Here is a 57,671-nt window from a genome sequence, read left to right on the forward strand (position 1 = left end):
CCGCTCGCTGCTTTCGCGGGATCGCCAGCAGCTGGCTCTCCTCGTCTTCCGCCAGTGGCTTGACAAAGCCGGCATAGACACCCTGCTTGTTCAACCATTGGTCGTCCGGCACCGGACCACCGCGCAATTCGACGGTGGGAAAACTGTGCCGTTCGGCAAAGTTCCAGACCTCATCAGCCAATAACTGGATCGCCTGATCATTATTGGCCAAAATTCCGCCACCGACTGCAAAGCCGGAAGATACCAGTGCTCGACCAAACAAGGCCGAATGGATCAGATTGAGCGGTAATATGCCCTGCAACGCTCCGCTATCATCTTCTGCGAGAAGATAGCGCCATTCATGGCCGCAAGCCTTGCCGACCGACAGAACCCATGCAGGACGATGGAAGGCTGTTCCTTCGGGAGAAGCGGAAACGAAAGCCTCGATACGGGCCAGTTCATTCGTGTCGGGACGATCCAGAACACGAACCGTCAAAGATTTGGGCTTGAATGCCATGTTCATTGCATCAGCCCCGCTTCCAGTACCGCCAGTTCGTCAACCCTGCCCCAATTGAAATCCTGTCCAGCCTGCAACAGCTTGCCCCTCATGCTTTTCAAATTTGTGTAATGGCGGATCTTTGATTTTATCGGCGCGTTGCTGACCCGTGGCTGATCCGGATCAATCTCCCACGGATGAAAATAGAATATCGCCCCGCGCCCGTCATCGCTGTGCATTTTTCGGATAGCCCGATCATATAGGGTGTATGGCAAAAGCCGGAAAAAGCCGCCGCCGCCAGCAGCCAATATCCGGTTGCCAAGCTTCACGGTTGTCACCGGCAATTCGATAAAATCTGATTGTCCCACAGGTTTCCAAGCGAAGCGTGGCGATCCGGCCCAGCCATAATGGTCATGGTTGATCGGTGCGACACTGGACGAATAGGCATAGCCCTGCTCGGCCAATATTTCATGCGCCCAGGGTGTCCGCTGATCGATCGAAAAGCTTGGCGCCCGATATCCGACAACCTTCTGGCCCGACGTATCTTCCAGAATTTTCCGGCTGCGATCCAGATCGTTGCGAAATTGATCAGGGGTCAGCGTGAACACGCGCGCATGATCGTAGCCGTGATTGGCAATCTCGTGCCCGGCCGCGGCAATCTGCTCCATCAAGGCCGGATAGCGTTCCGCCACCCAACCCAATATGAAAAATGTGGCCTTGATTCCCGCCTCGTCGAATAGCGCAAGCACCGCTTCGGTGTTACGTTCTACCCGTTGCTCGAGCGTATCCCAGTCGGCACGGTCAATGACCGTCTCGAAGGCTCCCACCTGAAACCAGTCCTCGATATCGACAGACATGGCGTTGAGCAAAGCATCCGCTTTTCCCGCCGTGGCGAAAGATTCAGGCCGCGCGTCCTGCATTGACATAGCTTTCCTTGCTCCGGACATCGTTTTCGACCCATTCCACGAGCATCGTCAAGACGCGGTGCAGATTTTCTTCCTGACCATCCATGCGTTTTTCCACCAGCGACAGCCGTTTTGCAAACATATCGACTATCTGGACGGTCTCGTCATCGATTGCCGGCGTGCTGCGCTCATGTTCTACAGCCTTCACTGCTTCGGGAACTGACGTCGTCGCTGGCGCGGAAAGTGGTTCTTCCTTGGCTGACGGATCAGTCGGAATACCGATTCCATCTTCTGACGCAGAAGCCGGCACATGATCGGGTCGGGACAGGGTCTGATGTGGACGTTCCTGATCCAGTTCAGCCATTTCGCCCGGCATATCAGGAATATGGTCCTGTCCGGCGGCGGCAGCCTTTTTTGGCTTTTCCCACAACGGACTCTTGTTTTCATCGAACGATTCTGAGGGCTCGGCAATCTCCACCTCTTCGCCATTCAGGTCGGCCAGTACCCGTTCAACCATCACATGATCGATCAACTCGGCATGTTCGACTGCACCCATCAACAAAATCCGACTCATCAACGTATTGATTTTGCGGGGTACGCCGTCTGTCTCGGCAAACAATAGCCGGAATACGTTCGAGGTAATTTTGGGCCGCCCCGACCAGCCGCTTTTGGACAGGCGATGGGTGATATAGGGCTCGATTTCCTCCGCATTCATCGGCTCCAGATGGTGATGCGCAATCACCCGCTGGCGCAATTGTTCCAACTGGTTGGAATTCTCCAGCATGTCGCGGAATTCCGGCTGGCCGAGCAGGAATATCTGCAACAGCGCCTGTCCGCCAAGCTGGAAGTTGGACAACATTCGCAATTCTTCGAGCGCATCCACCGGCAGATTCTGTGATTCATCTACAATCAGCAAACAACGACGACCGGCCCTTGCGTCGGCGTGCAGAAATTCTTCAAACGCGCTGAGCAGCTGCGCCTTGTCCATATGGTCGGTGTCAATATCGAAATGATTGGCCGCCACGCGAACGATATCCTGACTATCCAGCTTGGTCGTGACGATATTGGCGGCGGTCAGACGTGCCTTGTCGATCGTTGCCATCAGATGGCTGACCAACGTGGTTTTGCCCGCGCCGACGTCGCCGGTAATGACGATGAAACCTTCACCCTGTGCGAGACCATAGCCGAGATAAGACAAAGCCTTACGATGAGTAAGACTCTCGAAATAAAAACGCGGATCCGGAGTCAACTGAAAGGGCCGACCATTTAATCCATAAAATGTTTCATACATGCGCGTGTCTCCGATCAACAAATGTGTTGATGCTTTTAAAAATCATATCTGAGGCCCAGAAGAGCGGATGCGGTAATCTCGCTATCGAAACCTTCCTGTTCATAACTGTCGACGCCAACCGCTGCGGTGCCCTGCAAACCTGGCAAAATCTGGCGATAATAGGCGGCATTTGCACCGAGTCCCAAGACATTGGGAGCGCCAGCGAAACCGCTATCGAGCAGATTGGCATAAATATTCGTGTCGAAGCGGGAATAGCGATCCAGTTCCCGGCCAATAGACAAGTTGGCATAATAATTTTCATCCACCAGCCCATCGACCGCAGCAACCGCTCCCAATTGAGAAGCGAAGAAGCGGCGCCGGACATATCCGACACCGAGCCCGGCCTCCCAACCGCGGTGATTATAAGTATATTGCCCGTTTACGCCGCGTGCGCGGAAAGCGGATGATGCCGCCGACTGGAGCACATCGTTGAAACAAAGACCGCCGCCTTGCCCGAAAGCGCACCCATTGAGTTCACCGCTAAGCGGATTGCGAGAGCTGGAAAAACTCGTGCTCAGACTGGCGAGATTGTCATTGAGCAAAGTGCCGAAACCCGAAACCGTATCATAGACGGATATATTCAGCGCCGTATTCTGATTGGGCTGATACCCAAAGCTGCCGAAATAGGTTTCGCTGCCGTAACGTTGACCGACCCGTGCCTCCAGCGAGGTACGACGACTTGGCCGCCACAAGACACCGGCATCCCAGATAATGCCGTCCTGATCGTAGGACAGCAAGCGCGGGGATGTTTCATCGGTTATCAGGCGACCGTCATCGTCGACGACCGGATCACCGTTGATATCCCGGACAGCATCACGCTCCGAAATTTCGATATCTTCATAACCAATACCGCCAACCACTGCGAGCGTTGGCGACACCGGTACGGTTACGTCAGCGCGAACATATTTATCTTCATAGCGTTGATCCAGCTGACTCGCATCTTCGCGTTGCCATGCGCCACCAACGGACCAACCAAAAGGCAGGTCGCCCGGCTGCTGGCCGACACTCGCACTGGCCGAATGGCTTATGCTATCATCAAACACATCGATCGGAAGCTGACCGGGAGGCAGGATGCCGGTGTCTTCATTCTCGACTTTGGTATAGCCCAGCCGATAATTGGCATTCACATCCAGCGTGCCGACCCGCGTCGACAAATTGGGACCGGCGTAGACCGAATAGACTTGCGTCACATTGTCGATATTGCCGACCGTATTGGATGGCGCTTCGCCGCGCAAATCAACCCGACTTCTGGTGGCAAGGCCACCAGCTTCCAGCGACAGCAAATTGGGAACAATCTGCACGCCGCCCCGGGCCAGTCCGCTGACGATGTCATCATCGCCAACATTATCCTGATAGGAGAAACGGCGTTCATAGCGCACATTGATCTGGGCCTCGGCATTGCGCGTTTGAATGGCGCCATCGACACCGGCTGCAACCGACGTATAGGTCAGGACGTCGCTTCCATCTTTCAAATCAGCAACCAATATTTGCTGGATCTCGATATAGGGTGCCACGTCCGCCTTGCGTTCGCGCGCCTGTGCACCGGACACGGCAAGCCCGAGCAAGGGCAGAATCGCGACGCCATATTTCAAAATGCTGTTCGTTGTTCGTCTGGTCATGGCTCTACTCTCCATATCCATAATAAGATCCAAAGCGCCTTCCCGTTGGCGAGAATTTGGTGCCGTTGAGGAGGAGTTGGATATGCTCGCAGCCGCCCAACAGACTCAGCGCGTCACGCAGAGCGGTTTCGGTCGTTTCATCTGCTTTCACCACCATCAATACCTGGCCGACATGGGTCGCAAGAACGGATGCCGGCGATGCCGACAAGGCCGGTGGTGAATCAAAGATAACAATGCGATTGGGATTGTTCTGAGTCAGGCGGTTTAGCACCTGCTCGGTGCGTGATGACGCCAGATATTCTGTATCGGCATTGGTCTGGTCGCCCGCAGGCAGGATTGCAAGGCCGGGGATATCCGTGTGGATGATACAGTTTTCGACCGGCAAGTGCGGATCGGCCAGTGCATCCATCAAACCTTTGTTACCTTCCAGTCCAAGGCTCGACAAAATGCTTGGCTTGGCGAAATCAGCATCTACCAGCAGGACCTCGTTATCCTTTTCCGCCGCTATCGAAAGCGCGAGGTTCAGGGCGCAGAAGGTCTTGCCTTCGTTAGGATGGGCGGAGCAGATCAAAATCCTTTCGCCATGGGGAACCGGCTCGCATTTCTGACTGCCTTTCGCGGCCAGTAGCAATTGACGCTTTATGATCCGGAATTCTTCTGAGATCGCCGTGACCGGTCCATCGGGAACGATAAAGCCCGCCTCCGTCAACTTTTCACGATCAACGATGACTCGCGGACCATCATAGGTTGCCATCGGCCTCCGCGGAACGGTTGAGACGTTCTGACGGCTAGCCTCGAGAGCCAAAGCTTCTGTCGCATCGGAACGATGTTCAACCGTCCGAACGGCAGGAATATAATCATAGATTTCCCCTGCCCGTTCGAGCAGCGAACCTGGTTTTTTGGGAGGACTATATTTGTTCATCGTAATCCCTTCAGGCCACCATGCCGCGCTGGATAAATTCCACGATCATCAACATTCCAAAAACGCCAAACAGCGCACCGCTAGTGCCATAAAACAGGCGCAATTTTTTGCCGCTTACCGCACGCTGTGCGTTGGTCGCCACCTGTGAAACGGACCCGATAACCGGCAGCCCACTGGATTTTTCCAATTTGGCAGCGGTCGGATAGCTGGTTTGCAAATGCCCCATTGCGAAAGCCGCACCGATGCCGCCGCCAATGCCGACGAACAATACCAGCGCCAGCAGCAGCGGACGATTGGGAGCCGCCGGCGACCGCGGGCTGGAAGGTGGATCGATGACGCGAAATTTTACCGAGTCCGTTTCGGACTCTACCTGGCCGCGCAGTTTGATCTGCTCCCGGTCCGCGAGCAATTTATTATACTGATCCTTCAGAACTTCATGGTCACGATTGATCCGCGACATTTCCGCAGCAACGCCCGGCTCCAGTGTTTGTTTGGATGCAAGTTGCGTCATATCTGCCTGCAGTGCATTTTTCCGCGCCTGCAGTGCAGCTACTGTTGCCTGCCGTTCTGCACGCATGCTTTGCAACGAGCTATAGGCAGGATTTGGTGTTCGATAACCACCCCCGCCGGAAGGCTCCTTGGCCGCCTGTTTGCGAAGCGCTGCAATTTCATTTTTCATTGCAACAACGTCGGGATGGCTGTCGGTCCAGCCGCGTGCGCGTGCGGAAGCCAATGTGGATTGCGCCTGCGCCAATTGAGCACGGGCCCCACCACCGCCAACTCCCGGCGTAGCGATTGACGAAGGTGTGCCGGAAAGCTGACCGTTTAAAGCGGCAAGCGAGGCCGAGGCCTGACTAAGCTGGGAATCGATCTGAACCAGTTCAGCGCGAGCGGCTTCCATGCGTTGACTGATAGAGCCGACTCCGGGCAGCAAGCCCAGATTTTCTGTCTCGAACTGGACGCGCTTCTGTTCGGCTTCCTGGAGCTCTTTCTCTCTCTGAGCCAATTGGGCATCGAGAAACTTGATCGTCTGGCTGGTTTCATCGCGATCCCCGGACAGATTTTCCTCGACAAAGATATCGATCATTTTCTGAACAATATCGCGAGCCAGAACGGCGTTTTCGGCGTCGGAGAGATTGCTGGCCGAGGAGGTTGCAATAATTTCGAACAGGTTATCCTTTTCCGATTTTATCTGGATGCTCTTGCGCAGCATTTCGACCTTGCCTGCGAGTTCGCGATCGCTCGAGACAGTCCTGTTCAGTGCGGTCCCGCGCACAACCTTTTCAAGGTTGATGGTCGAAGCCAGCGTTTCCTGAACGCGTTCCATATTCTTTTTGCGCTCACGCGCATCCACACCGACCTTGTCGGACAATATCGACTGCATCTCCACTGAAATCCGCGCTCTGGATTCATAGCTATTAGGTATCAGGGCCACGACAAGCCAGCCTACCAGGCACAGCCCCCACGCGACAGCCAAGGCCAGCCAGCGTCTGTTCCAGACGCTATGTACCGCGATTAGAAATTCATCATAAAGACCGTTCATGACTGTTGTTCAATTCCTGTCAAATGGGGCTGGAAACGGATCAAAACATACTTTCCGGAATGATGATCACATCACCGGGGCGAAGCATTACGTTGGCTCGGGTTGCACCTTTTTTGAGCAAGTCGTCGATGCGCAATGCATATTCTTTCTGCTTGCCGGTTCCGCGATCAAACCGGATCAGCCGGGCACGATTGCCCGATGCAAATTCGGAGAGCCCCCCAACCGCGATCATCGCGTCGAGCAACGTCATATTGGCGCGATATGGAATCGACGCGGGTTTCTCGGTAGCTCCGACAACACGGATTTGCTGTGAGAATGTGCCTGAAAAATTGTTGACGATAACCGACACCAGCGGCTCGTTGATATATTGCGACAGCTGCAATTTGAGATCTTGTGCCAGCATGGCAGGTGTCTTGCCTACAGCGGGCATATCGGTAATCAGCGGCGTTGTAATCCGTCCATCCGGGCGGACCTGAACCTTTGCGCCCAATTCCGGATTGCGCCAAACGAATATTGTCAGTTCGTCGAGCGGACCGATCACATATTCTTCACCAGGACCTTCCTGCATGGAAACAAAGGATGCCGGGGGTAGCTGGGGACCACCGGAGCTGCCAGAACAACCGGCGACAGCAAGTGAAACCATCCCGGCGCCAATCATCGATTTTGCCAAGTGCTTGTTTTTCATAGCAGAACGCATTTTATTCACCTCGTAAAAATCCTCTTGTGACGACCGAATTCCGGCGGAAAACGGGCAAATCACGTAAGGTCACGAAATGGCTATGCTGGAAAATAGTGAATATAGCGTTAGGAATAGCTGAATTTCAGATTAACAAATCTGGCATTTCGGCGGCAGCCACGATATCGAAACTAGTCGACCAACAGTTCTCTGGCAGGCCCTTGGCCCAAGAAATTTGCGGGACTTGCAGTCGCTCCGTAGGCACCGGCGCAGAAGATCGCGACGATGTCGCCGACTCTGGCCTCTGGCATTGCGGCATTGTCGCTCAGACGGTCAAGCGGAGTGCAAAGGCAACCAACGATGGATACCGTTTCGCTGGGCTCTTCTTCAAACCGGTTGGCGATAGCGGCGGGATAGTTACGTCTCACGACCGTACCGAAATTGCCGCTGGCCGCAAGTTGGTGGTGCAAACCACCGTCAGTGACCAGAAAGGTCTGCCCCTGACTTTCCTTGCGATCGATAATCCTGGTCAGATAAACACCGGCTTCGCCGACAAGATAGCGGCCGAGTTCAATCGCAAATTGCGTCGAAGAGAGAATATCCGGCAGATGTCCGAACTGCTCCGCCAAAGCCTTGCCGACTTCGACAATATCCAACTGTTCATCACCCGGAAAATAGGGAATACCGAAGCCGCCGCCAAGATTGACGTGACTTGGAGCCTTGCCAATAATCGTCGACAGACGTCCGGCGAGTTCCAGTGTCTGTGCCTGTGTTTCGATAATCGCATCCGCGCTGAGCGCCTGTGATCCGGCAAAAATATGAAAACCGCGCCAGTCAGCTCCAGAGGACAATATCCGTTTCACCGTGGGTGCGACCAGTTCAATATCCATGCCGAATGGCTTGGCACCACCACCCATTTTCATACCCGACCCCTTGAGATCGAAATCTGGATTTACCCGAATCGCAAGCCGCGGCTTTTTGTCTAGCACCGCGCCGATTTTCAGCGCTCTTTCGCATTCACTGGGCGATTCGATATTGATGGTGACGCCTGTCTCGATTGCCTGCTCGAGTTCCTCATCCCGTTTGCCGGGTCCGGCAAAGCTGATATGTTCCGGAGCAGCGCCCGCTGCCAGCGCCATCCGCAGTTCGCCGCCGGAAGCGATATCAATCCCATCGGCAAGATCCACCATATGTCGCAGCAGCGGCTGAAACGGATTGGCTTTCATGGCGTAATGGAGATCGAGGGCGTCGGGCATTGCCGTCCGCAATTGCATCATCCGCACGTCGAGCTTACCACTGGAATAGACAAAAAGCGGAGAGCCGTTTTCGGAAACAAGCTGAGTGGCTTTCTGGCCACCGATGGCGAGTTCACCATCTATTGCTTCATAGCCGGGAGGTATTGGCCCTGTGGGCTTGGTCTTGATCATTCGATATCCATGCTCACCAACGCGTTGCGGTCCAGTTTTCCATTGGGATTTTTCGGAAACTCTGAAAGCGGGACAATATCTCTGGGGTGCATAAAATTCGGTAAATTATGCTTTAAATAATTTTCCAGCTGTCCGCTAATGACAGCGGCGTCTGATTCCCGATCGGTCGGCCTGACGAATAACCGGATCGCCTGACCTAGCCGTTCATCGGGAACGCCCAAAGCAACCGCCTCCGCAATGAGACCCGATTCGACGGCAATCTCTTCTATCTCGGTCGGGCTGATTCGATTGCCAGAGCTTTTTATCATCGCATCGTCGCGGCTGACAAAATAGAGCAGTCCGTCTTCCCCCCGTTTGACCGAGTCTCCTGAAAAAACCGCTGTACCGCGATAATTTGCCGCTTCCGGTGCGCTTTTGAATCTTTCTGCGGTCCGCTCGGCATCATTCCAGTAACCCTGTGCCACCAAAGGCCCGCAATGCACCAGTTCGCCGGTCTGGTTCGGTCCGGCTACGGCTCCTGATTCGTCCACGACGAGGATTTCGGCAAAGGGAATCGCTGTCCCCATGCTGGTCGGATTATCGTCAATCAGTGCCGGGTCCAAATAGGTCGATCGAAAGGCCTCGGTCAGACCATACATCGCATAAATATCCGTATCGGACCCAAATATCCCCCGCAATTGCTTGACCAGACTCGGGGTCAAAGCGCCGCCACTATTGGTCAGCCGCCGCATTGAAGTCACGGCGTCATCGGGCCATTCCGACTCGACTAGTTGCACCCAAAGCGGAGGCACGGCTGCCAGCGTGGTAATTTTCTCGCGCGCGCATGCCTTCATGACGTCACGCGGCGTCAGATAATCGAGCGGCACCGCACATCCTCCTGCCGCCCAAGTAGAAAATAGCTGATTTTGGCCATAGTCAAAGCTCAGCGGCAATACACAAATTGTACGATCATCATCAGAAAGCTTCAGATATTCAGCAACACTGAGCGCGCCCAAAGTCAGATTGGCATGGCTGAGCATGACCCCCTTGGGGCGCCCCGTGGAACCACTGGTATAGAGGATCGCAGCGAGAGCATCGGTGTCGGTTGTAAGCGCGCTCGGTTCCATCGACGTCGCAATTGTTTCCAGAGCGCCAAAAACAGCCTTGTCCTCGTGCAAGACACAATCCTTGGCGATATTGCTCCTTTCCAGGGTTTTCAGGCGACCCGCATTGCTGATCAACAATCTCGCACCACTATCAGCCACAATATGCGCGACCTGAGCCTGTTTCAGGACCGGATTGACGGGCACGTAGACCAGGCCTGCCCGCGCCGACGCCAGCGGCATAATGCACGCCAGTTCACTCTTGGACAGCCAGGTTGCAACCCGGTCGCCTTTCACAAGCCCCTGGTCCAGCAGCCATGCCGCCAGCACACCGACACGATGATTTAACATCTTATAGCTAAACGTCCCCGAACGCATCGCGAGAGCGTTCGCATCCGGGTTCTTGCCTATGGCCAGATGGTCGAGTGGAAATGCGGCGGTTTCGGGATCTAAATTCAATTGTGTTGACCTATGGGAAAAAGAGCAGATTTGTGACAGATACGACCTTAACCATGACCAGTGAATATCATAGCAATTTTCAGTCTGTGCAAGCCATAGCGGGAGAAAATCTCGGTAGATCGGTCCAGAAGTCCCTGTTCGACCGGCTCGAATGGCTAAAGGCGCTGCACGAACTCTGTCTGCCGGACAAGTCGCCACTGATTGTCCATAGTCGCGAAGGAAATGCCGAAGCCTGGATGTTCCTGATGAAAACCGGTCTCGGGCGCCACGCTGCTCTGGCCAATTGGTATAATTTTACCTTCCGTCCAATTTTCCTAGGTGATTATGATGAAGTGACCAAGCTGGCATTGCTTGCCAATATCGCAAAAGAGCTGAAATCTTTTTCTCATCACATTGAAATTACACCGGTTCCTGACGAGGATTCGGCCGCAAGCCTGACAGAGCGCGCGTTCAGGCAGGCCGGATGGATTGGGTTTCGGTCCAAGGCGGATGACAATCATATACTCAACGTCAAAGGCCGCACTTTCGACCAATATTGGGCGGATCGCCCGGGCCAGCTGCGCAACACCGTTCGCCGGAAAGCAAAGAAGAATCTGGTGTCCGTGAGAATTGAGACACAATTTTCCGAAGAAGACTGGAATGACTATGAATCGGTTTACCAGCGCAGCTGGAAGCCCGAAGAGGGTAATCCCGATTTTCTGAAAAAACTGGCGCAACATGAAGCAGCGGCAGGATGCATGCGTCTTGGCCTTGCCTATATCGACGGCGAACCGGTGGCCGCGCAATTCTGGACCGTCGAGAATGGCGAAGCGTTGATCCACAAGCTGGCCCATATCGAGGACGCAACAAAAACCTCTCCCGGAACATTGCTGTCCGTGGCAATGTTCCAGCATGTCATCGATGTCGACCATGTTGCGCTGATTGACTTTGGCACCGGCAATGATGGGTATAAGCGCGAATGGATGGAAGAGGTCCGGGATCGTTATCGGCTGGAATTCTACTGGCCAAACAATCCGCTGTCCTGGTTTCCTATCTTGCGCCATTACGCCTCGGGCCTTGCCGGAAAGCGCGCTTCGCTCTAGGGAAACGCCGTTATCCGGATTCGGGGGTTGTTGAATGCAGAATGAGGTTGAGTTAACGCCGGAAGCCGCCGTTCGTGCGGTGATGCGGGACATTTTGGGACTGAGCGAAGAGCAAGTCGCAGAATTTACAGCAGAAACCGAGCTTTTCGGCGCTCTTCCCGAGTTGGACAGCATGGCTGTGGCGGGATTGCTCACGGAGCTGGAAGATCGTCTCGATATCATGATCGAAGATGATGAAGTTGATGGTGAACTGTTTGAAACATTTGGCAATTTGGTCGCATTTGCCGAGATGAAAGTCACGGAGTGACTTCCGCTCCCGCATTCGTATCCTACGAATTTGCGGATCGCAAAGAGCTTTGTTTGTCCCTCGCGGCCCAATCTTCTCGCCGCGTAATGCTCATCCCTCCACTGTTCGACGAGATGAACCGCATGCGCAAGATGCTGGTGGATGTCATGCGAGCACTAGAGACGCTGGAAGTCGGCAGCATTATGCCCGACCTGCCGGGAACGAATGAAAGCCTTGTTCCCTTGGAACTTGTAACGCTGACCGACTGGCAAAAGGCTGTCGAGACTTGTGCGCAACAACATGATATTTCCCATATCGCCTCGTTCCGGGGTTCTGCCGTAACCGTCACCAATCTGCGACAGGCGGATCACTGGATTTTTAGCCCGATAAAGGGCGCGACAATCTTGCGAACGATGCTGCGGACCCGAGTTGCAGCCGACAAGGAATCAGGGCAGGCTACGAGTCTTGCCGAACTGACCGCCCTAGCCGGATCGGGACCGATTGAGCTGGCCGGAAACATCCTCGGTTCTAGGCTCTTTACGGAACTGAACGCAGCCGAAATACCGGATTTCATAAATCAGCGGGTCGTGCGGCTGGAATCAGACAATAAACCCGGCGACGGGCAAATTCCCGGCTCGGCTCTGTGGCTCCGTGCCGAACCTGATGACGATCCGGCGATGTCTTCTGCCATCGCCCGGGATATCGCGAGTTGGTTAGAACAATGACGCGGAGTTTTCACCGGATCGCTTGCGAAAGCGAAATGCTTGCGGCCACTCTCGATAGCGGCACCGAACCGACGGCATTGTTGATCGTCAGTGGTGGCAATGAAATTCGGTCGGGTGCCCATGGCGGCATGGCACAACTGGCCATGCGCGTTGCGGAACAGGGCTTTCCAGTCCTGCGCTACGACCGGAGAGGGATCGGCGAGAGCGGCGGTGACAACCGGGGATTCCTGGATAGCGCGGAAGAGATCGCGGCAGCGGCCCAATTTCTCCGAGCGCAACAACCCCAGGTAAACAGGATCGTCGCCTTCGGCAATTGCGATGCGGCGACCGCTCTGGCCCTGTTCGGACCAGATGCCGGGATTGATCGCCATATATTGGCCAATCCGTGGGTGATCGAAACAAGTGATGAGTCGGATAGGGGAGATTCCCTGCCGTCTTCCGCGGCAATCCGGTCGCGCTATTGGGACCGGATCAAAAATCCGCGCACGATTGTTGATCTGCTCTCGGGGAAAATTGATTTCAGAAAGCTTCTGAAGGGGCTGAAACAGGCCTCCAAAACAGAGGAGAATAGCGCACTTTCCCTGCGATTGCGCGATGCCCTTGCCCATCTTGAAGGCGATAGCCGAATATTGCTGGCAAAGCGCGATACCACCGCACGCGCATTTCTCGCTGCGTGGAACAGCGCGGACTTTGCGACTCTGCGCCGAAACCCCGGCATCAAACTCGAGACGCTTGATAGCGCATCACACAGCTTTGCCGATCAAGCCGCCAGAGACTGGCTCACCGACAAAATATTGGGTGCACTACGTCAAGCCTGACTATTCGGCTGCGATCAGTTCAAATTCCTGTTCCGCCAGAAAACGTTCCGCATCGAGTGCTGCCATACAGCCCGTACCGGCAGCGGTCACTGCCTGACGATAGACATGGTCCATGACGTCCCCACAGGCGAACAGGCCCGGAATCTTGGTTTTCGGTGTGCCCGGTTCAACCTGAATATAACCGCCATCAATCAGATCGAGATGCCCCTTGAAAATCTCTGTTGCCGGCGCATGACCGATGGCAACGAAGGCTCCGTCGACGGGCAAATGACTTTTGTCTCCGGTCTCGGTATCGACAAGATCCAATCCCACCAGACCAACGGGGTCACCGCCGCCGACAAAGCGTTCGACATTCGTGTTCCACAATACCGAAATCTTCGGATTGGCGAACAGCCGGTCCTGCAGAATCTTCTCCGCCCTCAAACTGTCGCGGCGATGGATCAGTGTGACATCATCGCTGTGGTTGGTCATGTAGAGCGCTTCTTCGACGGCAGTATTACCACCGCCAATCACCGCAACTTTCTTGCCGCGATAAAAGAATCCGTCGCAGGTCGCGCATGCAGAAACACCCTTCCCTGACAATTCTTCTTCGCCCGGAAGTCCCAGCCATTTGGCCTGCGCACCGGTCGCGATCACCACCGTATCACCTTCATAAATGTCGCCGCTGTCACCGATCAAACGGAACGGACGCTGCGAGAAATCAACATCGACAATCGTATCGAATAAAGTGCGGGTGCCAACCTTTTCGGCCTGCGCCTCCATTTCCTCCATCAGCCACGGCCCCTGGATAACATCACGAAATCCGGGATAATTTTCGACGTCGGTGGTAATCGTCAACTGGCCACCCGGTTGCAACCCCTGCACCACGATTGGCTTGAGCCCCGCCCGGGCGCCATAGATAGCAGCCGATAATCCGGCAGGCCCCGAACCCAGTATGAGCATTTTGGTGCGGTGCGTTTCAGCCATATTCTATTCCTGACGATGATGATTCTGTTGGTTGCAGATAGGGATGTCGGGTGACGATAGGCAAGACCTATCACCACCAAAGCGAATGAAGAATTAGCATGACCGCTGATAGCAGCCTTTGTCACGGGCTCAAGGTCGCGGCCACAATCCCCCTATATTAGACTATCCGCACAGGTCTATGGCGGACCTGGCCAATGATTTTGGGATTGGGAAGCGCGGATCGGAAGATTTTGTGGAAATGAACCGACAGATTATTTCTTGCCGCGCACCATCAATACATCCTGCTCGACCCATCCCAATATCGTCTTGGCGTTGCTGCCGATAGTCGCGCGGGCAAAGCCGCTGCGCCCATGGGTTCCCAAAACTACCAGATCAGATTTCGTCTCCTTGATTTTATTTAACAACACCGTTCCCAGATTACCCTCGTCAATCGAAATATCGAGGCGTTTGAGAATCTTGTCATCAAAAAGATGCTTCGCCAGAAATTGATCCATAAGAGCATGTTCTTCTACCTTAACCTCAATCTTGACCTGATCGGATTTCAACCATGTCTCATAGGGAATATGGTAAGCGTGCACGAGATGAAGAGCCGCTTCCGGGAACAAGCTTCCAGCAACGTTGAGCGCCTCCATCGAGCAATCAGAAAAATCTGTGGCAATAACTATGTTATTATAAGATTTTAGTGGCTTGCGCTTGACGACAAGCACCGGCACTTTTGCATGCCGGATGAGTTTGTCGACAGGATGACCAAGGAATATATCGCCCAGGGTGTCATAATGCGCAACACCAGTAAGAATGACGCCACAGCCTTTTTCATTGGCAACTTCATTTATGGTGTCTGCTACAACGCCTTCGCGCACGAGAACCTCCACCTTGCCTTTGGTGGGCGGCAGTTCATCCAGTATTTGCGTTTCTATATCCAATGGAGTTCTGTCCGGATTTTCTGGCAGCGAAGGATCCAGGACATGGAGCACGATCAGCGTTACGCCCCACTCCTGTGCGAGTTTCGTGGCCCGTTCTATCGGGCGATCACAGCGGGCGGACAAATCGGTGGCGACCATCACGGGCTTGTGTGTCATTGTCATTTCAGAACTCCATTTTTACCAATAGTGGAATATTAATTTGTTCAATTTCCAACGGTTTTCCGTCAGAATCCGATGGAAGGAAAGGAGCGTCGAACGGGAATCTGGCAGTTATATTCATAATCGTGCTGATATGTTGGGCTGCGGTTCAAATGTGGTTTGCCGGCCCATTCCGGCCCCCTCCCCTAATTGATGATTTCCATCCAGTTTAGCCGTTCAGGGAATAGCCGTCCCTACGTAGTTCCCACTAGATGACCACTGTCGCCAATGGAGCATGGAAGATTATTCAGACATCCGTGAGTCTACCTATTTCGTTGAAGTAACATTTTTTGCAAAGTTCGGAGCGAGTGCAGTTCACTGGACGCTGTTCGACAAATTTTGCCCACCGGCGCAGACTTTTCCTTTCCAAAAGAAGCAGGTCCGGCCGGCGATGATCGAAGGAACGGAACAATGGAGGACGGTGTTGCACGGCGAGAGTTTTACAGCATGTCGCCGGAGGAAACACTAAACACGCTCGAAGTGCAACCGGACGGCCTTAGCACTGCCGAGGCAGCCCGTCGTCTCGCCCAATATGGACCTAACAGGTTGCCTGAGCCGCCACGGCGCAGTCCGATCATGCGGTTCCTGTCACATTTCCATAATGTATTGATATATGTCTTGATCGCATCTGCAGTCGCTACAGCAGCGATGGAGCATTGGATCGATACCGGTGTAATTCTAGCGGTCGTAATCGTAAACTCTGTGATCGGCTATATTCAGGAAGGCCGTGCCGAGCAGGCGATGGAAGCCATTAGTGGCATGCTGGCACCACGCTCGGCGGTGCGGCGTGACGGACAGCGGATCAGCATCGATGCAACAGACCTTGTACCGGGCGATATCGTGCTATTTGATGCTGGCGATCGCGTGCCCGCCGACCTTCGGCTGATTCAGGCAAGCGGATTGAAAGCCGAGGAAGCGATACTGACAGGCGAATCCGTTCCGGTTGACAAGAACATTACGTCGGTTCCCGGAGACGCATCCCTCGGCGATAGAAGCTCCATGCTCTTCTCGGGCACATTGATCGCTGCGGGAGCGGGGCGAGGCGTGGTCACGGCTACGGGGGCGGATACCGAGATCGGCAAAATTAGCGGCATGATCAGCCGGGTAGATCGGCTGACGACACCGCTCGTAACGCAAATGGACCGCTTCGCCCGCTGGTTGACCGCATTCATTCTCGTCGTGGCGGGCATGCTGCTAGTCTATGGCTATTTCGTCGACCATCACGAATTTCCCGAGCTTTTTATTATCGTTGTTGGCCTTTCGGTCGCCGCAATCCCGGAGGGCTTGCCTGCGGTGCTAACGATCACGCTCGCTGTGGGTGTACAGGCGATGACACGGCGGAACGCGATTGTCCGCCGTCTGCCCGCTATCGAGACGCTGGGTTCTGTCTCCGTGATCTGTTCCGACAAGACCGGGACGCTCACCCGGAACGAGATGATGGCGGCTTCACTGGTCTCCGCTGGACATGTATATTCCGTAGATGGCGACGGCTACGCCCCGAAAGGGGCTGTGCGATGGGGAGAATCTGACGCCGATACTGACGAACATCCGCTGCTGTTGGATTTCGCGCGCGCCTCAGCGCTTTGCAACGATGCAACGATTCGCGAGACAGAGAATGGATGGTATGTAGAGGGAGACCCGATGGAGGGCGCTCTGGTGGCTCTCGCCGGCAAAATCACAGGCGCCGTTGCCGAGCCATTCCGCGACTGGCTCCGGATCGACACGATCCCGTTTGACGCTGCCCATCGGTACATGGCCACAATGCATCACGATGATGGAGGGCATATATGTATCTACGTCAAGGGTGCGCCTGAAACGGTGTTGGCACTATGCGCTGACCAGTATGCTGCTGATGGCGCGCGGATGGCCCTCGACACCGACTACTGGCATGCGATGGTGGACGAACTCGCAGCCAGGGGGCAGAGGGTGATCGCCGTGGCCTCTCGCCGAATGGAACCAGATCACATAGTCTTGAGCAATGATGATGTGGCGGGACAGCTCACGCTTATCGGTTTGATCGGATTGATTGATCCCCCCCGTGCCGAGGCGATTGATGCAGTGGCCGAATGCCATGCAGCCAGCATACGTGTGAAGATGATTACCGGTGATCATGCAGCGACTGCGCGCGCTATTGCCAAAATGATCGGGCTCAGGAACCATGAACGCGTGCTGACAGGCACCGACCTCGATGTCATGGACGACGGAGAACTCGTCCAGGCAGCGGTTGAGACCGATATATTTGCGCGAACATCGCCAGCCCACAAGCTTCGCTTGGTCACTGCACTGCAATCGTGCGGCCTCACCGTGGCAATGACCGGTGACGGGGTGAACGACGCGCCTGCTTTGAAGCGTGCTGACGCAGGAATCGCCATGGGGCTCAAGGGAAGCGATGCGGCAAAGGAAGCCGCCGAACTGGTGCTGGCCGATGACAATTTCGCCTCAATTGCTGCTGCGGTGCGTGAAGGACGCACGGTCTATGACAATATCAAGAAAGTGATCAGTTGGTCGCTGCCCACCAATGGTGGCGAGACATTACCGATCATTATCGCGCTATTCCTCGGCATGGCATTACCGATTACCGCCATTCAGATCCTCTGGGTAAACCTGGTTTCTGCGATCACCCTAGGTCTTGCCCTGGCCTTCGAACCTTCGGAAGCAGGCACGATGCGTCGTCCGCCCAGATCAAGGGGAGAAGCGCTGCTGAGCGGGCAATTGATATGGCATATCTTGCTAGTCTCCCTGCTTTTTTCCGTCGCCGTTTTCGGTATCTACACTTATGCGATCGACAAGGGATACCCACAGGATATGGCGCAGACCATGGCCATGAACACGATCGTGGTGCTGGAAATATTCCACCTGTTTTTCATCCGGAACATCCACGGCACTTCACTCACCTGGGACGCAGCGAAAGGCACTCCGATTGTATGGGCCTGCATCTTCATCGTTACCGCCGCGCAGTTTGCCGTCACTTATCTATCGCCCCTTCAGACCATTTTCGGCACCCAAGCTCTACCGTTGTTCGATGGCATCCTTATCGTCGCAATCGGCATAGTCTTTTTTGCGCTGGTCGAGATAGAGAAACAGATGCGTCTCGCTTGGCGTGCCCCGAGCGCACAGAACCCCGGTCGGGTTTGACAGTTTAGCCGATCACCGAGCCACCATCATCGCTGGTCATGGTGCGTTCGCGTTCCCGTCATTGTAGCCACGAAAAATGATGTTTGCCCTGCGACCGGGATCGGCGCCCCATAGACAGATTGCGGAAAAATCGCGTCACTGCACATAGCGATCTTTCCTGATTTTCCCAGCGTTGCGAAACGCCAGGCACATGTCAATTTCAAACGTTCAGGAACTCTACCTAGAGATATTTATCGCACAGGGATTTAAGGTTGAGTCGCATTTGAAAATTGAACGACGAAGGATTTCCTGATGAGTCATGCATTGATAATCGAACAGAATATCTTGATCGGCGAAGAATTGTCGGAGCATCTCAAAAATCTTGGTTTTGACTCCTTTGATCATGTTTTTACAGAAGAGGATGCCGTCGCGATTGCCGATATGCGCAAGCCGGATCTCGTACTTGTGGGTGATAATATCGAGGCAGGAGATTCCATCGAAGCAGCCCGCAGGATAAGCCAGAAACACGAAATTCCGATGTTGCTGGTAACCAGCGATTCCTTTCATATCAAACAGCGCATGACCGAAGGCGCAATTCTTGAGGGTCCGTTTGCGTTCAGTAAAATTCCTGAAGCTTTTCAGGTGGCAACAGAATATTTGCATCAAGAAATCGGACATTGAAATATCCTTGAAAGCCGGATGTAACCGTCATCCCGGGTGACCGAATTTTCAAGGGGCATTGGCGGCGATCCCTATTCTGCAGGCTCGAGTGTCCGGTTCTGAGCTTAGGTAATATTGCCTAGGGCGGACAAAATCTGTTTCGACTAGTGTCATGTCCCTTCACACTGATCGGGATAGAGTGAGTAATGCTGGAATTCGTCAACAATGACGTTGCGCTTCTATTGCCCTTTATCCTGATAGGGTTTCTTGCGCAGGCAATGGATGGTGCGCTTGGAATGGCGTTTGGGGTTATTGTAAACTCCATATTGGTCGGCTTTATGGGAGTGCCGCCAGCCAGAGCTTCTTCTCAGGTCCATATTGTCAAAATTTTCACGACCGCAGCCTCGGGCCTGAGCCATTATTATGAAGGCAATGTCGATTTTCGGCTATTTTTCAGCCTGCTGATTCCGGGTATTTTGGCCGGCATTCTTGGCGCCTTTTTGCTAAGTTATATTCATGGAGAGATAATTGCCCCGGTCGTCCTGATATATCTGCTGTTTGTCGGCATCTGGCTGCTGATCCGCGGGATATTCACTTCGCCTGACGTTCGCAAACCAAAGCATGCACGCTTGATCGGCAGCATCGGTGGATTTCTCGATGCGATCGGCGGCGGCGGTTGGGGACCGGTGGTTACGTCCAGCCTGATGGTTCAGGGCGGGGAGCCCCGAAAAGTGGTCGGCACGGTGAACAGTGTAGAATTTTTTCTGACGGTCGTCATTTCGGCTACATTCATTGCCCATCTTGGCCTCGGCGATATGTTGGGGCCCACATTGGGACTGCTGATAGGCGGGATAATCGCTGCGCCTTTCGGTGCGATCATCGCCAAGAATCTCAAGCCGAGAATAATGTTCATTCTTGTGGGCATTGTCCTGTCGCTGACAAGCCTTGCCGCACTCTATAAACTGGCTTCTCCCTGATCTGCTTTTCCGCCCCAACGACAACTCATCATGCACTTTATCTATTCCGGATCCATTATTCCCTGGTCCGCCAGATGAGATAATGCTGATGCGGCGACCGCGTCCGGGCTTTTGTGACTGTCAATTTCGATCCAGCCGCCCAAGTCCCCGATCCTATAGTCTGCCTGTCGCTCAACAACGCTGCTATCCGCATCCGAAGCGTCGTGCCTGCGCGCATCAACCCGCTCCTTCAGCTGATCAACAGGCGCGTTGAGCCACATGCCAGCAAACGACACTCCCATATCTGCTGTAAGTTTTTCAATCTCCTGTCGTTCGCGGGTCTTGGCAAAAACGCCATCTACAATAGCCGACCAACCGGATTTGAGCGTGGCCTCAATCTTAGCGACAAGCAGAGCGTATACGCGCTCGCTGTTCTCCGCGGTATAGGATCCGCTCTCCAGCCTTGTTTCCGGCGACACGCCGAACATCCGTTTCCGCACAATGTCGGTGCGCAACAGCCTTGCGCCCGGCGGTGATCCAATTTGCGCCGCAACCATGGTCGCCAGGGTGGATTTCCCCGTTCCGCTCAGCCCGCCAATCGCGATTAGCCGCGGTGGCGATTCTTGCAGAAAAGCCCGCGCCGCGAGCAGATATTGTTTCGCTTTTCTTTCCTTCTCACGACGCCGTTTTTCATCGGGTTCGAGGCTGGCTTGCGTAGCAACGACATGCGCGCGAATGGCCGCGCGTATTGATAAGAAGAGCGGCAGTGCGGCCAGTCCGCCGTCTTCTTCACTCATATCCATATAACGGTTATACAACGCATTGGCCTGCGCATGAAAACCGCGATGCCACAAATCCATCAGGAGAAACGCCAGATCGTAAAGAACGTCCGTGGTTGCCAGTTCCTCGTTAAACTCCAGACAATCAAACAGCGTCGGTACCCCTTTCCACATGCAGATATTGGCAAGATGCATATCACCATGGCAGCGGCGGATATGGCCCTGCCGCGCGCGCTCATCCAGCAGCGGTTTTTGTTTCTCCAGTTCCGCCATGCTTTGGTCACGGAGGTCGGCAATATCCTTTTCAGCGAATAGGCTGCCGACAAATTCTTTCATGCAAAGAAAATTCTCGTGGATGATATGCGCCAGGCTGGAGTGGCCCTCTTTCCGGACAACCGGGTCAAGTGAGTTATGAAAATCTGCGATTGTGTCGGCAAGCTGCCGGACCAACGGCGTGGTCAGCTCTCCTCGCCGGGCAACCTCTTCCAGCAATCCGTCCGCGTCAAAGCGCTGCATGACCACAAGCCAGTCAACGGGCCTTCCCGGTCCAAACCCGAGCGTCCCGTCCGGCCGGCGATTTACACTGCCTATCTCTCGATAGATTTCCGGTGCGGTACGACGGTTAAGCTGCAACTCTCTTTCACAAGCGCGCCGACGCTTCTCCACCGTCGAAAAATCTAGATAGTCATATTGCACCGCCCGCTTCAGTTTAAAAACCTGATTGCCGGCCATGAAAACATGCGAAATATGAGTATCGATGCGGGATATTGCAGATGACTGGCCATAGCTTTCCGGGCGCATCAAAAAGGCAATCACCTCCGCTTGATCGCCGTTGCCGGACCTTATTTTCTGTTTATCCATCGGGCACTCCCTTTTGAAAAGCGTTCCGTCTGTCTTGTTATTGCGGGGAGGATGGATCGGCGTCGAGAGCCGACAGCAGACGTTCCACTTCTTGGTGATCGCGGCAAGCGCTTTCCTGCTTATACAAGCGAATAACATCTTCGCGTCGGCATAATTGGGTGCCGGTTGTCATGACCGCAGCGGATCCAGCCGCGATGCCGAGGTGAAAGGCTTCTTCGATCACAACATCATTTGCCAGCGCAAAGGTCATGGCCGCAACAAAGCTGTCCCCGGCGCCAACAGCAGAACCGAGAGTTACCGTCGGCGCTGACGCAAAGCAAACTCCCGAAGCCGTAGCAAGCAGAGCGCCCTGCCCGCCCATCGAAACGGCAATATTTTCCACCTTGCCACGTCTTATGATCTTCAACGCCTCATCCCCGGCCTGTTCCGGGTCAAGTGACTTGCCAGTCAGTTGCTCCATCTCTTCGAGACTGGGCTTGACCAGAAAGATATTTGCTTGTTCCAAGGTTTCGCTGAGTGCACTGCCGGAACTGTCCAATATCACTCGGGCACCTTTGCGGGCAGCAATATTCGCAATCTGCGCGTAGGCATCCTGCGGCGCATTTTTCGGCAAGCTACCGGTCGCGACGACATATTCAAAATCCAGTTGCTCGACTATATCCAGCACTTGCTGGAATTCACGCTGATTGATTGCGGGACCTTCCGGAATGAACCGATATTCCAGCTCCCGTTCCAGATCCCGGACTGTATAGGATATTCTGGTTGGAGCGGATGCGGTGACGCAATGCTGTTCAATGGACGGGACGTCGAGAATTTGTCGCAACAATGCCCCTGTTGCACCTCCCGCCATATATAAAAGCTTTGGCCGACCGCCGAGCGTTGCAATCACGCGAGCCACGTTGACACCACAACCGCCGGGGTCGTGAACCTGATTTCGGGTACGTATCTTGACTGTTGGTTTAACGGCCTCGGCGGTGCTGGAAATATCAACTGCCGGATTAAGCGAGATGGAAAGAATTTTGTTCATCACAGCATGATTTCAACTTTGCGCTCGGAACCATCTGTCGGAAAATCGAAGGTCATCCCCTTATATGGCTTTCCATCAACACGGATTTCAGACCGTTCGGCTTCATCCTTTTTCCCTTTGACGTCCAGTGCGATTGAGCCTTCTGCACTGCGTATCTTTGCCGAATATCCCGGCCATCCGGTCGGCAACGCGGGATTGACATGCAATTTGCCATTCTCCTGTTTCAAACCGAGTATCTCTTCCACCGCCAGTCGCCATGTCCATGCCGCTGCTCCGGTGTACCAAGTCCATCCGCCACGACCGCCATGCGTCTCTCCACCCGAAATATCCGCTGCACTGGCATAGGGTTCGACCAGATATTTTTCCGCTTGTTCGCGATTTGCAGAACGCCGGACCGGGCTCAACATGTTGAAGCTGTCCAGTGCCTTGTCAGTTTCACCCGCTCGTGCAAGGGCGATGCCGAGCCAGGCGGCGGCGTGAGAATATTGACCGCCATTTTCCCGAATCCCTGGCGGATAGGCTTTGATATAGCCCGGGTCACGCGGCGTTTTGTCAAAAGGCGGCGTCAGTAGCCGGGCAATCCGGTTGTCGTGATCGACGAGTTCACGCCACGCAGCAGCCAGTCCTGTTTTTACACGCTCATCGTCGGCACCCGCAAACAATGCCCATGACTGGGAAATGGAATCTATTCGGCATTCCATATTGTCGGATGATCCCCACGGCTGTCCGTCATCATCATAGGCACGCCGATACCAGCCGCCATCCCATCCCGCTTTTTCTGCCGATTCCAGGAGGTCATCAGCCCTTCCCGACCAGTTATCGGCAATCCGGTTTTGTCCGATCCGGCGGTTCAGGCCAGCAAAAGCCTTTGCAGTCACGATCACGAACCATGCGAGCCAGACACTTTCTCCGCGCCCCTCATGCCCGACGCGGTCCATACCGTCGTTCCAGTCGCCGGCCCCCATTAACGGTAATCCGTGCCGCCCATGGGTAAAACCTTTCTCCAGCGCCTGATGGCAATGAGCGTGCAGACTGTAACGCGTACTTGTCTTTTCAAAGGCAGCATAGCGATCATCCTCATCATCGGCCAGTGGCGGCGCCTGCAAATAGGAGACTTCCTCGTCGAGAATAGTCTCGTCGCCCGTAGCCGCGACATATTCGCAGACGACATAAGGCAGCCACAGCAAATCATCAGAGAACCGCGTCCTTACCCCTTTGTCAGATGGCGGATGCCACCAGTGAAGTACGTCGCCCTGTTCGAACTGATGTGCGGCACAGTCCAATATGTGCGCACGCGCGCGAGCAGGGTCATTATGCAAAAATGCCATCACATCCTGCAGCTGGTCACGATAACCGATCGCACCACTGGCCTGGTAAAATCCGGCACGGGCCAGCAGCCGGGAACTCATCAATTGATAGAGAAGCCAGCGATTGACCATGATATCAAAAGCAGCATCCGGTGTTTTTACCTCGATGGCACCGAGCAAATCATCCCAATATTTTGTGAGCGCGTCGAAAGCGGCACCGGGCTTGCCCGGTTCTTTCCAACGCGCAATCAGTCCATCGGTTTCTGCCTTATTCTCACCCTGCCCTAGAATGAACGTTACTTCCTCACTTGCACCCGCTGCAAGGTCGAGATGCACCTGATAGGCACCGCATGGATCCATGCCCGCCCGTGTTGTCCCTTCCATACCCCAGCGACGCAAGCCTTCGGGCTTCTCATATGTCCCTTCACGGCCCAGAAATTCCTTCCGGTCTATCGACAGGCCATGCGCTGGATGGTCGGCGGTCAGGAATGCGGTTCGCTCGGCAAAATCGGGATTCCAGCTATTGCGCGCGATGATCGCCTGATTTTCCGGATCGTAGCAACTATCCACGCTTTCACCCGAAACACTGCGCAAGGCACCAAGCAACCAGTCAACGTAGTAAGTCGCGGTGATCCGACGATGCCGGTCCGTAAGATTGGCAAGGCGCAACCGGATGATCTTGACCGGATCATCAGCAGCTACAAACACCCGCATTTTCTGGTCCAGTCCGTGCGATTTTTTGTGCCATTCGCTATATCCTGCACCGTGACGGATCTGACATGCCGCTTCCCGCCCATTGGGCCCGGGCGTCGGGTTCCAGATTTCGGCAGTTTCCTCATCGCGAAGATATAATATTTCAACCGGATCATCGGTCACCGGATCATTGGTCCACGGTGTCAGGCGGTTTTCTCCGCTATTGACTGCCCAGCTAAACCCGCCCCCCGCCTCGGTGACCAATGTTCCAAAAACATCATTGGCGAGAATATTTACCCAGGGTGCCGGCGTGGTATCGCCGGATTCAAGATGGATAAGATATTCGCGGCCATCAGCCGTAAAGCCGCCAAAACCGTTATCGAACAGCAGATCGTCAGGAGGGACGAGTTCGGGGATATCGTCATCCTTATGCGCAGGGTTAATGCCCTCGAAATGCGGTAACAGGAGCGGCATCTGGAATGCTCTCGCCAGCTGCTCTTTCAATGGCCCGTGACTGTCGTCAATAACAACCCGTGCGACCGCTTCAAGCAGCCGCGCCTGATCCGGTCCGATCTGATCGAGAAAAAGCAGATGGATGCCACCGTTCCTGCCGAGCAACCACTGCGCACCAATCTCCTGCAACCATTCCATCAAATCATCACGAACCGGTTCAATATAGCCCGATGCTACCGACTGCATGATAACCAGATCGACTTCCAGCCCCTGACGCCGCCAGAATTGGTGCGCACGAATAAGATCGGGCATTAGCGGGTCGGGCGCATGGCCCACCTTGTACAGCAATATGGGATAGTCGCCCGAAATTGCCAAACTCCACAGACTTGGCTGGCCAAGCCGATTTTCGCGCAACTTGATCAGATCACCGCGCATATTGCCGTGCGGATAAACAAGCAACGCTCCCAATGCCTGGATTTCGGAGATATCATCAGGCGCGATCCCGAGCCGATGTTCCTCATGGACTGTGGCAGAAGCGGCATCATTGATCGCCCACTCAAGCGATGGCAAGGTGGCATATCGCTCTGCTATTTCAACCGCCGCTTCACGAGAAGCCGCTGCGACGGTGACAAAAGCGACCTCCCGACTTTCATGGGCAGACAATTCGCATTGCAATTGCAGCGCCATAACCGGATCTAGGGTCCAGCCGGTGCTTCCGGGCAGATCGGAATAACAGCCCTTGGGTTGACTGAGTGTCTGGTTCCGCCCGATAAATTTGCGACGATCGGTCTCAAAACCTGCCAATATTGATGGCCGATCATCGCAAACAGCAAAATGCAGGAGCACCGGCGGTATATCCTGCGGACGGCGCGGTCGTCGTGTAAACAGAAGCCCACCAATTTCGGGGATGAATTCGCTGGCGACAAATAATTTGCTGAAAGCAGGATGCCTTTCGTCATCCAGGAACGGAGCAAGGACCGGCTCGCCATAGCTGGTCATTCTCAAGGAGCGGGGACGATCAGCCAAATTGGTTATGCATAATTTGCGGATTTCAATATCATCTCCATCCGCTACGCCAACCTCCATGCCCACGCTTATATCATGATCTCGACGATGGAATTCGGCGATATGAGAATGAAACTTGACCTCATATCGATCGGGCTTCTTGTCGGTGGGCTGACGCGTCGCTGACCAGATGTCTCCCGTCTCGTCATCGTGCAGATAAATCCACAAACCTTGGCGATCAAGAGTAGCATCCGGCAGGAACCGCGTCAGTGCATTATGGCGCCAGCGCAATCCCCCACCCCCGCTGGTCGAAATCCAGCTTGACAAGGAGCCATTCCCCAACAAATGCGTTTGCGGAGAACTGGTTTCCAGCGGCGGAATCCATGTTTGCGGAGCCCGTCCCGAACCAATTGCCGGACTTGCCAGATCGACGCTTTCCATCCGTTCAACTTCGGAAGGCACTTCCTGGGGAACGCGCTCATGGAGAAGCAATGAAACGGCATGCATCCGCAGATCTTTCTCAAATCTCCGGGGATGGATATCATTACACAGGCTGTTGTCGATTGCGCACAATATCATACCCTGATGGTGCGCCATATAGGCGTGGACGGGATTCACTGTATGACCTGTCGCAAGACGGTCATCGGTAAAGTCTACCGCTTCAAACAAACCATATTGACCTGAAAACCCGCGATCTACCATATCGCGGATATTGCTGGTGGAGGCCGCCGGGAATATCTGGAGCGCGAGGGCAGAAGCATAAGGTGCAATTACCTTGTCCTTGGCCAGACCGCGACGGAGACCAAGGCCCGGCACTCCGAATGCCTGATATTGGTAGCGATGTTCAGGATCACGCGCGGCATAAGCGGACTCCGAAACACCCCAGGGCGTTCCCGTTTTTGCAGCATAAGCCTGCTGGGTCAGGATCGCGACTTTCTCACTTTCGTATAGCAGCGTCTCCGGGCCACTGCGCATCAAAAGGCGGGGCATCAGATATTCGAACATTGACCCGTTCCAGGAGATCAGCGACAATCCTTTCTTGTTCCGCATCACCGGACGCCCGAGATGGAACCAGTGTTCAACCGGGACTTGTTGTTGGGCGATGGCAAAATAGCTGGCAAGCCGCGCTTCGCTGGCAAGCAAGTCATAATAGTTTCGGTCCAGCCTGTCGGCACTTGCATTATAGCCGATATGGAAAAGACGCCGGTCCCGATCGTAAAAGGGTCGAAAATCCATATTATCGACAAATGCCGCAGTCCGCTTTGACAGCTTCCGCAGGTTCAGAACCAAAGTGTCATATTGCTTCTGCCCATTATCGAGAGATTCTTCGAGCACCCGCAACCAGTTTTCCTCAGCCGTTCCGCCCGGCTCTCGCTGTCTGATGATCATGTACGCTTGCTTCTGGTTTTCGGCAGACAATCCATCGCCCAATATCTCGACAATTTGTTCGAAATCCGCTTCCAAACCGGTTGGTGGATCACCCAACGTCAGCCAGGGCGCCAATTTTTCGATATCATTGGACATCATCTCCACATGATGCCGTAACCGGTCGAGCCAGGTATCTACTTCGCGCAAAGTGCTGGTTGATACCGCGTCCGGTGTTGCCATTGCCGTTGCAATCAGCTTTTCAATGGCAGGGATGTCTTGCCGACATATCTCGTCAAGTTGCGAATGCCAGCGACGTGGCTCGCTGGCCAATCCCAAAATTTGGTCGCGCAATTGTCTGACCCGCGCCTTTAACTCTTCAGGATTATTTTCAAAGGCATCTATGGCTGAAAGAAGCAGCCGGAGAATATCATCCAGGCCGTCCCATCTTTGCGGCTCAATCGCTGGACTATCCTCCATTTCTTCCAGCAGTGAAGTCATCGCGATCATGCATCCTGCCAGGTTGCCACTGTCGACAACCGAAACATAGCGCGGTTCGAGCGGGTGCAGACTGACGGTATCGTACCAGTTGAGAAAATGGCCGCGAAGCGTTTCCAGCCGATCAAGCGTATCATAGCAATTGCCTGTCCGCGCAATCAGCTCTTTTGCTCCGAGATATCCGAGGTCCCAAGCACTGGCACTGGAAAGCAGTAGCATCCCGATATTGGTCGGCGAGGTTCGATGCGCGATTTCGGGATAGGGTTCCCCCTGATAATTGTCCGGCGGCAGCCAATTATCCTTCGGCCCGGCAAATGTTTCAAAAAACAACCATGTTCGCCTCGCGATATCACGCAAAAATATCCTGTCGTCATGGTCAAGAGGCCGAACCGGTTTGTGTCGCGGGCGATTTAATAAGACCGTGATCTCGGGCGCAAGAAACCAGAGCAACAGAGCCGGAGCCGCTGCCGGTAGCGAGACCGGATTCAAAATGAAAATAGCTACGCCCAGAATTGCCGCTGTTGCCGGAGCGGACGCCATCTGGAGCCAAATTGCCGGAGGCGAATTTCGCAGCGCCTGACGGGCGGATTCATGCGCCGCTGACGTCCACTGCAGCATATGGCGGTGCGAAACATACTGCCGCCATAGCGCCACCAAGATGGCATGAACGGCAACAAAACTCTCGAACGGCAGATAGGCGATGGCAAGAAACCAGCGCCCGCTTTGATCCGCCAGTTGGGCAAACAGGCCGCGAACCGCACCGCGTCTGCGCCCTTGTGAAAGTCCAGTAATCAGGTCAGTGAATATCTGGCCGCCATGGGCAAATACAGCCAGGAAGGTCCAGAACCAGGGATTTCCCGGGAGAAGCAGCCAGCCAACTGCGACCATCAATAGCAGGGATGGCGCAATCAGACTGCGTCGCAAATTGTCAATGATCTTCCATCGATCGAGTCCCGAAAGCCTGTTGCGTATCTTCTCACCATTGCTTGCTGCCACGAAACGGCCCAGCCAGGGCAACAATTGCCAGTCTCCGCGTACCCAGCGGTGCCAGCGCTTTGCATATTCCAGGTAAGTACCGGGAAAGCCTTCATATAATACGATATCGGAAGCTAGTCCCGCCCGCCCCATAGCGCCTTCGAGTAGATCGTGGCTCAAGATGGTATTTTCCGGAATACGCCCCGCAACACTGCGGTGAAAGGCCGCAACATCATATATGCCTTTGCCGACAAAAATCCCGGATCCGAACAAGTCCTGGTACACATTCGAAACGGCATGGCTGTAGATGTCTATCGCAGTGTCACCGGCAAAAAAGCGAGCAAACAGGGTTCTGCTGACACTTTGCGGGGCCATTTCGACGCGTGGTTGCAGGATCGAATAACCCGAGACGAGTTGACCTGTCTGCGGATGAAAACGAGCGGAATTTTCGGGATGGGCCAGCGTAGCGGCAAGCTTCGCAACCGAGCCGGGCGGCAATATTGTATCAACGTCGACGGTAACGACAAAACGGACGTCGTCCAATTGCGCGCGCTTGCCTTCGTAAACCGAAAATCCGCTGTCATCCCCGTTGAGCAACAAGCGATTGAATTGTTCCAGCTTTCCACGCTTTCTTTCCCACGCCATCCAGCAACCTTCGTGCTCATTATATTCTCTGCGGCGCATGAGAAGATGAAACGGACGGTGCTTTTCGCTGCCATTATTTGCATTGAGGCGACTAAATTCGCTGATCAGTTTCTGGATGATGGCGTCATCGGTTTCGAGATGTTCCTCCGCCGCGTCGCCAAGATCGGCTAGTAACGCTACCTGTAGATTATCGTCATGGTTGGAGAGCCAGTGTCCTTCTACCTGTTCAACAAGATTCGACACCTCTGACAATTTCGCAATCAGTGCAGGAATTACCACAATAGTGGAACTGTTCGCCGGCAGGCCGTCCGTGAAATCCAGTTTAGGCAGCGGCTCGGGCGAGACAATCAAGGTAGCCAACCGCTGCACCAATGACGTAGAAAGAACGGACGCTGGAAGCAGCATAACCAGCAGGGAGCCCGCAAATTCAAGCGGCGACGCTTCAATAAAATATAGATAGACAGTCGGAATGATGAACGCCCCGAGCCAGACCAGTAACAGGCTGGATGCATATAAAAGCCCGGCATGATCAATGGCAGCGCGCTTCAGCCGCAATGAAAGCGGAAGCTTTACTCCGAGACTTTCCTCAAATTCTCTACGCCCTGCGCCAATCAGCCAGTAACCTACATGATGTCCAGCCTCCCCGACAACCGCGGATTTAGCATGTTCCAGCGCTTTGGTGGCAATGGCAGGCTCATCATCTTCACAATATATCGCCAGCTTTTCAACGATGCTTCGATACCGGTTGCGGGTTTCAAAATCCATCCGGGCATAATATTCTGATGGATCGCGGACCAATATTTCTTCGACCAGACTGGTCTTATCAAAAAAATCTTCCCACGAAATCGAGGCGATGAGAGATAGATTGGCGATAGATCTCGCGACGCGCTCTGTGTCATCCAGGGAAGAAAGCGCAGCGACCGCCTCCGTTGGTTCGAAGGGCTTTTCAAGTTGATCTTTCAGAACGCTGGTCAGCGAGCCGACCAATATCTCCAGGCAGGCTATCCGTAACATGGACGGGAAAGCCCAAAGTTCACCGATGGTCAATGGATGGGTGCCCTGGTAGGCACAGATAAATTGCACAGCCGCAGGCAATGTCACCTGAAGATGCGTGGCGCGCAGTAATAAATGGGCCAGCCCATAGACGCGCGGAAAGCCAGGTTCGCCGTCATCGTCAAGCGTCGGGAGCTGTTCGTAATATCGGGACGGCAAATCCTCTTTTATCTGACGGATCGCCCGGAAAACCTGATAATCATTATCCAGAAGCCATTCGGCGGCCTTGCTGGCTTCCGCAGGGGCTATGGCACAGGCCTCGCGCGCATCATTGAGCCAGTCCACTGCTTTCTCTATGGACTTCCAAAGAGGAACTGGGCGTGGCGCAGCCGACACCAACTGATGCGGCTCATGCACATGCGCCGCCAGCCATTCCAGCGGACTAGAGCTTTCCGCCTCCGCGCCGCCGGAACCAATCCGGTCGGGACCATTCTTGTCTATGTTGTTAGCGTCCTGACCAGAATTTTCAAAAGCTTGATCTTTCTCAAACATGCCGGTCACTGTTTAATGCGCCCAATCCGAGAATATTCTGCGGCCAAAAGCATCCGTCGATATTTCAGGATGATCCAATTTGTGTCCGGCTTGCTGCCGAACCATCAACAAGGGAATATGGGTGTTTGTCACCAGATGCCTGGCGATGTTCCCACAACATGCATTGGGCATGCCAGTGCGCCCGTGCGCCGAGATCAAGATCAGATCAACATCCTGAGCGGTCGCAAGTCTGATCAGACGTTCACGGGGGTCCCCGTCATTTTCTACGATCGTTCTGATCGTCACAGTTCCATTGTTGAGACGCGACTGCAGGCGGTCAAGATAGGCATGCGCATTTTGTTCGTTATAACGCAGCATATGCGCCATCAGGTCGTGGGCCTCCTTGTCATGCGGCCCCGTTTCGACAATTTCCGGTTCGGAAACAACATGGGCAAGCACCAGTTCTGCATTATGTTTTCGCGCTATCCGCATCGCAACAGGCAGAACACTTTCCGCCCGTTGGGAACCATCCAGCGGCACCATTAGCCGTTTGTAGCGCACAGATTCCGGTGCTGGCATATCCGGCGGGACAAGCAGCAAGGACGCGTTGCTGGCCTCCAAAAGCTTTTGTGCTGTATCACCGATATAACCATGCAACATAGTCCCCGAAGGCAAGCCGCAACGGCTTGTCATAGCCATCAGGCTACCCTCATGATCATTCGCCCAGCGGGAAATCTCATCTCCGGCGATACCGTTCAGAATGAAATGGTCATGAATTGTGGAATCCTGATCCTCTTCATTCGCGAGCCGGAGAAGATGATCTTTTGCTTCCTGATATTTGATCTGCCACTGGATCGGATCACTCGGTCCGTGATCCGTACTGGCGCTTTCCATCACATGAATGATATTAAGGGGAAGGTCGAGGCCCTCTGCAACGGCCTTCGTATGACGCAACAGGACTTGCCCCTTCATAGAACTGTCAATGCAGGCAACGGCGCGTTTTATCCTCGTTTGATCGCTAATTTCATCATGAGAAGAACGAGGAAATTCCACGCGCAAATTGCGGAACTTTGATCGAGCTTGAGTAAGCGTCGGTTCAGCCACTGGTGGTTTGGTATTCATCTTACAAATCCTTCTGAAAAAGATGCGGTCCCCCTCGCCAAAATATTTACATCGAGTCTTCTGATATGATGGTCGGCTGCGCTCAAACCGCTCCGAACAGAAAACCCACGACACTCGATTCCGGACGGTGCATTGACACGATCAAAATGTCATTCCTTCCTTGATGGTATGATCGGGAAGAATGACTTTCGTAGTCATTTTCAAAAGCCGAAAAGCCAAGCATTCGCTCCATCAGACCAGTATCGCCCATTCGCTAAACACCTCCATTTATCTTTGGTTCCTTAAAGCCGCCTGGCCCTGACCAAGCCGCCGTAAAACGCCCAGAACACTATCTGGACTCAAGCTAATGCTATCGATATCCTTCTCCACCAGCCAGTCGGCAAACCCGGGCCTGTCTGAGGGTGCCTGACCGCAAATTCCGCATTTCAACCCGCTGCGATGTGCGCCGGCAATTGTCTGCTCGATCATCGCTGTAACCGCGGGATCTTCCTCGTCAAAATCGGCAGCAAGAATCTCGGAATCTCGATCAATGCCCAGTACCAGCTGGGTAAGATCGTTTGACCCAATAGAGAAACCGTCAAACAGTTTTGCAAATTCATCAATCAGAATGACGTTGCTGGGTATCTCGCACATGACATAGAGCTGGAGGCCGTTTTCTCCCCGCTCCAGTTCGTTCTCGGCCATCACTTCAATGACCCGGCGCGCTTCCTCTATTCGTCGGCAGAATGGTATCATGATAATGACATTGGTTAAACCCATATCATCCCGGACGCGCCGAAGTGCTTGGCATTCAAGATCAAAAGCTGCCCTGTAAGCCGGGTGTATATAGCGTGAAGCACCGCGAAAACCGATCATCGGATTATTTTCTGATTCTTCAAAAGCACTGCCGCCCAGCAATGATGCATATTCGTTACTCTTGAAATCGGACGTTCGGACAATTACCGGCCGTGGATAAAATGCTGCGGCGATCATCGCGACGCCCTCGGCGAGGCGCGAAACGAAATAATCAGCACCGTTTTGATAGGCCGTTGTCAGTTTTTCAATCTTTCGTCGGACCTGCCGATTGCTGATCCGCTCGGGAAACAGCAACGCCATCGGATGCGCCTCGATCTCATTGGCAATGATGAACTCGGTTCGTGCAAGACCAACACCGGCAACCGGCAACTCAGCCGTTTTAAACGCCGCATCGGGAGCGGCAATATTGACCATCAAATCCACATTGGGTGATGTCATCGCACTCACGTCGATGGAGTCGACAGAAAAGGGCACTTCGCCCTCAAGAACCCGGCCCGTCATTCCCTGCGAACAGTCGACGGTAACGCCCTGCCCGTTTACCAACAGTTCTCTCGCGCCGGATACACCGACGATTACCGGGATACCGAGCTCTCTTGCCACAATGGCGGCATGACATGTGCGCCCACCATGCTCGGTAATAATCGCAGCAGCACGCTTCATCGCGGGCTCCCAGTCCGGTGTGGTCGCTTCCGCCACGATCACGTCGCCGGCTTTGACCAGTCCCAGTTGATCGCTGTCATCAACCAGTCGGACCGGCCCCGAACCGATCCTGTCTCCAATGGCCTGCCCTTCGCTGATGACCTTTACTTCTGCATCACCGGTCAGGTGATATTGGGTAAGCAGTGTAGAATCGGATGCCGCATGGATTGTTTCGGGGCGCGCCTGCAGAATATAGAGATTGCCATCCGGGCCATCTTTTGCCCATTCTATATCCATCGGAGTCAAGCGGCCATGCAGATTGCTGTAATGCTCTTCAATCGCAACAGCCTGTTTAGAAAGCTGAACAATATCCGGGTCAGAGAGGCAAGGCTTTAACCGCTCGGAACGCGGCACCGGACGCCAGATTATCGGCTCGTTCGCATTGGCACGCGCATAGACCAGCTTTTTTTCCTTGGCGCCGATCCGGTGCCGGATAACCTGCTCGAAGCCCTGTTCCAATGTCGGTTTATGAACGATATACTCGTCCGGGTCGACAGCACCCTGAACGATTGCCTCGCCCAGGCCCCAGACGGCAGTGGTCAACACTACGTCCGGATTCCCGCTTTCGGTATCGAGGGTGAATATCACGCCCGATGTTGCCTTGTCCGCGCGGATCATCCGCTGGACACCGACGGACAGCGCAACATCGCGATGATCAAAACCGTGATTATTCCGGTATGAAATAGCGCGCTGGGTAAATAGTGAGGCAAAGCACTTCCGAACAGCCGCAATCAGGTCATCACCGCCGCGAACATTCAAATATGTCTCATGCTGGCCGGCAAATGATGCTTCCGGCAAATCTTCGGCGGTGGCGCTACTTCGCACGGCAACCGGCGTGCTGCGGCCATGATCATCACACATTTTCTGATAGGCAGACCGGATATCGTCCTCAAGACTTTTCGGGAATTTAGCCTTGACGACCATATCTCTGATGCGTGCGGCCATCCTGGCCGCGACGGTCAGATCGGCCCAGTCTGTCTTCTTTAAAATCTGGTCCATGCGCGGCCAGATTTCATTCACATCAATCAGGTCGCGATAGGCTTTGGCCGTCACTGCGAAAGTTTCGGGGACCATTACCCGACCGGAAAGGGCGTTGGAAAGTTCGCCAAGCGATGCATTTTTTCCGCCAACTTGCGTAATATTGTCGAGACGGAGTTCATTTAGCCAGCAGATATATTTGTCACTGCTTGAATCATCGCGGGTCATCGCTTCGATATCCTTTGCGATAAAGACGCTATTCCGGCGGTTTTTGCAGAAATTGAATGAAAAGTGCCAACCATCAGCTTTCCGGCCATTTTATCGTTGGTCCCAGATCGCTCAGCACCCGGCGAGCATCGAAGGCGCGCGCTTCATCTGCAGGCTTGGGTCCCCTGTGCATGATGATTTCCGCTTCAGCTTCAAACCGTTCCACCGTCCGGACATCGATATCATAAGCCCAGAACGGTACACGGCCATAAGGATGCCAGACATGCCAGGCACCTCCCCGGTAATAATTCCAATGGGGTCGCCAGTAACTGTAACGCGGTCCATACCAGGGACTATAGCGCGGAAACGGCTCGACATAGGTCCGGCGATCACGCTCGGTGGTATGATCGATCATTGAAAACCAGTCATAACCGTTCTGGATTGTCAGCTCAGCTGCGCGATAAAGGAGATAACCCTCGACCGTCTCACGCGATGTCAGCGTGTTACCGGAAAACCGGACCCGGTAGCGGTTCTGGCCAAGATATTCTTCAGAATAGCCGCCCGACACTTTCTGCCCAGGAAGATTCGGCTGATACGGGGTTGCTGTGGCGCAAGCAACAAGCAACAGCGTGAGCAAAAGAGCCAACCCGGATGCAGCGAATTTCGCAGAAGTTCTTTGAACGGTCATATCTTGTCCACCATAATTATGCGGTTACAATCCGATTAAATCAGTCCTGGCCCGATGACGTTTTTCGGCTTTCCTTACATATTTGGTTGTGAAACTGGCGCGCGGCCCGGACATCCTGTTGTCAGATCAGGATTTCGGTCAGCGGTCAGAACAAATTCCAGCGTGCCAACATTGATTTTCCGGATTGTTACTGGCGGTGCAGTTCCGGTTTCCGGGTCGAAGGATTCTCGAGCGGGGGTATTATGAGAACCCTTCATCATTGTGGCACTGCTTCTATGTAAATTATGAGAAGACCCATCGGTATCCGTGAAACCCCGTAGCGCAAAAAAAACATCTATTGGGGCGCAGGAACTTTGATCAAAGGACGCCCGCGAGAACCTCCGTCACGCCGGTTTTGGGCCCCAGCGAAACAATTTCCACAACTCCGACAATCCAAGGCTCGCCAATGATGCGATAATACAAATACCAAGATCACGCGCGCTGAGCGGGGCAGTATCGAATAATCTCTGGCCGACCGGCAAATATATGATCAGCAAATGCAATCCTGCGCTAACCAGAATTGCCCCCAGCAGAAACGGGTTTTCAAACGGACTGGCATGAAAGATCGAGTGTTTCTCGGAGCGGACCGCAACCGCCTGCCCCAGTTGCAGGAATGTCAGAATCGTGAACACCATGGTCTGCCAGTTTTCGTTTCCGGCCGCCAAAGCTTCATATTGTGCCGCGATTGTGACCACTGTCATGAATATGCCAAAGAGGATGATATGTAGCCACATATCGCGGTCGAACAGACCCTGCTGCGGCGGAACCGGTGGCCGCTCCATAACGTCTCGCTCCGCCTTTTCGGCAACGAGCGCGAGTCCCGGCAATCCATCGGTTACCAGATTGATCCACAATATCTGCAGCGGCAGCAACGGCAGTGGCAGGCCCAGCAGCGGCGCGAAGAAAATTGTCATCACTTCGGCAAAATTGCAGGCCAGATTATAGCGAATAAATTTGCGAATATTGTCAAATATCCGCCGCCCTTCGCGGACAGCCGCGACGATCGAGGAAAAATTGTCGTCGAGCAGGATCAAATCGGCTGCTTCCCGCGCAACATCGGTTCCGCCCTTGCCCATTGCCACACCGATATTTGCCGCGGCAAGCGCGGGAGCGTCATTAACCCCGTCCCCGGTCATCGCCACATATTGTCCCTGGCTTTGGAGCGCTTTGACGATACGGATTTTTTGAGCCGGATCGACACGCGCATATATCTTGGTGGACAGCGCCGTGGCCGCGAGCTCCTTTTCGTCAAGATCACGCAATTCCGCTCCCGTAACGGAACCGTCAGATGCCTCAGCCAACCCAATTTTTACGGCAATGGCGAGCGCCGTCCGGGGATGGTCGCCCGTAATCATGACGAGCACAATGCCAGCCGCTTTACAGGCGGCTACGGCAGCTGCGGATTCGGCCCGGGGTGGGTCCTGCAATCCAACCAGCCCGAGAATTTCCGTCTCAGGATGAACATCATCGACATCCGGAATCTCATCGGTTTCCCGGCGCGCAAATGCCAGCACACGCATCCCCTCGGCTGCAAGTTTCTCCGCCTGCTCCTGCCATTGCGGTGATGATACAAGAATGACTTCCGGCGCACCCTTCATATAGGAAACGAAACGGCCCGACGGCATTTTATGGACGGTGGTCATCCGTTTGCGTTTGGATGAAAAAGCAAAGGTCTTTTCGCGGGGTTGCGAAGCTTCCAGCGCTTGACGCTCATACCCCTTGTCACCGGCGTGCAAACACAGAGCTAGCTCGGTCGGTTCCCCGCGCGGGCCTTCCGCCCCATCGGTCTCGACTTCATTGCAAAGCGCCATTGCCTTCAACATTTCCCGCTCATCATTGCTGAGCAGTTCGACTACGTGCATCTTGTTTTGGGTCAGCGTTCCAGTTTTGTCGGTGCAGATATATGTGACGGAGCCAAGTGTCTCGACGGCGGGCAATTGGCGGATCAACGCGTTGTTCTGCGCCATTTTTCTGGCACCGATCGCGAGTAGGACTGTCACCACCGCGGGCAGTGCCTCTGGCATGGCCGCAACCGCAACGCTCGCCGCAGTCATGAACATCAGTAGAGGCATTTGCCCCTGCAAAATCCCCGTTATAAAAATTACAATGCAAACAAATAATGCCGCAATCGCCAGTTTTCGGCTGACCGTCGCCAGCCGTTCCTGCAATGGGGTCGGAGCAGTTGTCTGATTTTCCATCATAACGGCAATTTTGCCGATTTCACTGCCGGAACCGGTCGCCACCACCAGACCGGTTGCACCACCGCGCATAACCGACGTGCCGGAAAAGGCCATATTATCCTGATCACCCAGCGGCACATTATGCCCCGTCACCATTGAGGCCGTTTTCTGTTTGGAAAGCGATTCCCCGGTCAAGGCAGATTCATCCAGCTGCAGATCGTTGGTAGCGATAAGCCGCATATCGGCAGGCACACGGTCGCCTGCCTGGATCTGAACCAGGTCACCCACCACAAGATCGCGAGAATGACTGGGTCGGGGCGTACCGGAGCGAATAACGGTAACATCGTCAGGCATCATCAATTTCAGCGCGGCCATTTCTTTTTGCGCGCGTATTTCGTGGAATAAGCCAATCGCCGCGTTTATCATCAGGATGACGGCAATCATTGCCGCGTCTCGTATTTCTCCCACGGCGCCCGCGACGGCCGCAGCCGCCAGCAACAGCAGGATCATTGCATCATTAAACTGAGCGACAATCGACTGACCGATGCTGCGTCCGCGACGCTCAGCGAGAATATTGGGTCCGTAAAGATCCAGCCGTCTTTTGGCCTCATCGTCGGTCAGACCTTCCCGGAAATTGCTATTCAGAACTTCGGCAACCGTTTCGCGATCCTGACTGGACCAGTTTTGCGACGGCGGCGCAACGGCTTCACCAGCCGGATTGGCTGCCGCAGATATTTTCCTTAAATGCTGCCGGCGGAACAGGACCGGAAATTGTGCCACGCGATTTCTTTCTTTCAGCGACCCGTATCTGCGCGGTTCTAAAACCAGACTTCTCGCACAGTAATCCGTAATGCTGCGTATGAAACGGATGTTGCGCGAAACGTTCTGATTGGCGAACAGGCGCTCAGCTTTTTTCCGAACGCAACAGTTGCCGGACGACCGAAGCCGGCACCGCAAATCCAATTCCAATATTGGCCTGTACTGGTGTCAGAATGGATACGTTAATTCCGATCACTTCACCCCGCATATTGATTAACGGTCCACCGGAATTTCCCGGATTGATCGGGGCATCAGTCTGGATCAATCCGAAATGACGTTCAGGGGACAGGCCACGCCCAAGCGCGCTTACAATGCCCGCCGTCACCGACTGGCCGATACCAAAGGGATTACCAATTGCGATAACATAGTCTCCGACCTGCGCCGAATCCGATGCCGCCAGCGGAACGGCGGTCAGATTCTTGGCAGGTATCCGAAGCAATGCAATATCCGCTTGATCATCGGATGCGACAAGCTCGGCCTCGAGTTGACGCTTGTCCTCGAGCATCACCATGATCAGCGAAGCTCCGTCTACAATATGAAAATTTGTGACGACCAATCCCTTGTTTGCGTCGACAACCACGCCAGATCCGGCAGAAAGCCTGGGTTGTAGCACGCCTTCCGACACGCCGAAAAAACGTCTGAAATATGGATCACGCAACAACGGATTTTGTGCGTAAGGTGACGGCTGAACCACCGCGATATTGACCACGGCCGGGGAAGCCCTTGCCACCAATGGTGCAACGCTTAACCGGTCTATCGGTATGGGTTCCGCGTTGGCGCTATTCGATACGGACTGTGCCAATGACAAGGGCTGGTTCTGATGGGAAAAGAGCATCGCCAGCCCGATCAATCCGATCGAAAGGGTAATCATGATGAGTACCGAACGGTGCGCCGACTTCATCGTGCGCACTCCCCATCATTATCCCGGCCACGATATTGTGGTTGAAATGGTTGAACGGCTGTCATCATACAAAATCCTGATTGTTCCTGTTCCCCGAGACGATCAAAAGTTTATAACTCTGCTTTCCCGTACGCCATACGCGTAGTTACTTAAGCGCCAAGACAGCCAAACATGCGCTACAGCGCGAATATGACGGGACACAAATAATGTCGGAGTTTTGCGCTATGCTTTTGCAGCGAATTGCTGAGGACCAACCCGGTTCCCTAATGAAAATAGCGAACCATATTGCGAACGCCAGCTCACAACCACGCAGGGCGATCGCGTTCATCCATTTCCTACGTCTCAGGCACAAGCACTGCGGCACCTTCAAACTCTCCTTCTCGCAATTGCCTGAGCGCTTCATTTGCGCTCGTGAGAGAAAATGGAGTCGTCGTTGTACGCACCGGTATTGTAGCCGCAATCTCGAGAAATTCCTCTCCGTCCTGCCGCGTTAGATTGGCTACCGATCGCAAGACGCGCTCTTCCCATAAAATATTATAGGGAAAGCTCGGAATATCGCTCATGTGGATTCCGGCACAAACAACCGTCCCTCCCCTTGCCGTAGCTTTGAGAGCTGCCGGAACGAGTTCACCCACGGGCGCAAAAATGACAGCAGCATCCAGCATATCCGGTGGATTGATATCCGAACCACCCGCCCATACCGCCCCAAGCTGGCGGGCAAAATCCTGCCCGGCAAGATCACCCGGTTTGGTGAAGGCATAGACTTCCTGTTCAAGGTGGCGTGCGACTTGGATAGCGATATGTGCAGCTGCTCCAAAGCCGTAAAACCCGATTCGGGCAGCATCGCCCGCCAATCGCAGCGCTCGATAACCGATCAAGCCCGCACATAGCAACGGCGCGGCTTCGACATCGCTAAAAACGGCTGGTATCGGAAAGCAGAACCGCTCGTCGGCAACGGTAAAATCGGCATAGCCGCCATTGATCTGATAGCCGGTAAAACGCGCTTGTTCACACAGATTCTCACGGTCACTCTTGCAATAGACGCATTCTCCACATGTCCAGCCCAGCCAGGGGACGCCGACGCGATCACCGACTTCGAGATCTTTCACATTGGGTCCTGTTTGCCTCACTGTTCCGATAATCTCGTGTCCCGGTACAAGCGGGATCGCGGGATTGGTCAGTTCGCCGTCAACGATGTGCAAATCGGTTCGACAAACACCGCAGGCATGGATTTTAATCAGCACTTGATCTGGTCCGGGGATCGGCACTGGCATATTTGAATCAAGCCGAAGAGGTTCGTGGGCGCGGTCAAATATCATCGCATGCATTGTCCGGAATCCTTTGTTATTCCCCATGCCGCGCCGCCTCTGAACGGGTGTTTCTGCATGACTTCAGCTCTTTGATTATCGGTTGGCCCCAAGGCTTCGCGCTTTCCTCATCACCGAGAATTTCCTGACTGAACAATAGCGGCTTCCGCAAGCACGTGAAATTACGTATTTTCCCCGGACGGGACATTACGGATTTTGTGGCGTTACGCCTCGCTGCATATTGAATGAGCAAATTTGATTGGGACCGAATTCAACGATTCTGTTCTTTTGCAAAATAGCTATTCCCCGTCGTGTACTGCTCCTCCTCCCAATGGCACGGCGGGGAACTTCTATGCAGTTTGAATATTGAACAATGTCGTGATCGCGGGATTGAACTGGAAATAGCCGATATTTGGAACGCCTTGTTCTCCGCCGGTGTAGACGGGACGGTCCCATTGGCGACCATTTTCGGAGTTCACCCTGCTCGCCCTCGCGACATGGATTGCTCCACATATGTAAATTTACGTAATTTGTTTTGTCCTGCAGTTGGCTACATCAACCTGAAGCACAGCAAACCATTGGCAATCTGATTTCGGGGCAGCCAGATTCCATTTAAACATTATCGTTATTCATCATAAAATTGTTGAATATTGATATCTAGTCTAAAATAGATAGGACAAGGACGATGGTTTGAAGATGCTAAACCGAAATTTAATCATACTATATTCGGTATTAGCTGCATCTTTAGTCGCAGTCGCTACAACTTGGTATATCCTGGATCTACAGGAACGCGCCAATTTAAGAAGGGTGACCGCCTCACACGTTCTGGGTGCCGAGGCGTTGATACGTGATGGCGTTAACGGAAGAGCGACGTTGATATCCGGGCTCGCGAACAATTGGCAAGGGCAGGACAAACAGGATCGGACAGATTGGGAAAAAGCGAGCAGATTTATCTATGATTCCCAGTCCGGCGTTCGTGCAATCGGGTGGATTGATCCCTCAATGACAATCCGCTGGGTTATTCCTCTGTCGGATAGCAAAATTGCGCTGGATTTTGATTTGCGATCCAATCCGCCTACTTTCAACGCCGCAGAACAGGCAAAAAACAGCCGCAAGCTAGCATTTTCAGAACCACTTGAAAGCATCCACAGCGGCAAAGGGATAACTGTCTACGCTCCGGTCTATGATCCCCGCAGTGGACGATTTGATGGGTTGATCGGAAGCGTCCTGCTTTTCGACCCGTTGCTGAAAGCGATTTTGCCCGAAGGCCTTATGGCTCAGCATGATATAATTGTGTCCGTAAATGGCCAGCAAGCCTATTCTTCGATTGACGACGGGCAAAGCATTAATCCGGATTGGACGCAGAGCCGAAGCTTTACGATCGACAATCTGCAATGGACAATCGATGCTTCGCCCAAACCGGGATTGCTGGCCTTGGTCCATTCCCGAGTGTTGACAATCATATTCAGTGCCGGTTTTGTGCTGAGCGGTCTCTTTGCTCTCATCGTCTATTATAGTCTGATGGCGCAAAAGCGCGTATTGGAAGAACGTGAGGCATCCCATCGGCTGCGTGTCCCTTTTGATGATCTTCCCGCCATAGCCTTTCGCGTCCTCAACCAACCAGACTGGCCCTTTGAATATATCAGCGAGGGCTGTGAAGCTCTGACCGGCTACCCACGCAGCGATTTCGAAGAAAGGCGTGTTTACTGGGGCAATCTCATTATTCCTGAAGACCGGGAACGTATTTGGGAAGAAGTGCAGCAACACTCGGGCTCGGGTGATCCGTTTGACGTAGAATATCGCATACAGACCTCTGAAGGCGAAATTCGCTGGATACAGACATGGTGCGAAATCATCGATATCGTCGACGAGGATGCTGTTTATATCGAGGGCTTTCTGGTCGATATTACCAAGCTTAAACAGGCAGAAACGCTTTCCATCAAATCTGCCAGCCTGTCGGAGGCAATCGTTGAAGCGGCAATTGAGGCAGTCATAACGGTCAATGCGGATGGCACGATTGAGACATTCAACCCCGCTGCAGAAAAGATGTTTGGCTATAATTGCGACGAGATAGTTGGCCAGAATATTGAAATACTCGTGCCAGTCGACCAGCGCAAACATGTTCCCCGTGATCCCAGAAAACATGTCGAAACAGGCGAATTGAGCAGATTGCAGGTAGGCGAAATTGGATATGGATTACGCAAAGACGGCTCGATATTTCCATATGAGCTTTCCGTGAACGAGATCAAACATCCAACAGAATCGATGATCGTCTTTCTTATTCGGGATGTTTCAGGAGAAGTGGCCGCCGAAAAAGAGGCCCAGGAAAATCGTGACAGACTGGCACATGTAGAACGTCTGAATACCTTGGGTGAGATGGCCAGCGGAATTGCCCATGAACTTAATCAACCCCTCACCGCAATATCAAATTACATGGCCACCGGCCGGGATCTGGTTGATGATCTGGGACCAGATACGAAGGAAATTCTGAAAGAGGCAATGGATGAAGCTTCGTCAGAATCGATTCGGGCAGGAGATATTGTCCGGCGACTTCGGCAGTTTATCTCCAAAGGAGAGGTCAACAAGCAGAAACATTCGCTTGAGAAGCTTATCGAGGATGCCGCCACTATCGGTTTGGTCGGTGCCCGGGAAAAAGGTGTGGACTGGACGATTGATATTGCACCGGATTCTGGAACGGTACTGGCTGATAATATTCAAATTCAACAGGTCGTCGTGAATTTGATGCGAAACGCTATCGACGCGATGGAAAACCAACCGGTCAAACATCTCACAATTTCAGCAAAAAGTGCATCAACGGACTTTGTGGAAGTATCGATTGAGGACACCGGAAGCGGCATATCCGACGAGATAAAGGATCAGTTGTTTACCGCATTTTCCAGTACCAAGAGCGACGGAATGGGTCTCGGCTTAACGATATGCCGAACGATAATCGAAGACCATAACGGGAAAATCACAGCAGAATCGGGGGACGATGGAGGCACGATATTTCGTTTTACACTCATGAAAGTAGCTGAGGGAATTTCTGATGAATAACAACCAACTGATCTACATTGTAGACGATGACGATGCGGTACGCCGCTCCGTCAAATTCATGTTGAAACATACCGGTTTTCAAACCCGGGAAATGGCATCGGGCGATGAATTTCTGAAAAATGTGCAGCGCAATGAACGAGGCTGTGTATTGCTGGATATCCGCATGCCCGGCATGGATGGACTGGAAGTTCAGGAACATATGAATAAAAACGGTATTGATATGCCGATCATTATCCTGACTGGCCACGGGGATATCGAGATAGCGGTCAAAGCAATGCGGGCCGGCGCTTTGAATTTCATCGAAAAACCATATAATAAGGATGCGCTGCTGCGTGCGATCGACGAGGCGTTCAGACATCTGGAAAATAATAATCTTAAAGAGATCGCTGCTTCGGATGCCAACATGCGGCTGTCCTGTCTCACCGGTCGGGAACGTGACGTTCTCAATGGGCTGCTGCAAGGTTATCCTAACAAGACCATAGCTTTTGACCTTGGCATCTCTCCCAGAACGGTTGAAATTTACAGGGCCAATATGATGGAAAAATTGCGCGTCAAAAGTTTGGCAGAAGCGCTGCGATTTGGTTTCGCAGCAGAGGCGGTGGAGATTGTCGCCGAATAATCCGATGTCAGATTTTAAGGTATCGGGGTTTCCTGGTTTGTCGACCAAGCTTTTTTTAATTTATCTGTCCACAGCTTATAGTCTGCATGCAGCGCATCAATGCGACGATTGATCGTCGCGCCGGCATGCGCCGAGACGCCCGTCAATTGCTGCTCAAGCTTCTTGGCTTTGGCCTCGAATTCTTTTTCTATGTTATTGAGGCGATCGAGGGCCTCATCTTTCACAAGTTGAAGCTTCGCGTTTGCTTCATCTATCCGGGCCGCAAATTTGGCATTTTCTTTCCGGGCCGCGTCCATCAATTCAGCTTTGAGTGCGTGACATTCTGCTTCTGCCTGTTCGAGATTTTGCGCGATCTGCTGATCTTCAATATTCACGCGCCATATTCTCGATATCGTCCCTCCGATATCGTCAATGCGCTGGTCAAGGGGCCCGGTTACAGTTTCGGAAACTTCTGCTACAATGATGCCATCGCCGGCCGCCGCACTTTCAGCGATTTCTTGGACAAAATCTACATTCAGCCCATATCTGAACAAATCCCACGCACTTCCGAGCAGCGCGCCACCAGCTGGCCCGGTGACACCGCCGACCGGCCCATTGATCAGTCCGATCAAACCGCCAGCCAGAGATCCGGATGGCGACCCAAGCAAGCTTGCGTCAGCAGGCTCTTTCAAGAACAAATCATCGTTCTCATTCCTGCCGACGACAGCCTTGGAATAGACCGTAATGCTGCCTTCGGAATCCAGTTCCTCCAGCACCGACACACCTTCAGTTAATTTTTTATTGTCGGGGAAAATGATAAACGCAAACTTACTCATAACTCTGGTCCTATAATGATACTGCTGCGCCAGGCGCAGTTACTTGCCCGGCGAACGAGAGCCAAACCTCGTTTGTTAATCTGACCCAACGGGGCCATCGCACCTCCGTATAAGATATCAACATTATAGAAACGCGCCGGTGCCAATCACCATACGTAAAGAGCCGGAAGCGCGAAGCGCCGGTTCACATCCATCCCGGTAGGAAATATTCCTGATTTCTTTGGTGCGGGCCGAGATCTGACTGTCTGATCCAGTCGATATGACTGACAACTGGCATCAGGCTAAAAAGCCTATGCACGTTGCAGCTGAAACGGACACCCGCCCATATGAGAATCGCGGGAAAACATCGCAAAATTTGGTAGCGGAGGAGGGACTCGAACCCCCGACACATGGATTATGATTCCACTGCTCTAACCACCTGAGCTACTCCGCCATCAGGTCCCGAGGTTGTTTTGACCACCACGAAACTCTTTCTGAACGGCGGCGCTATAGTCATAGCGTCCGGCCCGGTCAACAAGTGGAAGTGAGAAATACGCTAAAACTTGCACGGCCGATACAATCCGCGCTAACAGCGCGCTACAAGCCAGCGTTTGGCAACAAGGGACGGATATGAAAGCATTTTACGACATATTGATAGTTGGCGCTGGTCATGCAGGCGCACAAGCGGCCATAGCGTTGCGCCAGAAGAATTTCGAAGGTTCCATCGGCCTGTTGGGAAACGAGAAATATCCGCCCTATGAACGACCGCCCTTGTCCAAGGAATATCTCGCTGGCGAAAAACCGTTTGAACGGATTTTGTTACGGCCCGAGAGCTTCTGGGCCGAACGCGATATTGATTTGCTTACCGGTCGCAGGGTCGCGAAAATCGATCCAGTCGCGAAAAAGGTCACACTGACATCCGATGACGAGATAGGCTATGACAAGCTGATCTGGGCGACAGGCGGTTCTCCCCGCATGCTCGATTGCCCGGGAAGCCAGGCGCGCAATATCCATGCTGTCCGATCGCGCGCAGATGTCGACAAAATCATGGCCGCCTTGCCGACTGTCAAAAAAGTCGTGGTAATCGGTGGCGGCTATATCGGACTGGAAGCCGCCGCGGTTTTGACCAAATTGGGCAAGCAGGTGACGATCGTCGAATCGCTGGACCGGGTCCTTTCCCGCGTCGCCGGGGAACCCCTTTCGCGATTCTATGAAGCCGAGCACCGCCGTCAGGGCGTGACCATAGAATTGGAAGCAACCGTCGCCGGCTTTGAAACCGGTGATGACGGAATCGCAACCGCCGTGACACTCGCCGACGGTCGCTCACTGAACGCCGACATGTTCGTGGTCGGAATCGGCATCATCCCGGAAACCGGACCTCTGGTGGCGGCTGGCGCCGCGACCGGCAATGGCGTCGACGTGGATTCCCATTGCCGGACGAGTCTTGATGATATCTACGCGATCGGCGATTGCGCCGCACACAGCAATGCCTATGCCAACGGCGCGATGATCAGGCTGGAATCGGTCCAGAACGCCAATGATCAGGCGAAAGTGGCTGCGCTCGATATCATCGGAGAAGAAACCGAATATGATGCCGTGCCATGGTTCTGGTCAAACCAATATGATCTGAAATTGCAAACCGTTGGCCTGTCCACCGGATTTGACAGCCATGTTGTGCGCGGCGATCCGGATTCACGCAGTTTCTCGGTCATCTATTATCGCGACGGCAAGGTTGTGGCGCTCGACTGCGTCAATGCGACCAAAGACTATGTTCAGGGCCGCAAAGCAGTCGTCGAAGGATTGAATCTGGACAAGGACGAACTCGCTAATACGGACATTCCGATCAAGGAAGTCGGAGTTTACTAGCGCCCCCGGAAGGACCAGGCACCGATGTCCTGCCACAGGCCATCAACATAATAATGCAGCCCGATTCCGCGAATCGTGAACGGACGGGGCTCGAATCCGGCTGACAGATGTTCGAACAGACGTTGAGCTTCTCTCGGGATCACCTTGTTCTGGACGGTTATATGCAATCTGGGTGTCTGCTGGTCCTGCGCCACCAGCAGCCCGGTAAAACGGTCGGCCAGTTCCATTCGCAGCGAGAGCAATTCCGGCGCATGCAGCTGATAGGCGACACCGTTTCCGAGATGGATCAGGCCGGACAGTCGTGCTCGCGGTTTTGGCATGATGCTGGTCAGCGCTGTGACCGCGGACTTGATCTCGTCCAGCGCCTGTGGCGGCAAATGGTGAAACAAGGTGATATGGGCACCTATCCTGTTCCGTTCAGGCGGATAATGGCGTTGGCGCAACTGGTCGGCCCAGGCATATTCCGCCTTGCCCATTTGTGCCGTCATGATGACGGGTTTGTTGAGGCGCTCCATGGAGCAATGCTATCGCACATAAAAAAACCGCGAGCAATTTCTCGCTCGCGGTTTCATTTCAGGATCCAGAATCTGCCTAGGCAGCCTTGCGCGCCGCTTCGTCGCTGTCGAGCCAGTTCAGCAAATTCTCAGGGGTAGACTCGACATAGGGATCATCGTCGACACCATCGTCGTTGATACCCGGCTCTTCAAACCAGGCACTGACCACGCCATCATCAGCAATCATCGAATAACGCCAGCTACGATCGCCAAAACCGAGATGGTTCTTCTTGATCAGCATGCCCATGCGACGGGTGAAGTCACCCGATCCGTCTGGAAGCAGCTTCACTTTTTCCAGACCCAGGGATTTGCCCCACTGGTACATCACAAACGCATCATTGACCGAAATACAGTAGACCTCGTCAACGCCGCGTGCCTTGAATTCGTCATAGAGGCGTTCATAAGCCGGGCACTGCTCGTTCGAACAGGTCGGGGTGAATGCGCCGGGCAAGGAGAATACAGCGATTCGCTTGCCTGCGAACAGGTCCTTGGTGTTCACGTCCTGCCAGCGGAACGGGTTTTCGCCGTCGACGGATTCGTCACGAACGCGGGTTTTCAGGGTAACTTGGGGGATATTCCTACCAATCATATATGACTCCATGTGATTTGATTTTTTGTTTCACGGAGAGCCAGATAGCGCGCCATTATATATTGGTGAAATTGATTTATTCTCTCTATCTCATTTGCATAATCGCTTAATAACCGGTTTCGCTTGATAGTTTTTCGCCAAAATAACAACATGTCCGGCATTGGCTGCAATGGGGAAATGACATGACCGAACCGACAAGAGCACCGATATGGTTCTGGATTGCTGGCGCGATAGCGCTGATCTGGAACGGCCTTGGTCTGCTGGCCTATATTCAGCAGATTTCGATGAGTACCCAGGAATTTGCGGCCCTTCCGCAACAGCAGCAGGATCTGCTGGCCGACCAACCCTCGTGGGTGATGGCTGCTTTCGCGGTAGCGGTCTTTTCGGGCTTTGTGGCCGCCATCGCCCTGCTCTTGCGCAAAAGGGTAGCGGTTCGCCTTTTCCTGTTATCGTTGCTTGCGGTGATCGTGCAGTTCAGCAGCTATTTTATCATCGACGGCTATCTCGAATTTATTGCCGGTCAGGGATGGACGATGCCAATATTGATCATCATTTTTGCGGTTGGCTTTGCCTGGATAGCATGGCGAGCCGAACAACAGGGGCTTTTACGCTAGTTCAGGACGACATGCTGAACGGCGTAAAATCGGTATCTTCATCATATAAATCGACCCCTTCGCGCCGTTTGAGCCAACCCACAACCAGATAGGTCACCGGTGTCAGCACCGCTTCCCACAACACTTTGAGCAGCCAGTTGGTGATCATCACGGTGATTATCGCGGAGATTTCCCATTGCCCCAGAAAGGCGAGCGGATAGAAGATCATGCTATCAACGCCCTGCCCGACGATCGTCGAACCGATGGTCCGGGTCCAAAGGGCCTTGCCCTGCGTCCAGACTTTCATCCGTGCCATCACATAGCTGTTCACAAATTCACCGGCCCAGAAGGCGACAATTGACGCCGCGACGATGCGCGGAACCTGGCCGAATACGCTTTCATAGGCAGCCTGCCCTTCCCAGCCCTCAGCCGGTGGCAAGGACACCACCACCCAACTCATCAAGGCCATGAAAAGGAGCGCAGCAAAACCGGCCCATATGACCCGGCGCGCCCGCGCGTAGCCGTACACCTCGGTCAGAACGTCGCCGATTACATAGCCAAGCGGGAAGAATAATATCCCCGCGCCATATATCCATTGTTCACCGTTGATCGTGATGAAGGTCGGCTTGGCCGCGCCGATCACGTTGGACAGCAGCAGCACCGTGACAAAAGCCGCCATCACGAAGTCATAATAGCGGAACCGGTGCCCGGTCTGGCTGGAAGCGGAGATGCGCTGGATCGGGCTATTGCTCATAGACCGTTCTTACCCCACATCCGCGACAATTCAACATTTTAGGCGACAGGACCAGATCACGGTTTGCAGCCGGTGAAAAGACCGCTAAAGCGCATGAAAATGACGCGCCCGTAGCTCATCTGGATAGAGCGCGAGACTTCTAATCTTGAGGCAGCAGGTTCGAGTCCTGCCGGGCGCACCATATTTCCTATTTCTGAAAACCGCGCTGGACGGCATCCATCGGTTCCGACGTGACCGGATAGCCGATGCCTTCCGGTATGCACAGATGGACTTCCTCGCCCCGTTTCTCGATATTGGGAGAGACCATCACCGACGGGTGGTCCTTCACATGGGCCACAGCCTCGTCAAACGATCCGAATTGCGCCAGCCGCTCAAGATTGCGCTTGGTCGGGAAGATGATCTTCACCTCCCCCGCCTCGGCGCGATCCAATACCGATTGCGCATTGCCCCAGAACAGATTGTAATTCTCGGTTTCATCAACCGTCGCCTGTGCCTGGTGATCATCATGCGAGATCATGTAGAATCTTGTGTCGAACACGCGCTTTTCGGCGAAGGGCGGGCACCAGCGCGAAAAGGGTATCAGCTTCTCGAGCTCCAGCTGCCAATCGAACTGGTTGCAGATGTCAGCCAGAACGGTGCCTTCGTGAAGCGCGCTGCGGGCCTCCAGCACCCGCTTGGCATCCAGATTTCCTTCGACCGCAACCGCGATCCCGGTTTCCTCGATCGATTCCCGAACCGCCGCGATGCGCGCGCCATATTCTTCAAAATCATCGTGGCCGAGCGCCCTCGCGAAATCGAAATCCGCGTCATCGATCCGGCCGCCGGGAAAAACAGCGGCTCCGGCAGCGAATACCATTTTGGACGAACGCTCTACCATCAGCAGATCAGGTGCGGTGCTTCCCGGTTGATCGCGGAATATCACCAGCGTGGACGCGGGAATTGGTTTGGGCATGGGCTTGCCGGTGAGCGCATCCGTGGCAGGCGCTTCATCATTGGTCTGTTTTTCGGTCATATTTTCATATGAACAGCAAGCGGCGGCTTTGCCAAGTCTTTTGATTGGCTATCGCCGGCACAATCCGGTTTGCCAAAATTCCACCAGCATGGCAGGATCATGTCATGGGAATTGTCGAGCTATTGGGACTGGCCGGTAGCGTCAGCCTGCTATCGGGCTGGCGGCTCTATCTCACGGTGTTTGTGACCGGCCTGGCGATGCGGCTGCAATGGATCAGCCTACCCGAACATCTGCAGATACTGGATGCGCTCGCCAATCCCTGGGTTCTGGCAATCAGCGCGCTCGGCGCCGTCGCTGAATTTTTCGCCGACAAAATTCTCTGGCTCGATTCGATCTGGGATACGATCCACACTGCGATTCGGCCCCTCGGCGGTGCGCTGCTGGCGCTTGCGGTTGTCGACGCTGGCGACCCTGTGTGGCAGGTTGTGGTTTTTCTATTGGGCGGAGGCGCTGCCCTGATGAGCCACGGCGCCAAGGCCGGCGCCCGCGCCCTTGTCAATACCAGCCCGGAGCCAGTCAGCAATGCGGTCGTCTCCACCGGGGAGGACATAGCCACCGGCGGCCTGCTCTTCCTCGCCTTCGCCAATCCGGCAGCGGCACTGATCATCGCATCGGTGATGCTGATCCTGTGCATTTTCCTGGTCTACAAAGGCTTCAGGCTGTGGCGGCAAATGGTGTCTGGCGGCAGCTAGACAATAGACCGGCCGAAGCCAGTCTGAATAGGAAGCGCAGGATACAGAGGGAAAAAATGGTCGGGGAGACAAGATCCCCGACTATTTTTATCCAAAAATCACGCCATGCTCGAAAGCCCGGGACTTCTGCCATTTACGCCACTTCGAATAAGCAGCGTTACGGGTAAAAGACACAATTATCAGCACAATCGCAAGCACAATTTTTCTGGAGAAAATTTTTCAGAGAAATCCCTGTCCGAAACCTAAGTTCGTTCAGTTTTGTTTATGCCGGTTCGCCCGAGCCATCAAACAGATCCGCCATATTTTTCCCAAAGACGTTCGTCACCCATTTACAGATCGCTATTGGAATAAGCTTTGGTAACTATGCGCATCCGCATCGCTGCCCTTGATCATATGATATTCCATACCGGACGCAATCGCCATTTGTTCAGCATATTGCTGCTTCGCTTTCACAACCGGATCGTCAATCATGTTGTCCCCTTTCACTTCGACGATGACCCACTTTCCATCATCGCGCTCAAAGAGGAAATCCGGATAGTAGCTTCTGACTGCCTTTGAATCCGGATCGATATATTGGACAAAGAAATCAGACTGGCCGTGGGTAAGCATACCAGTGAAATAGAGTTTTTTGACTTTCCCTTGTCTCAGCAAATCCCAGAACAGTCTCTGCTCCGGATTGCTGTCGAAGCAGTATGTGTCTAGGTGGAAACTCTTTTCAACAAATGGCTTAGCGATCGCGCTGTCGTCTCGTTCAATTTTATCCTTTGCCACGCGCATATTATAGACGCCGTCAGGCGGGATTCTTACCAATTCAATTTCATGCTTCTCAGGAAAGACAAACTCATTCAGCGAAAAGAGCGTGTTAAACAGCCTGGGAATAATCAGATCGTGCAGCAATTCGTTATAGTCGTTCACGGCTTCTATCGTTTTATCGGTGCCCTGCTTGGTTGACGCCAAAATTGTTTCAATTTCCAGCGGCGGCCGGTTCAGATAGCGGGAAATCTCTGCAACCAACATCATCTTCGAATATTGCAGCTTCTCTCTCTGGTCGGTCAGGTCAGTCACCTGATCGCTCAGTTTGGGACCATCAAGACTTTTCCGATTAATCTGAAGTAGACGATATTTGTCAGTCAGTTCGGCCCAGGAATTTTTGTCAGCCTTGTTGAAACCAAGGTCTGCACCATCAACCAGTTGTTTTTCGTCGAGCTCAAAGCTGCGCCGGACCCGCTGGATCGTGATCGTCGGAACGGGCTCGTTGACCCGCACTTCAACATTGATCTTGCCGTCGCCAGCGCCTTTGAGGTCGTCGGCTGTCATGCGGAAGTTCTGTTTCAACTCGTCATCAAGAATGGACTCGTTTTCTTCTGACAGGTAAATCCGGCCTGTGTGCTGCACATCGCCGATTGAGCGCAAACACCGCATGGTGGCTTGAAGCACAAAAACTTTCGACTTCGGTGCCCGAAACAATGCCACGCCAAAGAGTGAACGGCAATTCCAGCCCTCTTGTCCTTTACCAACCAAGATGATGAACTGCTTTTCGCTTTCCGGATAATCCAACCGGTTAAACTCTCGAATGTCATCATTGGAGGTAATTTTCGGGTCACCGACATTGATCAGGATTCGGCTTGTTGGAATGCCACGCTCGATCAATATTTTTTCAACGGCTATGCGTTCAAGGTCGACTCAAGCAAGAATTGATGCGCTTAAACTGGCCCAGCGAAAATTTGGCTCTGTCAAAATCATGGCAAGCAAACGAGAGACGGTCAAATTGATTGCACTTGCCGCGGAACATGGAATCCCGCTCGACGCATCACATCGCGAGCTTGCCGAGCAGCACATGGCTAAAATTAAATCTGACCCGCGCAGTTCGATTGCGGAGCGCTGTATCCGCAACAAAAACGCCCTTCGCGACCTTTTGAGCCTTAGCTCCGCAAAGAAAAAGGACAAAGTTGATCGTGATTGGGACCTGTCCGATATGGATGACTTACGGCAAGATTTGCTGCAGACAAGCAGCAGCATAGCAGATGAAAGAAATAAAGGCGTAAATCCCAAGGGCGATCCGGATAAAGAGGCGATGCGGATTATCGATCGAATCTCTCGAAACGAACTGACTTTGAGCTCCTCAAGATATCGCGACGCCGATCTCCCTTACGCTGACGATCCTGTGCTTCAAAAAGCCTTCGCAAGATCCCCCTATCTTTTGGTGCGCCAAAAAACCCAAATTGCGCTTGAGGTGCTCGAACGGATTGAACTGCAAAAGCGGCGCTGGATATGTGCTGCGATAATCTCAGGCAGGGTGATCGTTGACGGCGAAATCCTCACGGCTACCAACACAGCTGACCAGCGGGCTGCTGATTTTTACAAGGCCCATTATGCCGACCCCAAGTTCCGGCGGATGTTAGTCATTGCCCAAGCAAGACCGAAACGTTTTGCAGGTCAAGCTGATCAAAAACCCGAAATCAGAGTTTGGCAGGACTTATGCCAAGAAGAAGACAGCCCAATGCGAGATCTCCGGTTGCAACTTGCGGCGCGCGAGTTGCACCGGATCACGCCTCCGGAAGATATCGGTGGGATGCTGGGCGCCGCGTCTGGTGCAAAGAAATGGCGGAGGAAAAGTTGGTCTCCGAACGCAGCTGGTTCCGAACCGAGGGGCTTCCGCTGTTCGGCACCAAAACGATGACCGCAACTGAACGTCACCGGTAAAAATTAATCCAACCTATCAACCTGCAAGGCTCGCCATTTCGGCGGGCCTTTTTCATTTAAGGAAATCTAAAATGTCTAACCAAGATTGTCTCCAGCAGCAGCTGGCACGTGAAGCCAATCTATTTGCGGCGCGCGGCAGCGCAGCCAATCAAAATAGAACCCGCACCTATATCATTGCTGATTTTGAATATGGCTATGACCGGGACCGTCATAATGGATATGGCGTAGCTGAAGGCAAAGACGCCGAGGAAAAGATACGCTGGCCCTTCCACCGCGTGGCTGCAGCGTCATGGTGCGTGATGCGATTCAAACGGGGTTCGGACGCTCCGGAGATTGAAGGTCCGGTCGTTTTATCCACCAATGACCACAGCGAAAAGGAAATGGTATCTGCGTTCTTTGACGCCGTGGACCAGGAACCAGGCGCTGTGTTGGTAACATGGGGCGGGGAGCATAAAGATCTGGCCGTTCTGCGCCGAACCGCTGGTGAGTTCGATCTGATCATGCCCGGGCAGCTGCGCGAACTTTCGCCGGTTTCTGAGCGCAGAATTGATTTATGTGACGCTGTCTCGATCCGCGCGGAATCCGTCCATCTTCCGGAATATGCAGCAGCTTGCTCAATTCCCGCAAAGCCGTCGCCATCCAAAACCATTGGCGAACTTGTCGAGAAGGGGATGTGGGGGGACGTCGAGGAGCAAGTGCTAGCTGATGTCATGGCGACAGCGATCATCATGCTGCGCCATCTCAAATCCCACGGGCTGATCCGCTGCGCCATTCCAGCTTGCAGCTTGGCGCTGGCAAACGCAGCAACGGGCGCGAACCCGGACAGCGAGTTTTTGCGCCGAACCTTCAAGCCCTGGGCTCAGCTCAAAGATAGCACAGCCAATTATACCTGTCCGATCTACCGGGCAGCGTAGCTTCAGCCTTACGCTCCTTCACAGGCGTAGACTTTTTGAAAGTCGAGCCGGCGTCATAACGGGCAGCGCTCTACTGACGACCGGCTCTACCGATATCTTCTAACCACACCCCAAGCGGGCGGCATCTCAGGATGACCGCCCACTTGGCATTTCAGGACAATTTTTTATGAAACTTCCCATATATTCCGAACGGATCGTCACCTTCTCCGTCGTCTATCATCCCTATCGCCGCAACACGGAGCGGTTTATACGCGCCTTTGGTGCCTTCGAGGTCAATTTCCAGCCTGGTGATGACATATTGTTCACGCGCCATCATCACACATATCCGACAAAGACGCGAACCGCTCCGTTGCTCGAAATGACGAAGCTGCTGGATCAACAGACCGACTGCGTTTGCGCGATTCTGGAAGCTCCGGGCTGGTCGCACCGGCCAAAACACAAAGCGGACTTTGCTGATGATGTCCTTAAAGCTTTTCCGATTTTCAACTTGGGTCTCCACCGCAAGATCCATGTTCACCGGACGGAAGATCAATATGTCCGGGTCAGCGCCGAACTGTTCGGCATATCTTTGGCGTCCAAGATGGCCGGGCCGTCAGAAAAATCCCGGCGGGCAGCAGACCAAGCACAGGCGGTATGGCTGTCCTGGGTCTTCAATTGTCTCGCTGAGGATCCGGACCAGGCGAACCTAGTCGCGGCCTTCCAGGCCTGGCGACGGATTGATGACCTGCGCCCGGTAGCATTTTGAAAAACGTGACTCGTAAATCTGAATTGCTGCAAAATTTTTATCTGGCTAGAAATGTCGCAGCAGCGAGGAAACATCACCGCGCATTATAAATTCGTGCAACAGCGGCCTACACGGCCCTCAAGTCGGTTGAGTGTTCATTCCTGGGAACTTTCGATATTGGCAGCGGCGGCGAGAATCGAACTGCCAGCGCTACTCCTTAATTTTCCGTTGAAAGTCTAAATCTGCAATCGATCGGGATGATCGAGATATGAAGGTTGAACGTCAGGAAACGGCCGATCGTCGGGCTTTGGGCAATTGGAGCAACTAGCGGACGTGGCGCCGTTGAAAATCTATATGGTGGCTTGCGCCCCCGTTGCTGTCGTTTAACCTAGACGGTTCTAAAGTCGACTTCAGGGGCAAAAACAGAAATTGGGATAACCGCTATGTTAGCTTCACCCAAAGGTGATATTGAGCATGAAGCCGCGTGTTTCTTCACACTCCTCCAATAATAACTTTTAGTAATAATCAGTTCAACTTTATCATTACTGTATCAAAGCCTTCCTTAGGAAAGACGGCTTTGATGTTCAGAAGGCTAATTGCGATCAGATCAATATACATATAGAGATCAAGGACGACTGTATTACCTAACGAGATATTTTAATCTCGCAGCATTTCGGCATTAGGTAATATATTTTGAAGACGCGGAATTTTACAAAAAAAAGTGAGCGGATATTATGCTAAATTTCATAAAGACCACCCATAGCGTAGAAATAGAGTATCAAACGGAATACGGAAACGGCAATGATTGGATATGGAAAAATTTGAACTCCAATGGTTCTGCAGAAGTCTCACGCACCTTCATTTTTGAAAAATCTGATCTTTTGAATCCTCCTCAACCAACACAAGACTTCGAAACTTATGAATACAGGTTTTGCCTAGGTAGATTAGCGAGCGGATACCTTAGAATTCCAGGACGAATTCTCGATAGCCAGAATGATCTATGGATAGACGAAAATATCAAACTTAAGCGTTCGAAATTTACCGCTGAGCGAAACGTCTCTATCTTCGGCCGATTATCAAAAATTCTCGATCATTCCAACCCCATTGTGATCGGAGGAAAGCATCCAGATGCGATTCCAGAAGATGCTTTCGACGAATTGCTCAAAAAATTTCCAAACACCTATGAACTAAATCGATATGCCGAAGCTCGCGTCCACACCATTCTATCTCAATACATAGACGGCATGAAAGATGCTCGAGGGCGATATGAGAGGTATCTCAACCGAAAACAATCACTCAACTCGACAACAAAAGTTGATCTGGATCAACTGAAAAAACTTGAGATTGAAAAGTATATTCTGATCCGTGACCTGATTGAGGACGCACTAACAAATCATACCAATTTTTCCGAAAAAGAGTGGCAGCAATTAATGCTAAACTTCCTACTTCTTCTATTTCCGAAATACATAAAGGTTTTCGAAAATGTCACCATACACGACTACTACACTGATCACTCCAAGAAAACTAACCGCTTCCTTGATATTGCTCTCATTGATGCAAACGGAAATCTCGATATAATTGAAATTAAAAAACCGTTTGAAGATAAGATTCTTCGTAAGGGCTTATATCGGGGTAATAGCATTCCGACTTCAGAACTGAGTGGTAGCGTTATGCAAGCTGAGAAATACTTGTTCCACCTTTCCAAATGGGGCATCAAGGGAGAAGAAACGCTCAGCAAAAAATATGCAGCCGACCTCCCCATCGGGATGT

The 57,671-nt window shown here is 53.3% G+C and carries 43 protein-coding genes and 2 tRNA genes (2 of these 45 cut by a window edge); 17 read left to right on the plus strand and 28 right to left on the minus strand.

What is annotated here, in order from left to right; translation table 11 throughout:
* The 9 genes from ACN0VD_RS11170 to ACN0VD_RS11210 form a co-directional block, all read right to left on the minus strand.
* Positions 1–502 carry the beginning of a FemAB family XrtA/PEP-CTERM system-associated protein gene (locus ACN0VD_RS11170; protein WP_417594227.1) on the minus strand. It extends 572 nt beyond the left edge of the window, so 502 of the gene's 1,074 nt are visible here — the first part of the coding sequence; it begins with the start codon at positions 500–502; its stop codon lies beyond the left edge, outside the window.
* On the minus strand, positions 499–1,395 hold the full coding sequence (locus tag ACN0VD_RS11175) for an XrtA system polysaccharide deacetylase (protein WP_417594311.1): 897 nt from the start codon (positions 1,393–1,395) through the stop codon (positions 499–501). The genes ACN0VD_RS11170 and ACN0VD_RS11175 overlap by 4 nt, the downstream gene beginning before the upstream one ends.
* The gene (locus ACN0VD_RS11180) at positions 1,376–2,671 is read right to left on the minus strand and encodes an XrtA/PEP-CTERM system-associated ATPase (RefSeq protein ID WP_417594229.1); all 1,296 of its coding nucleotides are present in this window, start codon (positions 2,669–2,671) and stop codon (positions 1,376–1,378) included. Before ACN0VD_RS11180 ends, ACN0VD_RS11175 begins: the two co-directional genes overlap by 20 nt.
* 35 nt (positions 2,672–2,706) lie before the next feature.
* A complete protein-coding gene (locus ACN0VD_RS11185; RefSeq protein WP_417594231.1) occupies positions 2,707–4,329 on the minus strand; it encodes a hypothetical protein in 1,623 nt (540 codons plus the stop codon).
* 4 nt (positions 4,330–4,333) lie between these two features.
* On the minus strand, positions 4,334–5,251 hold the full coding sequence (locus ACN0VD_RS11190; protein ID WP_417594233.1) for an AAA family ATPase: 918 nt from the start codon (positions 5,249–5,251) through the stop codon (positions 4,334–4,336).
* Between the two features lie 10 nt (positions 5,252–5,261).
* Positions 5,262–6,794: an XrtA system polysaccharide chain length determinant gene (locus ACN0VD_RS11195; RefSeq protein WP_417594235.1), complete on the minus strand. Its 1,533-nt coding sequence runs from the start codon at positions 6,792–6,794 to the stop codon at positions 5,262–5,264.
* Between the two features lie 40 nt (positions 6,795–6,834).
* Positions 6,835–7,437 (minus strand): XrtA/PEP-CTERM system exopolysaccharide export protein, encoded by a 603-nt coding sequence (locus ACN0VD_RS11200; protein WP_417594313.1) that lies wholly within the window; start codon positions 7,435–7,437, stop codon positions 6,835–6,837.
* A gap of 224 nt (positions 7,438–7,661) precedes the next feature.
* Positions 7,662–8,897 (minus strand): pyridoxal-dependent decarboxylase, exosortase A system-associated, encoded by a 1,236-nt coding sequence (locus tag ACN0VD_RS11205; RefSeq protein ID WP_417594237.1) that lies wholly within the window; start codon positions 8,895–8,897, stop codon positions 7,662–7,664.
* A complete protein-coding gene (locus ACN0VD_RS11210) occupies positions 8,894–10,438 on the minus strand; it encodes an acyl-CoA ligase (AMP-forming), exosortase A system-associated (RefSeq protein ID WP_417594239.1) in 1,545 nt (514 codons plus the stop codon). The genes ACN0VD_RS11205 and ACN0VD_RS11210 overlap by 4 nt, the downstream gene beginning before the upstream one ends.
* A 32-nt stretch (positions 10,439–10,470) precedes the next feature.
* Here ACN0VD_RS11210 and ACN0VD_RS11215 point away from each other — a divergent pair, with 32 nt between their 5' ends.
* From ACN0VD_RS11215 to ACN0VD_RS11230, 4 genes are read left to right on the plus strand one after another with little or no spacing between them, the layout of a single operon-like run.
* A complete protein-coding gene (locus tag ACN0VD_RS11215; protein ID WP_417594241.1) occupies positions 10,471–11,520 on the plus strand; it encodes a GNAT family N-acetyltransferase in 1,050 nt (349 codons plus the stop codon).
* Positions 11,521–11,554: 34 nt separating this feature from the next.
* Entirely contained in the window at positions 11,555–11,827 is a 273-nt protein-coding gene (locus ACN0VD_RS11220) for an acyl carrier protein (protein ID WP_339690311.1), read from the plus strand.
* Positions 11,828–11,880: 53 nt separating this feature from the next.
* Positions 11,881–12,531 carry a hypothetical protein gene (locus ACN0VD_RS11225; protein WP_417594244.1) on the plus strand — a complete coding sequence of 217 codons (651 nt, stop codon included), beginning with the start codon at positions 11,881–11,883 and terminating at the stop codon, positions 12,529–12,531.
* Positions 12,528–13,349 carry a hydrolase 1, exosortase A system-associated gene (locus tag ACN0VD_RS11230; RefSeq protein WP_417594246.1) on the plus strand — a complete coding sequence of 274 codons (822 nt, stop codon included), beginning with the start codon at positions 12,528–12,530 and terminating at the stop codon, positions 13,347–13,349. Before ACN0VD_RS11225 ends, ACN0VD_RS11230 begins: the two co-directional genes overlap by 4 nt.
* Here ACN0VD_RS11230 and trxB read toward each other — a convergent pair whose 3' ends face one another.
* Positions 13,350–14,315, minus strand: coding sequence for a thioredoxin-disulfide reductase (gene trxB / locus ACN0VD_RS11235; protein ID WP_417594248.1), 966 nt, complete (start codon positions 14,313–14,315; stop codon positions 13,350–13,352).
* A 251-nt stretch (positions 14,316–14,566) separates the two neighbouring features.
* Positions 14,567–15,376 (minus strand): universal stress protein, encoded by an 810-nt coding sequence (locus tag ACN0VD_RS11240; protein ID WP_417594250.1) that lies wholly within the window; start codon positions 15,374–15,376, stop codon positions 14,567–14,569.
* A gap of 471 nt (positions 15,377–15,847) precedes the next feature.
* Between ACN0VD_RS11240 and ACN0VD_RS11245 the strand changes: the two genes are divergently transcribed.
* The 3 genes from ACN0VD_RS11245 to ACN0VD_RS11255 all read left to right on the plus strand — a co-directional run bounded on the left by ACN0VD_RS11245 (position 15,848) and on the right by ACN0VD_RS11255 (position 20,187).
* A complete protein-coding gene (locus ACN0VD_RS11245; protein ID WP_417594252.1) occupies positions 15,848–18,571 on the plus strand; it encodes a cation-transporting P-type ATPase in 2,724 nt (907 codons plus the stop codon).
* 324 nt (positions 18,572–18,895) lie between these two features.
* Positions 18,896–19,231, plus strand: a complete 336-nt coding sequence (locus ACN0VD_RS11250) for a hypothetical protein (RefSeq protein WP_417594254.1) — start codon at positions 18,896–18,898, stop codon at positions 19,229–19,231.
* Positions 19,232–19,416: 185 nt separating this feature from the next.
* A complete protein-coding gene (locus ACN0VD_RS11255; RefSeq protein WP_417594256.1) occupies positions 19,417–20,187 on the plus strand; it encodes a sulfite exporter TauE/SafE family protein in 771 nt (256 codons plus the stop codon).
* 41 nt (positions 20,188–20,228) lie between these two features.
* Here the strand turns inward: ACN0VD_RS11255 and ACN0VD_RS11260 are convergent, their stop codons facing one another.
* From ACN0VD_RS11260 to ACN0VD_RS11305, 10 genes are all read right to left on the minus strand, one after another.
* On the minus strand, positions 20,229–21,806 hold the full coding sequence (locus tag ACN0VD_RS11260; protein WP_417594258.1) for an AAA family ATPase: 1,578 nt from the start codon (positions 21,804–21,806) through the stop codon (positions 20,229–20,231).
* Positions 21,807–21,843: 37 nt separating this feature from the next.
* Positions 21,844–22,833 carry a 1-phosphofructokinase family hexose kinase gene (locus ACN0VD_RS11265; protein ID WP_417594315.1) on the minus strand — a complete coding sequence of 330 codons (990 nt, stop codon included), beginning with the start codon at positions 22,831–22,833 and terminating at the stop codon, positions 21,844–21,846.
* Entirely contained in the window at positions 22,833–31,319 is an 8,487-nt protein-coding gene (locus tag ACN0VD_RS11270; RefSeq protein WP_417594260.1) for a GH36-type glycosyl hydrolase domain-containing protein, read from the minus strand. Before ACN0VD_RS11270 ends, ACN0VD_RS11265 begins: the two co-directional genes overlap by 1 nt.
* Before the next feature lie 12 nt (positions 31,320–31,331).
* The gene (locus ACN0VD_RS11275) at positions 31,332–32,420 is read right to left on the minus strand and encodes a universal stress protein (protein WP_417594263.1); all 1,089 of its coding nucleotides are present in this window, start codon (positions 32,418–32,420) and stop codon (positions 31,332–31,334) included.
* A 267-nt stretch (positions 32,421–32,687) separates the two neighbouring features.
* Positions 32,688–35,120, minus strand: a complete 2,433-nt coding sequence (ppsA, locus tag ACN0VD_RS11280) for a phosphoenolpyruvate synthase (RefSeq protein WP_417594265.1) — start codon at positions 35,118–35,120, stop codon at positions 32,688–32,690.
* 73 nt (positions 35,121–35,193) lie between these two features.
* Positions 35,194–35,787: a CC0125/CC1285 family lipoprotein gene (locus ACN0VD_RS11285; RefSeq protein ID WP_417594267.1), complete on the minus strand. Its 594-nt coding sequence runs from the start codon at positions 35,785–35,787 to the stop codon at positions 35,194–35,196.
* 383 nt (positions 35,788–36,170) lie between these two features.
* Positions 36,171–38,786: a cation-translocating P-type ATPase gene (locus ACN0VD_RS11290; protein ID WP_417594269.1), complete on the minus strand. Its 2,616-nt coding sequence runs from the start codon at positions 38,784–38,786 to the stop codon at positions 36,171–36,173.
* A gap of 124 nt (positions 38,787–38,910) precedes the next feature.
* Entirely contained in the window at positions 38,911–39,726 is an 816-nt protein-coding gene (locus ACN0VD_RS11295; protein WP_417594271.1) for a trypsin-like peptidase domain-containing protein, read from the minus strand.
* Positions 39,727–40,061: 335 nt separating this feature from the next.
* Positions 40,062–41,081 (minus strand): zinc-dependent alcohol dehydrogenase family protein, encoded by a 1,020-nt coding sequence (locus ACN0VD_RS11300; RefSeq protein ID WP_417594273.1) that lies wholly within the window; start codon positions 41,079–41,081, stop codon positions 40,062–40,064.
* 302 nt (positions 41,082–41,383) lie between these two features.
* Entirely contained in the window at positions 41,384–41,512 is a 129-nt protein-coding gene (locus ACN0VD_RS11305; RefSeq protein WP_417594275.1) for a hypothetical protein, read from the minus strand.
* 523 nt (positions 41,513–42,035) lie between these two features.
* On the opposite strand from ACN0VD_RS11305, the gene ACN0VD_RS11310 reads away from it, so the two are divergent.
* A complete protein-coding gene (locus ACN0VD_RS11310; RefSeq protein WP_417594277.1) occupies positions 42,036–44,087 on the plus strand; it encodes a PAS domain S-box protein in 2,052 nt (683 codons plus the stop codon).
* Positions 44,080–44,706, plus strand: coding sequence for a response regulator transcription factor (locus tag ACN0VD_RS11315; protein WP_417594279.1), 627 nt, complete (start codon positions 44,080–44,082; stop codon positions 44,704–44,706). Before ACN0VD_RS11310 ends, ACN0VD_RS11315 begins: the two co-directional genes overlap by 8 nt.
* Positions 44,707–44,720: 14 nt before the next feature.
* Here the strand turns inward: ACN0VD_RS11315 and ACN0VD_RS11320 are convergent, their stop codons facing one another.
* The gene (locus ACN0VD_RS11320) at positions 44,721–45,521 is read right to left on the minus strand and encodes a DUF1269 domain-containing protein (protein WP_417594281.1); all 801 of its coding nucleotides are present in this window, start codon (positions 45,519–45,521) and stop codon (positions 44,721–44,723) included.
* Between the two features lie 356 nt (positions 45,522–45,877).
* A tRNA-Met gene (locus ACN0VD_RS11325) sits at positions 45,878–45,954 on the minus strand.
* 176 nt (positions 45,955–46,130) lie between these two features.
* Between ACN0VD_RS11325 and ACN0VD_RS11330 the strand changes: the two genes are divergently transcribed.
* The gene (locus ACN0VD_RS11330) at positions 46,131–47,366 is read left to right on the plus strand and encodes an NAD(P)/FAD-dependent oxidoreductase (RefSeq protein WP_417594283.1); all 1,236 of its coding nucleotides are present in this window, start codon (positions 46,131–46,133) and stop codon (positions 47,364–47,366) included.
* On the opposite strand, the gene ACN0VD_RS11335 is transcribed toward ACN0VD_RS11330, so the two are convergent.
* Both ACN0VD_RS11335 and ACN0VD_RS11340 read right to left on the minus strand, forming a co-directional pair.
* Positions 47,363–47,881 carry a 2'-5' RNA ligase family protein gene (locus tag ACN0VD_RS11335; protein ID WP_417594285.1) on the minus strand — a complete coding sequence of 173 codons (519 nt, stop codon included), beginning with the start codon at positions 47,879–47,881 and terminating at the stop codon, positions 47,363–47,365. The genes ACN0VD_RS11330 and ACN0VD_RS11335 overlap by 4 nt on opposite strands.
* A gap of 76 nt (positions 47,882–47,957) precedes the next feature.
* Positions 47,958–48,509 (minus strand): peroxiredoxin, encoded by a 552-nt coding sequence (locus ACN0VD_RS11340; protein WP_417594287.1) that lies wholly within the window; start codon positions 48,507–48,509, stop codon positions 47,958–47,960.
* Positions 48,510–48,691: 182 nt separating this feature from the next.
* Here ACN0VD_RS11340 and ACN0VD_RS11345 point away from each other — a divergent pair, with 182 nt between their 5' ends.
* Positions 48,692–49,123: a hypothetical protein gene (locus tag ACN0VD_RS11345; RefSeq protein WP_417594289.1), complete on the plus strand. Its 432-nt coding sequence runs from the start codon at positions 48,692–48,694 to the stop codon at positions 49,121–49,123.
* Position 49,124: 1 nt separating this feature from the next.
* On the opposite strand, the gene ACN0VD_RS11350 is transcribed toward ACN0VD_RS11345, so the two are convergent.
* The gene (locus ACN0VD_RS11350; RefSeq protein ID WP_417594291.1) at positions 49,125–49,856 is read right to left on the minus strand and encodes a queuosine precursor transporter; all 732 of its coding nucleotides are present in this window, start codon (positions 49,854–49,856) and stop codon (positions 49,125–49,127) included.
* A 104-nt stretch (positions 49,857–49,960) separates the two neighbouring features.
* Between ACN0VD_RS11350 and ACN0VD_RS11355 the strand changes: the two genes are divergently transcribed.
* A tRNA-Arg gene (locus ACN0VD_RS11355) sits at positions 49,961–50,037 on the plus strand.
* Between the two features lie 6 nt (positions 50,038–50,043).
* Here ACN0VD_RS11355 and ACN0VD_RS11360 read toward each other — a convergent pair.
* Positions 50,044–50,868 (minus strand): NUDIX hydrolase, encoded by an 825-nt coding sequence (locus tag ACN0VD_RS11360; RefSeq protein ID WP_417594293.1) that lies wholly within the window; start codon positions 50,866–50,868, stop codon positions 50,044–50,046.
* 104 nt (positions 50,869–50,972) lie between these two features.
* On the opposite strand from ACN0VD_RS11360, the gene ACN0VD_RS11365 reads away from it, so the two are divergent.
* Positions 50,973–51,560 carry a DUF4126 domain-containing protein gene (locus ACN0VD_RS11365; protein ID WP_417594295.1) on the plus strand — a complete coding sequence of 196 codons (588 nt, stop codon included), beginning with the start codon at positions 50,973–50,975 and terminating at the stop codon, positions 51,558–51,560.
* Between the two features lie 339 nt (positions 51,561–51,899).
* Here the strand turns inward: ACN0VD_RS11365 and ACN0VD_RS11370 are convergent, their stop codons facing one another.
* Positions 51,900–53,210 (minus strand): TnsA endonuclease N-terminal domain-containing protein, encoded by a 1,311-nt coding sequence (locus tag ACN0VD_RS11370; RefSeq protein ID WP_417594297.1) that lies wholly within the window; start codon positions 53,208–53,210, stop codon positions 51,900–51,902.
* Between ACN0VD_RS11370 and ACN0VD_RS11375 the strand changes: the two genes are divergently transcribed.
* From ACN0VD_RS11375 to ACN0VD_RS11390, 4 genes are all read left to right on the plus strand, one after another.
* Positions 53,194–54,240, plus strand: a complete 1,047-nt coding sequence (locus ACN0VD_RS11375; protein WP_417594299.1) for a hypothetical protein — start codon at positions 53,194–53,196, stop codon at positions 54,238–54,240. The genes ACN0VD_RS11370 and ACN0VD_RS11375 overlap by 17 nt on opposite strands.
* A gap of 94 nt (positions 54,241–54,334) precedes the next feature.
* A complete protein-coding gene (locus tag ACN0VD_RS11380) occupies positions 54,335–55,177 on the plus strand; it encodes a hypothetical protein (protein ID WP_417594301.1) in 843 nt (280 codons plus the stop codon).
* 166 nt (positions 55,178–55,343) lie between these two features.
* Positions 55,344–55,922, plus strand: coding sequence for a hypothetical protein (locus ACN0VD_RS11385; RefSeq protein ID WP_417594303.1), 579 nt, complete (start codon positions 55,344–55,346; stop codon positions 55,920–55,922).
* A 713-nt stretch (positions 55,923–56,635) separates the two neighbouring features.
* A protein-coding gene (locus tag ACN0VD_RS11390; RefSeq protein ID WP_417594305.1) for a Shedu immune nuclease family protein crosses the window boundary here: on the plus strand, positions 56,636–57,671 show its 5' portion. Its footprint extends 191 nt past the window's final position; 1,036 of the gene's 1,227 nt are visible here — the first part of the coding sequence; the start codon lies at positions 56,636–56,638; the stop codon falls past the right edge of the window.

Origin of the sequence: Parasphingorhabdus sp. (assembly GCF_048267785.1) — a bacterium.
In the GTDB taxonomy this organism is placed as follows: Bacteria; Pseudomonadota; Alphaproteobacteria; order Sphingomonadales; family Sphingomonadaceae; genus Parasphingorhabdus.

What these genes read in the sequence shown, in the direction of transcription:
- ACN0VD_RS11260 (WP_417594258.1), bottom strand. Translation starts at nt 21,806, where the DNA reads ATGGATAAACAGAAAATAAGGTCCGGCAACGGCGATCAAGCGGAGGTG.
- ACN0VD_RS11275 (WP_417594263.1), bottom strand. Translation starts at nt 32,420, where the DNA reads ATGAATACCAAACCACCAGTGGCTGAACCGACGCTTACTCAAGCTCGA.
- ACN0VD_RS11345 (WP_417594289.1), top strand. Translation starts at nt 48,692, where the DNA reads ATGACCGAACCGACAAGAGCACCGATATGGTTCTGGATTGCTGGCGCG.
- ACN0VD_RS11375 (WP_417594299.1), top strand. Translation starts at nt 53,194, where the DNA reads ATGCCACGCTCGATCAATATTTTTTCAACGGCTATGCGTTCAAGGTCG.
- ACN0VD_RS11200 (WP_417594313.1), bottom strand. Translation starts at nt 7,437, where the DNA reads ATGGTTTCACTTGCTGTCGCCGGTTGTTCTGGCAGCTCCGGTGGTCCC.
- ACN0VD_RS11335 (WP_417594285.1), bottom strand. Translation starts at nt 47,881, where the DNA reads ATGGAGCGCCTCAACAAACCCGTCATCATGACGGCACAAATGGGCAAG.
- ACN0VD_RS11315 (WP_417594279.1), top strand. Translation starts at nt 44,080, where the DNA reads ATGAATAACAACCAACTGATCTACATTGTAGACGATGACGATGCGGTA.
- ACN0VD_RS11360 (WP_417594293.1), bottom strand. Translation starts at nt 50,868, where the DNA reads ATGACCGAAAAACAGACCAATGATGAAGCGCCTGCCACGGATGCGCTC.
- ACN0VD_RS11380 (WP_417594301.1), top strand. Translation starts at nt 54,335, where the DNA reads ATGTCTAACCAAGATTGTCTCCAGCAGCAGCTGGCACGTGAAGCCAAT.
- ACN0VD_RS11295 (WP_417594271.1), bottom strand. Translation starts at nt 39,726, where the DNA reads ATGAAGTCGGCGCACCGTTCGGTACTCATCATGATTACCCTTTCGATC.
- ACN0VD_RS11365 (WP_417594295.1), top strand. Translation starts at nt 50,973, where the DNA reads ATGGGAATTGTCGAGCTATTGGGACTGGCCGGTAGCGTCAGCCTGCTA.
- ACN0VD_RS11185 (WP_417594231.1), bottom strand. Translation starts at nt 4,329, where the DNA reads ATGACCAGACGAACAACGAACAGCATTTTGAAATATGGCGTCGCGATT.
- ACN0VD_RS11195 (WP_417594235.1), bottom strand. Translation starts at nt 6,794, where the DNA reads ATGAACGGTCTTTATGATGAATTTCTAATCGCGGTACATAGCGTCTGG.
- ACN0VD_RS11340 (WP_417594287.1), bottom strand. Translation starts at nt 48,509, where the DNA reads ATGATTGGTAGGAATATCCCCCAAGTTACCCTGAAAACCCGCGTTCGT.
- trxB (WP_417594248.1), bottom strand. Translation starts at nt 14,315, where the DNA reads ATGGCTGAAACGCACCGCACCAAAATGCTCATACTGGGTTCGGGGCCT.
- ACN0VD_RS11265 (WP_417594315.1), bottom strand. Translation starts at nt 22,833, where the DNA reads ATGAACAAAATTCTTTCCATCTCGCTTAATCCGGCAGTTGATATTTCC.
- ACN0VD_RS11350 (WP_417594291.1), bottom strand. Translation starts at nt 49,856, where the DNA reads ATGAGCAATAGCCCGATCCAGCGCATCTCCGCTTCCAGCCAGACCGGG.
- ppsA (WP_417594265.1), bottom strand. Translation starts at nt 35,120, where the DNA reads ATGACCCGCGATGATTCAAGCAGTGACAAATATATCTGCTGGCTAAAT.
- ACN0VD_RS11180 (WP_417594229.1), bottom strand. Translation starts at nt 2,671, where the DNA reads ATGTATGAAACATTTTATGGATTAAATGGTCGGCCCTTTCAGTTGACT.
- ACN0VD_RS11255 (WP_417594256.1), top strand. Translation starts at nt 19,417, where the DNA reads ATGCTGGAATTCGTCAACAATGACGTTGCGCTTCTATTGCCCTTTATC.
- ACN0VD_RS11310 (WP_417594277.1), top strand. Translation starts at nt 42,036, where the DNA reads ATGACAATCCGCTGGGTTATTCCTCTGTCGGATAGCAAAATTGCGCTG.
- ACN0VD_RS11230 (WP_417594246.1), top strand. Translation starts at nt 12,528, where the DNA reads ATGACGCGGAGTTTTCACCGGATCGCTTGCGAAAGCGAAATGCTTGCG.
- ACN0VD_RS11220 (WP_339690311.1), top strand. Translation starts at nt 11,555, where the DNA reads ATGCAGAATGAGGTTGAGTTAACGCCGGAAGCCGCCGTTCGTGCGGTG.
- ACN0VD_RS11385 (WP_417594303.1), top strand. Translation starts at nt 55,344, where the DNA reads ATGAAACTTCCCATATATTCCGAACGGATCGTCACCTTCTCCGTCGTC.
- ACN0VD_RS11175 (WP_417594311.1), bottom strand. Translation starts at nt 1,395, where the DNA reads ATGCAGGACGCGCGGCCTGAATCTTTCGCCACGGCGGGAAAAGCGGAT.
- ACN0VD_RS11245 (WP_417594252.1), top strand. Translation starts at nt 15,848, where the DNA reads ATGGAGGACGGTGTTGCACGGCGAGAGTTTTACAGCATGTCGCCGGAG.
- ACN0VD_RS11240 (WP_417594250.1), bottom strand. Translation starts at nt 15,376, where the DNA reads ATGGTCGCCACCGATTTGTCCGCCCGCTGTGATCGCCCGATAGAACGG.
- ACN0VD_RS11285 (WP_417594267.1), bottom strand. Translation starts at nt 35,787, where the DNA reads ATGACCGTTCAAAGAACTTCTGCGAAATTCGCTGCATCCGGGTTGGCT.
- ACN0VD_RS11190 (WP_417594233.1), bottom strand. Translation starts at nt 5,251, where the DNA reads ATGAACAAATATAGTCCTCCCAAAAAACCAGGTTCGCTGCTCGAACGG.
- ACN0VD_RS11205 (WP_417594237.1), bottom strand. Translation starts at nt 8,897, where the DNA reads ATGATCAAGACCAAGCCCACAGGGCCAATACCTCCCGGCTATGAAGCA.
- ACN0VD_RS11320 (WP_417594281.1), bottom strand. Translation starts at nt 45,521, where the DNA reads ATGAGTAAGTTTGCGTTTATCATTTTCCCCGACAATAAAAAATTAACT.
- ACN0VD_RS11300 (WP_417594273.1), bottom strand. Translation starts at nt 41,081, where the DNA reads ATGGGGAATAACAAAGGATTCCGGACAATGCATGCGATGATATTTGAC.
- ACN0VD_RS11330 (WP_417594283.1), top strand. Translation starts at nt 46,131, where the DNA reads ATGAAAGCATTTTACGACATATTGATAGTTGGCGCTGGTCATGCAGGC.
- ACN0VD_RS11270 (WP_417594260.1), bottom strand. Translation starts at nt 31,319, where the DNA reads ATGTTTGAGAAAGATCAAGCTTTTGAAAATTCTGGTCAGGACGCTAAC.